This is a genomic window from Acinetobacter sp. ANC_7513, assembly GCF_056779915.1.
The window spans coordinates 1-57,344 of the sequence record NZ_JBWYIW010000002.1; the positions used below are offsets into that span (position 1 = coordinate 1).

Here is a 57,344-nt window from a genome sequence, read left to right on the forward strand (position 1 = left end):
GTTGTTTTACCATGGTCAACGTGACCGATTGTGCCCACGTTAACGTGTGGCTTATTACGTTCAAACTTAGCCTTAGCCATGAGATCTTCCTCGTTTACGTCGAACACAATTCTAAGATTGTTCAGTATCGACCTGTCGCCAAAAAAAATGACACTTTAAATACTTGAAAAGCAGACTAATAAGCCTGCTTTCTTTAAAACTTTGTAGAAATTTCTACTAAACTGTATATCTGGAGCTCTTATCGAGATTTGAACTCGAGACCTCTCCCTTACCAAGGGAGTGCTCTACCACTGAGCTATAAGAGCATTTAATACTTCGATGGAGCGGGAGACGAGGGTCGAACTCGCGACATGCAGCTTGGAAGGCTGCCGCTCTACCAACTGAGCTACTCCCGCATATTGGTAAGACACTAGATCGAAGTTTTAAAATTGGTGGTGAGAGAAGGATTCGAACCTTCGAAGCTTACGCGGCAGAGTTACAGTCTGCTCCCTTTGACCGCTCGGGAATCTCACCATTTACACTTACTTCAGTGTTGTTCTTTACTCGACTACTTAAACTCTCTAAGATGGTGCCGGCACACGGATTCGAACTGTGGACCTACTGATTACAAGTCAGTTGCTCTACCAACTGAGCTATGCCGGCGTTTCTTAGTGTTTCGTACGTTTCGTATCGGAACGGTGTGCAGTTTAGCAAAACTTGAAATCCGTGCAAGTGTTTTTTTCAAAAAAAACCCTAAAAACTCACAAAATCAATCCGTTTGATGATAATTCAACCGCTTTGATCACTGCGCGAGCTTTTATTTGGGTTTCATTCCACTCAGAATCAGGATTTGAGTCTGCAACAAGACCCGCACCAGCCTGTACATAAACCTTATTTTCGCGAATAACACAGGTTCTAATCGCGATAGACATGTCCATTTCACCATGCCAGCCTAAATAACCAACAGCACCGCCAAAAATTCCACGTTTTACTGGCTCAACTTCGTCAATAATTTCCATAGCACGAATTTTTGGTGCCCCAGAAAGTGTTCCTGCAGGGAATGTTGCTTTAAAAACATCCAAAGCATCTACGCCTTCCTCAACTTCCCCTTGCACATTAGAAACAATATGCATGACATGTGAATAACGTTCGATCACCATTTGATCAGTGACTTGCACTTTACCGATTTTTGATACACGCCCAATATCATTGCGACCCAAATCAATCAACATTAAGTGCTCTGCGATTTCTTTCTCATCGGAAAGTAAATCTTTTTCCAGCGCTAAATCTTCTTCTTTGGTTTTACCTCGTGGTCGTGTGCCCGCTAATGGGCGCACAGTCGCCACTCCATTTTCTAAACGCGATAAAATTTCAGGTGATGAGCCCACAATATAAAATGGCTTTTCATCACTAAGCGTCTTTCCTTGTACTAAAAACAGATATGGTGAAGGATTAAGATGACGTAATGCACGATATACTTGTAAAGGATCACCATCAAAGTCCGATACCATGCGATGACCAGGAACCACCTGCATCACATCACCTGCACGAATGTATTCTTTAACAGTTTCAATCGATTCTAAGAATTTTTCTTTACCTGTTAATGATTCAAAATGAGGGGCCGTGTGAGGCTTTGCCTGCAAGCTCACCGGTGTGGCAAGTAATGATTCAATTTCATCCAGCTGGCTTTGTGCTTTATTAAAAGCATCCGCATCCTGTGTATCCGCATGTACGATAATAAATAGCGTGTCTTTTAAATTATCAAAAACTACAACTGTTTTAGACAACATGAGCCATAAATCTGGCAATCCAACAGGATCAGCATCAGGAACGTTATTTAAGCGCGGTTCAATATAGCGTACCGCGTCATAACCCAAATAGCCCACCAAGCCCCCTGTAAAGTTGGGCAAATCTGGGAGTTCTGCTTTTGATGGCACTTTGAACTGCGATTGAAAGTCACGGATATACTGGAAAGGATCTTGACACTCAAACGATTCGACTTGGCCATCAGCTTTCTGAATTGTTAACTGTCCTTCATTGCAAGAGAATACCGTTGACTCGCCCAGACCAATAATCGAGTAACGCGCCCAGTTTTCACCACCTTCTACAGACTCAAATAAATAGGCTTGTTGATGTTGTTTTAAACGTGCAAATACTGACAATGGAGTGTCAGTATCAGCTAAGCGTTGGCGATAAACTGGAATTAGGTTAAAACCTTGCGATTGAAGCTGCTGAAATTGAGTTGATGTTGTCATGAGGAATTCTCTGTAGTTTTCGATGCATATTGAATGTTCTATAAAGTCTGCGCTGAGAGACGCCATCGAAAAACATTAAAACTATTCATTCCTCTACCCTTCTTTATTTATTACAACTTACTTAGAAATCAACACAGTTAAATCATCAACTACTTGTTGCGGCTTACATAGCTGAATATCTTCGCCATGATTATAACCATAGCTTACGACAATACAATCAATACCCGCACGGCGCGCTGCCTCTACATCATTCGATGAGTCACCAATCATCAAGGTATTGTCCAGATCAGTTCCAAAGGCCTCAACACAATGCAACAAAGGTTTAGGATCTGGTTTTCTCACCTCAAAACGATCTCCACCCACCGTATCCACAAAATAGTGATCCATCTTTAATTCAGCCAATATTTTTCTAGCGGGTAATTCCGGCTTATTCGTGACACACACCATTTTTTTTTGATGAGCTCGACCCCACTCTAAAAATTCGATAATGCCGTGAAATGGACGCGTATCCACGCACGGTTCGGCATTATAAATTACTAAAAAAGTATCCAATAATTGTTGATGCTCAGAAGGCTCTACACGCCCAGTCAGATGCATTAAAACACTCTGACAGAACAATGAAGTCCCTTTGCCAATCCAATTTCGAACTTGAGATTCTGTGACCAAAGGCAGTTCTAATACATTCAAACTCATATTCATGGCACGATATAGATCAAATGCCGAATCAACCAAAGTTCCATCCAGATCAAAAAGAATTAAGTCACGCTGTTCCAAATTCGCAATATTCATTATTTTAAACCTAACAAAAAAGGCATGCGAAAGCATGCCTTAAAAAATCACATGCAACTTAGTTGAAAATAAACCAGGCAACTAGTGCCACAATCACTAACACCAATAATGCCATTAAGCCAATATTGGCATTTTTTTGAGTTTCCAACTCTTTTTCCGTACAAGCTGCAGGAATATTTACCTCACACGCTTCATGCTTATTGACAGTTGTATTAACATCAACTCCTTCAGGAATTGGGGCTGGTTTAGGAATTCCTACATTTTGAGGCATACCATCTCGAGTAAGCTGAACTGAGCTATCTCGCTCTTTCAGATCAGGCATACCCTGCTCAAGCATTTCAGCTGCTGCTGTCTTCTCTACTGCAACCTTTGAAGAAATTTCAGCTGTTGCGATTGCTTCGCTAGGCTGCTGAACATCTTGTAATGTTTGTGCAGATTGCGCAGGTGCTAAAACTGAAAATTTATGGCTAGCAAATTGCAGAATATCGCCATCTTTAACAATAGTTTCGCCTTCAGCAACTTTTGTATCGTTAATAAACGTGCCATTTGACGAACCTAAGTCTTGAACAGTGAGCACCTGCTCTTTTAGAAACAAAGCAGCATGACGACGTGATACATCTGCAGACTGAATCAAAATATCTGCATCTTGATGACGACCCACCAACATGTCTCGATCGATATCAACTTCTTTACCCGCAAATTCGCCAGTAATTGTTTGTAATTTCCAAGTCATAGTTTCGATCCATTATTCAAGTTTTGACATTTTAACATGGCTGTTTTCGAGATTCACATTGAACGCATGTTATCGAGACGGTCTCAATGTCGTGGTTGTGACCGTATTTTGTGTTCTTTGCACATCTTGTTTTGGCTCAATCGCGACAGGGGTTTCCACCACGACTTGGGCATTGTTTGTATTTGTTGTGGCAACTTGATTGTAAATCACAGGCTTTGGCAGCACTCGCGTTGATTTCACCACAGGATCCTGAGTCACGATGACATTTGGACGTTCAATCACACGCCCTACTGGCTTAGACTGCGCTGTTGGAGCAGTATAACGCTGTACCTGTGGCTCTACTGCTTGAGGCGTTGATGGCACTACGATAGGCTTGACGGGTTGAGGAGTACTTGATACAGGCAACCGCTGTTGGAAGATATCATCAACATTATCTGGTAACTTCTTAAATGTCCCATCACCATCCAGTGCTAACTGCAAACTGTATAAACGATCATAGCGTTGCTGTGACAATCTACGAATATCAGCCGTATCTCCTACGATTGTTGGATGAATAAAAACGAGTAGGTTTCGTTTCACATTATTCTTTGCATCTGCTCTAAACAGTCTACCCAAACCAGGAATCGAGCTTAAACCTGGGACGCCTTGACGCGTTAACTTAGTATCATCTGAAATCAGACCACCCAGTACAATTGTTTGACCATTTTCAGCCAAAATCGAGGTTTTTATGGCACGCTTAGTGGTCACCAAGTCTTTCGCCTCACCACTATCTGGCTTCACCGAGGATACTTCTTGTTCTACAGCAAGACGAACTGTTCCACCTTCACCAATTTGCGGAATGACCTTTAATGTAACACCAACATCTTTACGCTCAATTGAAGTATAAGGGTTTGCTGTTCCACCTGTTGTTGTCACAGATCCTGTCTGGAATGGGACATTCTCACCCACAACGATATAAGCTTCCTCGTTATCCATGGTGACAATCGATGGTGTAGACAATAAGTTCGACTTAGTATTGGTCTTTAATGCCTGAATCAGTGCGCCATACAGTTTACGCGATCCATTCGCACCTTCTTTATATTCACCTAAGGCCAATGAAGCACCAGCTCCAATCAAACCAGCACCCGTAGCTACATTACCAAGGAATCCAGAAGCCAATTGACTCAGCCCTACACCCGCTTTATCAAAATTGATTACACCAATACCGCTACTGATGTCACCTAGTGCCCACTGAACACCCAATTGATCTACGTCATTTCCTTCAACTTCAACAATAGCAGCCTCAATGAGAATTTGTTGACGACGCACGTCAAGTTGATGAATAGCAGATTCAATTTCACGCATGAGTTGAGGATCTGCTTTTACCACTAATGCATTTTGTGCACCATCAGCAATAATACTCACGCCATTACTATTAAAACTTGTAATATCTTGTTGATTTTGATTTGAACCACTATTCAAATTAATCGCTGGGGTATTCACACTCCCATTTGAAGACGTATTACTCGAGGTATTATTAATTAATGAGTTACTAGCACTTGAATTGGAGCTTGAACTATTTGAATTACTGGTACTATTCACCGCCTGACCAGATACTAAACCTTGTAAAATTTCAGCCAAATTTTTTGCGCTTGCATACTTAAGCTTAAATACTTTTAGACCGCCTAAGCGATCAGCTGAAGGAACATCAAGCATTTCGATCATTTGACGAATGCGTTTACGAGTACTTGGATCACCCTTGATCAAAATCCTATTAGTACGTGCATCTGCGATAATACGTACTCGAGAACCTGAAATGTCTTTGGCACCCCCCGTAGAAGACATTGAATCCAACAAAACTATCAGCTCTTCAGCTTGGCTAGACTGCAAGCTAATAGCCTCAATATCGTTTTGTCCCGTTCCATCTAAATTACGAATAATCGTTTCAAGCTGTGCAATATTATTCGCACGATCTGAGACTATAAGCGCATTTGTACCTTGTACCGCCGCCAAATGCGCAAATTGCGGCATGAGTGGTCTTAACGCGGGTATTAGATCATTGGGGTTAGTATTTTCCAGCCAAATGACACGAGTGACCACTTGATCACCTCGTGCGTTCCGAGAGGCATCAAAAGGCACACCTGAATTTTTTACATTATTGTCAGGGACTAAGCGGATAGTGTTACCCGCAGGTACAGCAACAACGCCATTAACGTTTAACACACCCAAGAACAAATCATAGACTTCAGCTTTGTTTAAAGCCTTATTTGAAATGACCGTCACATTACCCCGAACCCGCGGATCAACTGCGAAGTTTTTTCCCGTGATATCTGCCACTTCATTAATAAATGCAGTTAAATCTGCATCACGCAGGTTAATTTTCCAAGTTTGCGCTTGCGCAGCGGTACTTGCGACAGCCAATACTGGTGCTACTGCGACCATCGCCCAAAGTGACCGATTTCGATTTAAAAAATCCATAACTTGTTATATTTCCTAATACTTTATGCAAATTTACACATTTTAAAATTCTTGTTGGAAGGTCATCACTTGATCACCTCGTTTTACTTCAATGCGAACTTTACCTTCTCGTTTAGCCTGTTCTAGCAGTTGTGCATCGCTTTGTCCTTGACCGACTGACTGCCCATTCAAGGATAAAACGCGATCACCAGGTCTTAATCCCAGTTTGCTTCTCAAAAATGCAGGCGTTCGATCCGTGACTTCATAACCTTGACCACTGTCAGTGTTGACACCCATATTACTTAAGTATTGTTCACGATTTTCTTGAATTTGATTGATTGCCTGACCAATGGCATTTTGAGTAGTCGTTTGACCTGAATTCGAAGTTGCGTTAGCAGAATTCTGCTGTGCATCAGGTACCAGCGGCTGATTAAGATTTTCTATTCCGGTAAATCTCAACTCAGTCGTCGCACCACTCGGCTTTTTCAATACCACATGATCCCAATATACTTCTGAAAGCTGATAAGAACTTCCTTCCAAAGTTTGTCCAATGGTATAACGATCAGCAACCTCTCGAACTTTAATCACCGCTGAAGATTGACTACTCGGCGTCGAAACCACAACCCCTTGCAACGTAAGCGCTAAATTAGCATCAGCAGCACTTACTTGCGCACCTGTTTCTTGAAACAAAGAGAAACTCGATATATTCGGAACAGGAGGTTGCTGCGAACCTAATGCGACTCGCTCAACTTGCATGACTTGCGGTGGTGCAACCACCAACCAAAATAATGAAGCGAGCTTCCACATTAAGATTAAAATCAGAATAAATAAAGTAAGCGGAGCAATTCGATCTAAATCTTTAAATGAAATTTGTGAAAACTTATCTTGGAATCCCTTCATTAGAAGCCTCCACTCAGCAGTGGCTGTCTCGTACTGACAACAAAGGTATCCAAACCAGCTTTACCATCATATGAAGGCACATTCATTAATAATCTTTGGGTCACCTGTGCATCCAACATTAATGCAGGATCTAAACTAAGGTTGGCCATTTTTTGCCCGCGCTGATCTTGTACATCAATGAGCAGTTTTCCAGCTTCGTCTGAAAATTGCCCTTTTAAAGATGGCATATTCATTCGTTCTTGTTTCTGGGCAAAGGTATAAGTTAGCGTACCACCACCCCATTGCATCTCTCCGGCGGTTTTTGCAAAACCATCGTTTTGTTTGAATTGAAATGCTACATCCTTCAACTGAATACTATTCTGAGGCCATTGCCAATCCACAAATGTTTTGAGTGTTTCAGGGGCAATATTTCCATTCATATTTTTGATAATTATTTTTTTTCCAAGCCCATAACCCACCACACCGTTGAGTTGCGTCTGACCACTATGTATTTCTAAGTTGGCACCAGCTCTTAATAAAATCAGATCGAGAGGACGTGTTTGCCAGATGACAGAACCTGCAAGATTTCCTTTTTGCCAATCTGCTTGACCTTGCCAAATATTGCCACTGACATTTTTTAAAATTTGATTATTTTTATAAAATTTAGCAATGAGCCACGATGCTGGAACTTGTAAAAAAACAAATAATAAAAAAGCGAAGATAGCGACGCTTAACCACACCATTTTTTTTGATTTTTTTATCATTCCATGTATACCAACATCTAAGTCTAATTAACCGCAAAATGTTTGAAAATTTTCTATCTTGGTATTATGCATAAATTTTACACTTCTCCAATTCACTTATAAAAAAACCAAGCAGATTTGCTTGGTTTTTTTAATATTAGTGTCATTACATGACAAATCAGTGAAATTAGATAAGGAAATCTTCTAATTTGGCACCTTTTTCAAGCTCTGCAACCAACCAACGTGGCTTCTTTCCACGCCCTGTCCAAGTCTCCGCAGTATTATTTTTATTACGATAACGAGGCTCTACAGATTTACGCGTGCTTTTCTTACGCTTTTGTGCACCATATTCAATGAATTGCTCTAAAGACATACCCACTGATTCAGCAATTTGAGTAATCTGATGATAAGCATCTTCAATTTCCTGATCTTTCTTAGACTCGATCAAAGCTTGGGCTTCAGCAGTTAACTTTCTTAACTCTTCAACAGATAAATTACTAATATCAGGCATAACATTTACTCCAAAAAATTCAATATCATTATTAGATTTATAAAGCGCCATCTTATTGTTATAAATTATTTTAATCAATCCATCATGTTATTTAATATACATAAATAAAACAAATAATTTAACACATTAATTAACCGAGTCTATTTCTATTATTTTTTCTCTAATATGCTCTGGAATCAAAACCTTTTGCATTGTATTTTTATCCACACAAACTATAACGGCCTCAGCAATTGCCACAATTTCATTCTGTTGCTCACTCCAAACTGTATATTCCATCCTGAAGGCAGAGTTACGCAATTCAACCACTTTAGTTCCAATGCGTAAATAATCAGGATAAAACACTGGTTTAAGATATTTACAACTATTTGAAGCCACAACAGTATTAATATCTAACGCTAAGATTTCTAATTGATTCAAATACTCTATTCGAGCAGTTTCAATATAGCGATAATAAATCACATTATTGACATGTCCAAAAGCATCCATATCACCCCAAGCGACTTTTTGATGGGTAATGACTTTGTACTCATTCATTTGTTTCATTCATCATTCTCATAACTTAAATTGAATAAATTTATTATGGGTCTCAAAGACACTGTTCAATTGCTGAGTTAATACAGCATCGCCTTTTAATACAGATTTAATTCTTAAATAGTTCATTAAAGGGTGATCAGGATATAATTGCAATAATGCCTCAGCATCCTGTTCACGATGAGTCGCAGTATAAATATGCCATTTAGAAAAACTCAAAATCGGTAATCCAGGATATTTCATTTCAAAATGATCAATCTGGTTTTCAAGCATTTCATAATCAGGATTTTGTTTTAACAATTGTTGTTGAAACCATAAATAAAAAATATCCTGATCGAACCGTTCTTCTAATAAAGACAAAGAAAGTTGAGTTTCATCAAAAGCCATCTCAGGAATGCGAGAAATAAGTTTTAACCATAACGATTTAATACCATATGAAGACGACACAATTTGATCACTCATTTGAGCATACCGAATTTGAATAAGCTCTAAATCTGTATTTGAAGCGTTGTCAAAATCATTGAGTAGCTTTAAAAGCCATTTCTTTTTATGTTCCAAATCTAAATGGCCATATTGCGTGGATTTTAAATAATGCCATGGATATTGAATCGCAAATCTGCCCCATAGATGATTCAACTTATGCTGATAAGCATCTTCAAGATCTTTTAACCATGGTGACAGCATATGACCATGTAAAAACTCCAAATGGGTTAAAGCCTGATCTGGAAGCCCTTGAGCTAAATAAATTTCAATACGCTGGAGTTCAGCCAATTCAAAAGCATCTGCAGGACTTTGTTGTAAAACACTCAACGCATCATCAATACGATCTTGCTTCAACCAAATACGAGATTGAATAACTTCTTTGAGTAATCCTGAGTTCTCAAACACAGGTTGTAAATATTCTCGCTGTTTTGTGTTGGCCTCCAAAACCCACAAAACACCTAATTTTTCATACGTATGTAACCTTGAAAAGTCTGTCACTTGTTGAATTTTACGCTGCTCTCTTGATCTCATCTTTCCAACCCAAAACCATAAAAGATGAAGAGATAAAGCAACGAATAGAAGAAAAAATGAAACAAACCAGAGGTTCGTTTGAATCTGAATACCGTGCCAAAGCATGTAAATATAACCTGGCCCTTCTTGATAACTCAGCACACTTAACACGGCTAATATCATTAAACCAACTAATGCATAAACTATAAAAATATGTTTCATGATTAGCCCTCTAAAATTGCTTTACTGTTCAATTTAGGGACAGGTAAAAGTTGTGCTTGTTTGAGATGTTTCGCTTTATTTTTTATTTTGATTGCCGCAGCATCAGGCAGTTGATCCAGTTCATCGATAATTGAGGTCAGTGCATTTTGATAATCAATGTATTGTCCTTGTTGTAGTGCTCTTTGAGCAAATAACACTCTCAATTGAACTTCTTTTAAAACTAATCTTCGATTAAGTAATACCGGCATCTGTTCATCAACGCGTTCAACTTTGAATACACGCTCAAACCATGAGGATTGCGAAGAGTTATCACTCGTGAGTTGCTGTACTTGTTGTTCATTTTTCAAATTTGCATCAATATTTTCAAGCAAGTCACCTAACTGAGCAATTTGAATATTTTTTGCCACAACATATTGTTGAATCATTTTTTGATCATGCTCAACAGCTCGATGCATTGAAACCTGCAATGTATCTGCCAAAGCCAAGCGCTCAACCAGTTGATCCAGTTGATTGAGTTGCTCAAGTGCATATACAAACTCATGTTGATCTAAGGCAAATTGAATTAGCTCTAATTTTTGACTTAAGAGTTTGATTGGATTGATTTCAGATTGAATTTCTTGTTGATTATTGTTTTGCTGAGGTGGATTGGATTGAGACGAAACCTGCTGATTTGAGCGCTGAATTGCTACCAACTGATCATTCAAACTTGCCACTAATTGCTCTGATTTATGTTGAGTTTGTTGTAGCAACTCAACTTTTTCTTGTAATGAAAAATGATCATAGCTGAGTTTAATCAACCAAATGATTAAGCCTAAAATGAATAGATATAAAATTTTCTTCATGAGTGCCTATGTTCACTTTCAAGCTGCGACAAAATCGTATCTGGCATTAAGTCCGCAATTTGAGTGATTTGAAATTTAGTATTTGAGGTCTGTTGATACATACACACGATCTGATATAACCGATCCGCCAAAACCAAGTAATGACCGTGTTGCATAAATACAGGATAATTTTTGCATAAACTCAGCCAATTTTTCCAACTGGCTTCACTACTAATCAATACAGCATAAGGTTGTGGATTTGCATTGAATGCTTCAAGTAGATGTTTAAATTTATCTTGAGCATCACTTGGGCAGTAGCGGGAGTATAAAACAAAATTAAATACTTCAATTTTAGCAGCACGACACTGCTGCATCATGAACTGACGGCCACCTTCTCCCCGCCAAAACGCAATACGTTTGAGATCAGCATTATGTGTTAAAATCGGAAGACTTAACATTCCTTCAGATGTTTCAACATCTGGAACTAAACTTTTAACACCATATCGACTTAGAGCTTCAGCTGTTTTCCGGCCAACTGCAATCCATTTGATATGATTTAAATCGGTCAATCTAAGTCCCGATTTTTCGAGAAACTGCATGCCAACTTCAACGGCTGTTGGACTGACGACCACAATCACTTGTGCTGAAATTAATTGCTGAAAGAGCTGATCAAGTTCATCACTCCAATGAACAGCAGCCAACTCTAGTACAGATAACTCGATAGGCTCATATCCTGCACGTACCAGTGCCTCATTGAGAGGCTTAGCACGATCTGCAGGTCGAGTATTGATAAACTTCATTTCATTTTTTTATTTATACAGTGCTTTTAATAAATCAGCAGCACCTTGGTCAATCAAAGCTTTTGCTAGTGAAACACCCAACGTTTCAGCTTGTTCAACTGGACCTTCTACTTTAGCAACCAATAATGTTTGACCATCCACACTGCCTACGCGCCCCTCTAATTGAATCTGTTGATCATTTAAAGTCGCATATCCCGCAATCGGTACCTGACACCCGCCTTCCAAATAAGCATTAAATGCCCGTTCTGCACGAACACACGCATCAGTTTCTGCATGTAATAAAGGTCGAATCAACTCTAATACGCGTGCATCGTCACCTCGACACTCAAGACCTAATGCACCTTGGCCAACTGCGGGTAAACTCGTCTGTGCATCCAGCGTGTGTCGAATACGCTCTGCTAAACCTAAACGTTTTAAGCCTGCACTTGCCAGAATGATGGCATCGTAAAGCCCATCATCAAGCTTAGATAGTCGTGTGCCTACATTTCCACGTAAATCTATAATCTCAAGATCTGGACGGGCTTTTAAAATTTGACATTTACGACGCAAACTTGAGGTTCCCACTTTGGCACCAAGGGGCAAATCTTCAAACTTGCTATAAGTATTCGAAACAAAAGCATCTAAAGGATCTTCTCGCTCGCAAATCACGGCAAGACTTAATCCTTCTGGGAGCGCCATCGGCACATCTTTCATGGAATGGACAGCCAGATCTGCACGACCATCAAGTAATGCAGCCTCAAGCTCTTTAACAAATAAACCTTTTCCACCAATCTTGGCTAAAGGAGTGTCTAAAATTTTATCACCTTGGGTCACAAACGTCACCAACTCAACTTTTAGGCCAGCATGTAGGGTCTCAAGTCGCTCACGAATATGCTCCGCTTGCCATAAAGCCAATGGACTTTGACGAGTTGCAATTTTTAAGGTTTTGATCATTTTAATGCTGCCAAACTTTAGACATCCTAAACTTACCCTGCTGTCCCAAAATTGCAAGTAAATTGTTCGGCAATCACTATAATTTTAGGCAACTAAATATTTTGCATTCTTTCTCTAAGCAAAGGTAAGTGACGGCGACTGACCGCCAATTTCTCTTCAAGTTCACGACAACGAACTTGATACTGGCCTGAAGCAACCAACTCCAATCCATCCAAATAATCCAATGCAATCAGCGCATTTCGATGAATTCGTATAAATTTATTTGAAAACTCACGTTCTAAATCTTTTAAAGTCTCATCAATCAACACACTGCCGTTTTTGTGTCGTACTGTTACGTATTTCTGATCAGCTAGAAAATAGTAAACATTTTCGATAGGAATGAGTTCAAGACCACGATACGTTTTCGCAGCGATTTGCTGACGTTGATGTTTTTCTTCCATATTTTCTTTTTGCTCTATATTCGACATTTGAGCTTGAGTAAGTTTAGTTAAATTATTGAGTGTATTTTCTAATTCTGATTTGATAATCGGTTTTAATAAATAGCCTTTCGCTTGTGCCTGAATAGCAGTCAAAGCATGCTCATCATAGGCCGTGCAAAAAACAATAGCGGGCATTGGGTTTAGCTGTGAAAGATGCTGAGCACATGTCAAACCATCCATTTCAGGCATTTGGATGTCAAGTAAAATTACATCAGGCTCATATTGTTGCACTAAGGTCAAAGCTTCTTTTCCATGGTGCGCAGTTGCAACAACTTGATGCCCCAATTGAGTGACCAAGCGAGATAAGCGCTCAACCGCGAGTGGCTCATCATCACAAATTAGGATGTCCATTGTTCCTCCTTGCTCAAGTTAACGTTACTTATTTTAATGTATTAACTTGATTTTATTTATATTGGTACTGGACTACAGTCGTGTAAATTCCATTACCTGCATGACTCCTAAACTGTACCGTATACCCATAGTGTGCTTTCAAACGCTGTTTCACGTTTTCTATCGCAATACCATTCCCCTCCCTATTGGCCATTTTATCGGCTATATAAGGGTTAGTAATGACTATAGTGACTTGATTTTGTAATATTTCAACCAATATGACAATCTTTGCATCAATTAACTTTTTCTCCACCCCATGAAAGATACTATTCTCAATTAAAGGCTGTAAAGTTAAAAAAGGAATACTTGCTTGGCCCAACTGCTCTGGTTGCAAGATATTCCATTCCACATTTAATCTCGAACCCAACCTTAGCTTTTCAACCGCCAAATAATGTTCACACAATTGGATTTCTTCTTTTAATGTGACAATTTTCAGCTCTTGAAAGCTTGCTCTAAACAACCTTGAAAGATCGATGAGCATTTGCTCTGCTTTATCTGGATCACTCCCAATCAGACTCACCACACTATTTAAACTATTAAAAAGAAAGTGTGGATGTATTCTTGCTTGCATGGCTTGAATTCGAGCATTCAATTCACCTTGTTGCTGCTTTAACCACTCACCCCGAACATAGATATATCGTAAACAAAAAGTGATCAACAATACGCCATAGCTCATGTGTAAAATCACATGATCAAATAAAAGTAACCATGAAAATTTTTGTAAAGAAAAGTTACTTCCCCAAAAAAACAGAAAATTCAAACTACAAGTAGTGAAGAGGATGATGAGTTCTAATAGTACAAATGTATAAATCGCAGACTGCAAAGTGGTTAGTTTTTGCCAAAACTCCCTAAATAAATCAATTACGGCAATAAAGACCAATACCACCCAATTGATATAAAGCACATACTTGATCACTTGTGATGCCTGTAAATTTGACCAAGACTGTGACTCTGCTAGGCACAGCAATAACGCCAAAAAAATACTGGCAATAAATAACTCTGCAAAATATTGCCATTGCCCAATACGTACAAAGAAATTCGCATCAATAAATTCTTGTTTATCTTTTGAAGAATTATCCATAGGCAAGACTTCGGCATCTTGATTTGAATTTGTTATACTGGATGCAAAATTACTGCTTTTTCTTTTACTGAGCCGACATGACCACATCTTCTAATTCCTCTAATCCGTCACAAGCCCAAACTTCAGGTATGTGGGGCGGTCGTTTTTCCGAAGCAACTGATGCCTTTGTCGCTGAATTTACAGCATCTGTCCAATTTGACCAACGCTTTTATAAACAAGATATTGCAGGTTCAATCGCACATGCAACGATGTTGGCAAAAGTCGGTGTACTCACTGAACAAGAGCGTGATGACATCATCGCAGGCTTAACCGCAATTAAAGCGGACATTGAAGCTGGCAACTTCGAATGGCGTATTGATTTAGAAGATGTTCACATGAACATTGAATCTCGATTAACACAACGTATTGGGATTACAGGGAAGAAATTACATACAGGTCGTAGCCGTAATGACCAAGTAGCAACGGATATTCGTTTGTATGTACGTGATGAAATTGATGCCATCCTAGGGTTATTACACAAACTGCAAAAAGGCATTCTAGGTTTGGCTGCTAAAAATACAAATACAATTATGCCTGGCTTTACACATCTTCAAACTGCACAGCCTGTGACGTTTGGACATCATTTAATGGCATGGTTTGAAATGCTGGTACGTGACTCAGAACGTTTGATTGACTGCCGTAAACGCGTGAATCGTATGCCTTTAGGTTCTGCTGCGCTTGCAGGTACCACTTATCCAATCGATCGTGCTTATACAGCAGAACTTTTAGGGTTTGAAGCAGTTGCAGAAAACTCATTAGATGCTGTATCTGATCGTGATTTTGGTATTGAGTTTAATGCTGCGGCATCACTCATCATGATGCACTTATCTCGTATGTCTGAAGAATTAATTCTTTGGACATCTGCACAATTCAAGTTTGTGAATATTCCTGACCGCTTCTGCACAGGCTCTTCAATCATGCCTCAGAAGAAAAATCCTGATGTACCTGAACTTGTTCGTGGTAAAACAGGCCGTGTATATGGTGACTTAATGAGTCTACTAACCCTCATGAAAGGTCAACCTTTGGCATATAACAAAGACAACCAAGAAGATAAAGAACCATTATTTGATGCTATTGATACGGTTCGTGGCTCTTTAATGGCTTTCGCAGACATGATTCCTGCGCTTGTTCCAAATATTCCTGAAATGCGCGAAGCTGCGCTGCGTGGTTTCTCAACAGCAACCGACCTTGCTGATTACTTAGTGAAAAATGGTGTTGCATTCCGCGATGCACATGAAATCGTCGGTAAAGCAGTTGCGCTTGGCGTACAAGAAGGTAAGGATTTATCAGAACTTACGCTTGAACAACTTCAACAATTCTCTGATTTAATTCAAGCTGACGTCTTTGAAAAAGCATTAACTTTAGAAGCTTCTGTCAATGCACGTAACCACATCGGTGGAACAGCACCTGCTCAAGTTGAAGCAGCAATTGAGCGTGCTCATGCGCGTTTAGAAGCTCTTTACGCTTAATTTCTGATTATATTTTTGGAGTATTGATATGTCTCGCCAAGTATTTTGCCGTAAGTATCAAAAAGAAATGGAAGGTTTGGATTTTGCACCATTCCCTGGTCCTAAAGGTCAGGAACTATTTGATAGTGTTTCTAAGCAAGCATGGGGCGAATGGTTAAAGCATCAAACTACTTTAATCAATGAAAAACGTTTAAATGTCTTTGAAGCTGATGCAAAAAAATTTCTTGAAGAACAACGTGAAAAGTTCTTCAACAATGATGAAACTTTAGAAAAAGCTGAAGGCCTAAAGCCTGAGTAAAAAAAGAAAGCACTGCTTTTCTTTTTACGTAAGATAAGGACGAAGTCCGCGTAGGCTTTAATCTAAAAAGAATCCCCATCTTTGGGGATTCTTTTTTATCCGTTACTTTAAAAATTAGGCAAGAAAAACACAGAAGGTGTGCACAGGCTTTAATCCCAAAAGAATCTCCGTAATAGAGGTTCTTTTTTTATGGGACATCAAATAAATATCAATGGAGTCAAAATTTAGCTGACGAAAGAAGTGCTTGTGGTGGATTTAAAATATGACCTAATTGGTAAACTCCATCCATATTTAACTGCATCTCCATTCGGTCAACACGAATTGGGCCAAATTTAATGTAAATCTGCCGATTTTGAAGATCAAACCGCTGCTCCAAAACCTGTCCATTGAATTGTAAAGAGTTCATAGATGTTAAGTCCATAAGCGCTTTAAAAGGTTGCTCTTCATCCTTTGTATAATGAATCCTTTTTCTATCACTCACGAAATTTTCTAAATGGTTTAAATCCTGAGATTTAAAAGATGTAATTTCACGAATTTGAGATTCCTCAATACCTAAAGCATTGACCAAACTTAACTGATCATCTGGCAGTAATTTAAAATGCCCATTGTTAGGATGTGCCGCCCAACTCAAACTCGAAAGACCCCAAGCACAGATTCCCCACAAAACTTGCTTAAATTGTCTCATTCCCCATCGCTCTCACTGAACGTAATAAAAGCCATCTTTAAAAACATTTCAGCCAAACACAACTACCATTTATCTTAAATATCATTTACTTAACAAGAATTGTTAGACTCACGTCACAGACAAATCTTTTTTATTGATATTTATCTTCCTATCTAAAAAAGACTGCATAAATGTAAAGCAGAAAATAGACACATAAGATGATTATGAGTTATCAATTTCATCAGAGTAGGCTAATCTCTGTATTAAAATTAACCACCATTTGAGCGCATCATGTTTATCATTCGTCCTTATATTGAGACTGACTTAGAAGACATCATTCAACTCTGGGAAAGATGTGATCTAACACGACCATGGAATAATCCGGAAATTGATATTTTTAGGAAGGCTGCACAAAAAGATGACTTATTCTTGGTGGCTGTGAAAGATCAGTTCATTATCGCAACATTAATGGGTGGTTACGACGGTCATCGCGGGTGGATCAATTACCTCGCGGTACATCCCAATCATCAACGGAATGGTGTTGCTACAGCGTTGATTCAACATTTGGAAAAAAGATTGATTGCACTTGGTTGTCCAGAAGTTCAGCTTTTAGTGCAAAAAGAATTTATTGATATTCAAAACTTTTATGAACAATTGGGATATGACGAAAAAGAAGTTGTATGCCTTGCTAAAAGACTCATTCACGATCATTAAGAAATTTTATAAAACAGGAGCATTTATCAATTTACCGATCCGTAAAAATATTGGGAATCGAATATTAAATTTATGACCGGTATCATTATTCAAAGTTAAGGCATATTGGCTCATCTGATTTAAGATTTGTGTCGCCTGATTATTGGCTTGCGTATTTTGTTTAAGATATTTCTTTAAAGCTGACCATGTATTTAAATAATCAATCAATTGATCAATCCGCCATTTACAATGCATGTGCTGCTCACAGGTCGGGATTTCTTCAAAAGGAAATGGAATCGTTTGATATTTCAGATCAATATAGTGACGCTCACTCTCCCAATATGTTTTCAATACTTGGTGATATAGCTTTTCAATACAGCTTTGAAGCTCCTCATTCTCCACTTCAATAAGCCCATATCCAATCACTGCAAAGACACCCTGGGGCTTCAGTGTTCGATAGACCTCTTGAAAAAATAACTCGAAGTCAAACCAATGAATGGCTTGGGCAACTGTAATCAGGTCAAAACATTGTGCTTTAAAATTGCTATGTTCAGCATTATCAATTCGGTAAATTACATTATCTATTGCTGGGGCTTGCTGAAGTTGTGCTGCGCTTATATCCGTTGCAATGACTTGATTAAAATGCGGAGCCAATAAGCGGGTGAATTGTCCTGAACCTGCCCCGCAATCCCAAGCCATTTCATAGTTCTGAACATATTTGAAGATTTCGTCAATCACACTTTGTGGATAACTTGGACGAGCTTGTTGATAAAGCTCACTTTGATCAGAAAATAGGTCTTTCATTTTTTATTCTGAATTTGATCGAGAAATCAACCTTAGCACATCAAAAAAAATGGATGATGAATGACTTCGATTCATTTTGTATTATTTTATAAGCAAAAAAAATCCTCAACATTGTTGAGGATTTTTCGAATATGGTGGCGAGACCCAGGATCGAACTGGGGACACACGGATTTTCAATCCGTTGCTCTACCAACTGAGCTATCACGCCGATGGGGTGTATTAAGCCGTAACTGAGCTCAATAGTCAATAAAAATCATGCATTTTTTATTTGTTCGAGTAAATTTTACCCAAAAAAAATCTCTGATGGGATCAGAGATTGAAAATACAAATTCTTAAAAGAATATGGTGGCGAGACCCAGGATCGAACTGGGGACACACGGATTTTCAATCCGTTGCTCTACCAACTGAGCTATCACGCCGATGTCGCGTATTAAACAGTTTCATCTCGATATAGTCAAGCAAGTTTTTGGGATATTTAAACAAATGGATGTTTTTAAAACAACATTTAGATTATTCGATGTAAATACATACAAATCCAATAAAAAAAGCCAGTATTGACTGACTTTTAATATTTAAAATCGAACAATAGTTTTAAATTTTTTCCAAACTACTTAAACAACGATGTATTGCACCACATCCAGGCTCAAAATGATTAACGCCTTTCTCTTCTTCCATTCGACATGCTTCACTCACTAAGCGCTCTGCGACACCACGTCCACGGTTAGCCGGATGAACTACGATATTTTCAAGCGTTCGACTTTCACCTTGTCCAGTTGACCAAATGGCCCCAATGATCTTTGTATTAAATTCTGCCGTGTAAAGTAAGGTATACTGAGCTAAGTTTTGCTCAAGTTGTTCAATGGCATCTTGTCCGTCACTAAATTCTGGACTGGTGTCATATAAGCGCTCAAGCTGTTCACGAACTTCAACATTATCAAGCGAAGTTATTGCATGTACGGTTATAGGCATTGATTAACCCTCCTGAGCAATCTAATATGCTGTCACTTTCGTGACATCGAAAATCTACATTCATCATTTTTAACGTTTTTGAGGAACGTGTCTATGACGCAACGTATCAGTGAAGTGGTAAGAAACACAAACGAAACCAAAATTCGTGTTCGCGTGAATCTTGATGGTACTGGTCAAGGCACCCTCAATACAGGTGTTCCATTTTTAGACCATATGATCGACCAAATCAAGCGTCATGGTTTATTTGATATCGATATTCATTGCGACGGCGATTTAGAAATTGATGATCACCATACAGTAGAAGACTGTGGTATTACCCTTGGTCAGGCATTTGCACAGGCTTTAGGTGACAAAAAAGGTTTACGTCGCTATGGTCACTTCTATGCACCACTTGATGAGTCCTTGAGTCGTGTCGTTGTTGACCTATCAGGCCGCCCTGGCTTATGGATGGACATTCCATTTACGCGCGCGCGCATTGGTACTTTTGATGTCGACCTATTCTCTGAGTTTTTCCAAGGCTTTGTGAATCACGCATTAATGACACTCCACATAGACAATTTGAAAGGTAAAAATAGCCATCACCAAATTGAAAGTGTATTTAAAGCATTTGCACGAGCACTTCGTATGGCTTGTGAAGTAGATCCACGTGCAGAAAATACTGTAGCTTCAACCAAAGGTACTTTGTAATGACCCGTATTGCCCTTCTTGATTATGGCATGGGAAATCTTCACTCAGCAGCAAAAGCACTTGAGCATGTTGGTGCAACCGTTGATGTGACCAATGATCCTAAGCTGATTGCTCAAGCAGATAAAATTGTGTTCCCAGGCGTTGGTGCAATGCGTGATTGCATGCAAGGTATGCACGAGGCTGGCATTGACGAGGTTGTACGCAATGCCGTTTTCAACAAGCCTGTCCTTGCGATTTGTGTCGGCATGCAAGCTCTGCTGCAACACTCTGAAGAAAATGGTGGTGCAGATGCATTAGGCATTTTTGATGGTGCTGTTAAACGCTTTCCAGATATTGAAGGTTTAAAAGTTCCCCATATGGGTTGGAATCAGGTACACCAAGCAGATCCAAGCCATCCAATGTGGAACAACATTGATCAAGATGCTCGTTTCTATTTCGTACATAGTTTCTATGTTGAACCGAAACAATCTGAGATCATTGCTGCGACATGTAACTACGGTTTGGAATTCTGCACCGCAATCCATAAAGATAATTTGTTTGCTACGCAGTTCCATCCAGAAAAAAGTCATACAGCTGGCTTACAGTTGTTGAAAAATTTTGTAGAGTGGAAAATTTAAAGCCATAATAAGGCTCACTGTTTTCAGTGAGCTTTTTTTCAGACTTTACTCTAAATATCTTTTACGACAAAGCCACCTTCAATTGGCTCAACAGTTACTTTAATTTCTGCTTTTAGATTCAGCGCAGCATAACGACTTTTAAGTTCTGAAATTAATTGTTCTGGCGTTGCATCTTTTAAAGCCAACTCATCCTTCAAAGGATACTGTTTAAAACTTTCTGATTTTTTACCATCTTTAGCGTCTGAAACCCATCGTTCTGCAGCACTCAGTACTTTCGCTAATTCAACTAGATGTTGAGCATTGGCAGGAGTTGACTCTTGCACCCATTTCGACAGCGTTTCCTTAGAGACTCCCAATGCATTCACCACATCAGTCGGTTTAATGTTTTTCTCTTTGATCAATTTTCTAAGTTTTTTAGCACCTTCGCTAAATAAATCATCTTCTTGAACTGCCATCGCTTCTGTCCAAATCTTATTCACTGTCTGCAGTTTCAATTTAACATTAAGCCTATGCAGTTGAGTCTAATATTGCCAAACAAATCAGATGAAATTGAAATTATTTTCAATATAGATAATTCACAAATAAAAGTGTGATCTAATTTTTCTCATTACTCAGTTTGAATTAAAAAGAAAAATAAATTGACCCAATGATTAATTGTTAACTTATGTAAAGACAATGAGCACCAATTTTAATCATTAAAAAAATTCACAAAATTCACAAAATCAATCAACGAATCGAACAAGTTGGCATTTTAGGTATTTACACCATGCTACTCGATAATATTCATGCATTATAAGTGTACATTTATTCTATCAAGCACCAAATTAAACCACAATAAATAATTGATTTTGTTAACATTTTTAAACATTACCCTTGTGTTGTATTAAGTTGCTGTTTTTACGGCATATCTTCAAAATTATTCCACTTATATTGTTTTTTTTCGATTTGTCTGAAATTTTTTTCTTTGTTAATTATGAACTTGCTGAAACAACAAAGATCCAACACTAACCAGATATATTTTGGAGCAATCTGCACATGTTTAAACTTTTTACTGGAAAAATCAGTGGCGTTCTAAGCCTTGCTTTACAGGGAATTACGAAAGCAGTTGGTTTTATTCTAGAAACCGTAACGACAGTTGTAGATACCGTTGTTGACACAGTAGGGACGCTGACCAAACCATTAACGGATAAGTTAACAGAATTGCCACTGATCGGAGATACAGTGGAATCGGTACTCAATCTTGAAAATAATTTACTAGGAAATTTAAGCGGAGGCTTACACGCTATCGCTGATGATTTTTCGAAGGGAGATCTATTAGGGGGCATTAATACTGCATTGAATGGCACTACTGCAACTGTAGGCCAAACCATCAAAGATGTTTCAAATGTTGTAGGTGAAGTCGCTGGTTTAGCCGATCCCGTGACCGACCTGCTAAGCCAAGTGCCAGGTTTAGGTGCTGTTGTAGATGTTGTCGGAGAAACTTCTTCAAATCTTTTGGGATTCGTGAGTGAAACGGGAGATTATGTCGCAAGTACCAAACCTCTTGATCTCGTGACTGGTCTCATTGATGATCCTTTAGGCAGTGTCACAGGAACATTAGGAGACGTCTCAGGAACATTGGATAATTTACTGGATGATTTAGCACCTGTAACAGATGCTCTGTCATCGATTCCTGTCGTGGGTGATCTTGTAGGATTCACGGGAGAGATCACAAATGCTTTAGGTGCAATCCCAACCAGTATCACACCAACTAGCTTTGATCTAATCTCTAACTTAGATACAACACCATACATTTAATTCAAAGTTCGTATTAAAAACCGTCAACATTGTTCTGACGGTTTTTTTTCATTGTTACTTCGCTCATTTGATGTTTCTTTGCTAAGATTGCTGCGAATAAACTCCAGAATACTGGCAAGGAGCGAAAGCATGCTGATTATCCCTGCAATTGACCTTAAAGATGGTAAATGTGTCCGTTTAAAACAAGGTCGTATGGAAGACGATACCGTTTTCTCTGATGATCCTGTGGCAACAGCACAACATTGGGTAGACGCTGGTGCTCGCCGTTTACATTTAGTTGATCTAAATGGTGCTTTCGCTGGTACACCTATTCACAAACCTGTTGTGGAAGCGATTGCAAAAGCACAACCTGAACTGCCAATTCAAATTGGTGGTGGCATCCGTTCTCTTGAAACTATCGAACACTACTTAGATGCAGGTGTATCATTCGTCATTATTGGTACAAAAGCAGTCAAAGAACCTGAGTTTGTTGAGGAAGCTTGTAGAAAATTCGCAGGCCACATCATTGTCGGTATTGATGCAATCAATGGCATGGTCGCAACTGATGGCTGGGCAAATGTAACTGACGTAAAAGCAACTGATTTAGCTAAACGCTTTGCAGATGCTGGTGTATCTAGTATCGTGTATACAGATATTGCACGTGATGGCATGATGCAAGGTGTGAATATCGAACAAACAGTTAATCTTGCGACTTATTCAGGTTTACCTGTGATCGCTTCAGGCGGTGTGACCAATCTTGACGACGTTCGCAACTTAAAAGGTCAGCCTGGTATTTTAGGTGCGATTACTGGTCGTGCAATTTATGAAGGCACTTTAAATCTTCGTGAAGCTCAATTATTACTTGATGAACAAGCGCTCTAATAGCGCATGTTTCTAAAGAGGTCTTAGGACCTCTTTTTTCTTACTTAAAAAATATGTTGAATTTATCTCCTACCCTCAAAACCAAAACACCACAACTTGCCCTTATTGCAATTACGATGATTTGGGGTGCCAGTTTCATAACAGTCAAATATGGACTGAACTTCAGCACACCAGTGCTTTTCGTTGCCTTTCGATTTGCAGCAGCTGCGCTGGCTGTTGGTCTGATCTCACTTCAATATTGTAAATATTTTAGTGCCAAAGATATTTGGGCAGGATTTTGCATTGGAACAGTGATTGCAATTGGCTATGGAACGCAAACCATTGGCTTACAGACCATCACCAGTAGCGAGTCTGCCTTTTTGACAGCACTTTATGTGCCGTTGGTTCCCATCTTATTGTGGTTGCTCTTTAAAAAAAGGCCACATGTCATGACATGGATAGGGGCAGGACTCGCCTTTGTAGGTTTAGTTTTCTTAACAGGCAATGGGTTTGGTGCTATTCGGCTTGAATTTGGTCAGATCATTACCTTGATAGGATCAATTGCGATTGCGCTTGAAATTATTCTCATTAGTTACTTTGCACCTCGAGTCAATTTACGCCGAGTGACGATATTACAACTCATTTTTGCATCGTTAATTTGTTTTCTAATGGCACCATTGGTGGGTGAAACACAACTCCCTGAGTTTAACTGGATCTTCGTTGCGATTATTGGAGGATTAGGACTTGCAAGTGCAATCATTCAGTTAGTCATGAACTGGGCTCAACGCGTGGTTGATCCTTCACAGGCTGCCATTATTTATTCTGGCGAACCTGTTTGGGCGGCTTTGATTGGGAGATTAGCAGGTGAGCGTTTAGCTATGCTCTCAATTTTAGGTGGCGTGTTGGTTGTGCTCGGTGTAATTACCAGTGAGTGGAGACCAAAATTTAAGAAGAAAGAATAAGCTTATTGGGGCTCTTTTAGCTTTAACATCATACATGGTTGAAAATACTGTGCTTCAGGCATAGGCGCATAAAAGGGATGCAAGAGTTCCTTCCATTTTAAATACGCCTCTGACTGCCTAAAACCTTCCGTATGATCTTCAAGTTTGTTCCAGTAAATCAGTAAAATATAAGCATGTTCATTATTCGTATTTTTAATCAGCTGAACCGCATTTAGCCCCTTCATTGGTGAAATAATGTCTTTAGCTAATTTAAAAGCATTTTCGAATGCCTCACTCTGGTTCATTTTGATATTTAAATGAACATGCTCAATAATCATGACACCACCCCATTCATGAGTTTTAATTATTGATACATTGGCTCGTTATCATTGACCTTAATAATTCCTTTGATCGCACGATAAACAATCCAAACCCATGACAAACCAATCACTGCGATACAGAATGTTGTTGCACCCAGTGCTACACCAGCAAAGGCATTAGGATTGTCACCCGTGAAGAATAAGAACAAAAACGGCAGGAACGCGATGATATTCCAAATTAAATACCACCAAAAAGTACGAATTTGCCAAGTAAAATGACTTTCAAAAATTGAGCCCTGTACCTTTGATCGTTTCCAATAGTTAATAATTAGCGCAATAACCGCCAAAATACCTGCTGAAAAAATAGCGATGATATACAGGATATAAAGTAAAATCGTTAAGCTGCGGTTTGGATCTTGATCAGCTGTATAATTCATAAAGTCACCTTTTTAATTTTTTTGAGGCTTTATAATTTCAAACCATTAAATGGTGAAATTATCCATAAAATAATCAGTATATTAAACGCTATAGTACAGAAATAAATTTTTCGAAATGGTTGTTTTTGTGTTTTATGACGCAAGCGTTGCTTAGCAAGCCAAGCACTCGGCCATCCTCCTAATAGAGAAACCACATGTAATGTATTTTCTGGTACACGTTGACTCCCCTGTTGAGCCGCCGCTTTATCGTGTGCATATAAGCCATAGGTGATCAGGTTCATCAATAAAATGACCAACACCACCATCATACTCAATAGCCCCAATAGGACTAATGTAGCAAGCGTCAAGATATAAGCAATAATCGCTACTTGCATCGGTTGCATTTTTTGTTGAGTAACTGGTGAATGACGCGGCTTCGTTTTTACTTTTTTTGCCTGAGTCGCTTTTAAGTATGTTACTTGTTTCGCTTTAAATCGACCTTGACCATCCAATTGAACGATATACTCCAAAGCACAACCTGGAATCGGTCTTGGGCCTGGTTTGGCAAAATCTTTAATGTGAAGGAAAACGCGATCTTTGGATGAATCATTGGGTTGAATAAATCCATAGCCTTTTTCATCAAACCATTCAACTAGACGACCTTGATCACGCATATTTCCCCCAGATTTTTTAAATTTTTTAAGCTGTTACAAATTTTAATCGTTCAACCAGCATATTGCGCATTTCTAAAGGATTTTTTTGCAAAATATCTTCGCCAACACGCCCCATTTCTTTGTTCTTTTGAGCCACTAGCAAACGCATCATCCAGAAACGCCCAGCTGCCATCGCTAAATAGAGTTCTAGACATGATTTTTCATCACTGGTCATTTCACGTACACTTTGATAAGCCTCCAAGAATGCTAAGGCCTTTTCCTCATTCAAATGAACACTTGGATATTCCGTACAGAAATCATTCATCGTAATGGCGATATCAAACAAAAGTTCATCTTTATTCAACTCATAAAAATCGAGTATCCCTTTTAAAGTAGCCCCTTCAAATAAAGTGTTATCTCTAAATAGGTCAGAATGGATAAAACCTCGTGGACGATCAGGGTACATTGCGGTAAGAGCGTCATATAAACCTAACAAACTATTTAATAATACTTGATCGGCTGGATTTAACGTAGGTCGAAGCTGCTGAGCCACACTTAACCAATAATCATGATTACGATACTCTGCGCGCTCTAAGGGAAAGTTATCGAGAGCCACATGTATTTGAGCCTGTGCAATAGCAATGGACTGAACCTGTTCAAGTGATGAAGGCATAGGATGCTTGCCACGCATTCTAGGCGCAATTTGTGCAGGTTTATTTTTTAAGATCTGAATCGAACGTCCTGAATGTTTCAAAGGTACAGGCACAGGCAGACCTGCATGACCCAGATGCTCAAGTACAGGGACGAGTTCACCTGCGCCTTGCTTATCCATATCTTCAAAAATTGTTAAAACAAATTCGGTTTGATCTGCACAAACTAGAAAATAGTTCGTATTTTGAATACCTCCTTGAATCGGAATCAGGTCAATCACCTCTAATCCATAAGGCGTAGCAAAATCCTGAACTTCCTTTAAAGTCAAAGTGGTATAAACCGACATAAAAAAACCTGCGAAAAAACTTACATTATTTTGATAGAATACCTGCTCCGACTACCAAGGTGTAGCACCAAAGTCTGTAAGTTTCATAATCGGCTGTTATTTTTGGAAAAAATTATGCTTGCTAAACGTATTATTCCTTGCCTCGACGTAGATAACGGTCGAGTTGTAAAAGGTGTTCAATTCCTTGATATTCGTGATGCAGGCGACCCAGTTGAAGTAGCACGTCGTTATAACGAACAAGGTGCAGATGAGATTACTTTTCTCGATATCACTGCAACATCTAATGGGCGTGACACCACTTACCGTACGGTTGAGCGTATGGCTGAAACTGTATTTGTACCACTGACCGTAGGTGGCGGTGTTCGTAAAGTTGAAGATATTCGTTTATTGCTTAACGCTGGTGCAGACAAAGTCAGTATTAACTCAGCTGCTGTCTTTAATCCTGAATTCGTTCAAGAAGCCTCTCAACGTTTTGGTGCACAATGTATTGTAGTTGCGATTGATGCAAAAAAAACGGGTGAAAATAAGTGGGAGATTTTCACACATGGTGGTCGCAAACCAACGGGTATCGATGCGATTGAATGGTCTGTGAAAATGGCAGAATACGGCGCAGGCGAATTGCTCATTACGTCAATGGATGCAGATGGTACAAAAGCTGGTTATGACTTAGCATTGATGCGTCAGATTAATGATCGTGTAACGATTCCAACGATTGCTTCAGGTGGTGTGGGTAATCTTCAACATCTAGCAGACGGAATTTTACAAGGGGGTGCTGATGCAGTGCTTGCAGCCTCTATCTTCCACTTTGGTCAACACACTATCCCGGAAGCAAAACAATATTTAGCTGAACAAGGCATTGAAATGCGTCTTTAATCATGCCCCATAAAAAAGAGGCAAATGCCTCTTTTTTTTGCAAAAAAAAGAGCCCGAAGGCCCTAAAAACCAAGAAAAAACAGCGCTTGGTTCGTTATGCAAAGCGATAAACTGGAGAGTTCTACCATCAGATTTTCATTCTCCGATTTATTCATCTCATATCATAAATGACAGATCTGCACGAAATCTTGACAAAAGCTACATATTTTATTGACCAAACATGACAAATCAGACGTCAATTCAGCCAATTCCATATCTAATCTGACTTACTCCACTATAGCCAAAGCTTTTTTTGAAATATCGGAGCGCGCTGCTTTCTGCTCAACCCACTTTGCGGGGAAATATTGTTCAACGATATGATTGACTCGTTTTGAAATAAAAGACGGTAACTGCACCCCTAAAGGGTTATCTTCCTTCAAATCTGGCGTTGAAATGACGCGTGTCCCTAAAATGTAATCAAACCAAGGCTTAGTGACACACCAATTTGCATCTTGATTGGCGTTCATATGGTGGTCATAGTGCCAAGGAATTTTCTTTTTTGCCCAATGAGGTTCGAGGTGAGCTCTGCGATGCGTGTAGTAGTAGTTACAAGCACTATAAAGCACGGATAAACTCATGCCTTTCGAGATTGGATAAAATGCTGTTCCAAATACAGCAGCAACAATCCCCAATGATACGATTTCATTTTTTGTTCGCCAATTTGAGATTCCCTCTACATAACCCTCATCATGGAAATCTTGTGTTCTAACTTCACGGTGATGTGCCCAATGAGATTCCATATTTTTAGGCACAGGACTAAACCTCGCTTTACCCGGACGGTGTACACCATGTAGAACATATTTATGCGCGACCCATTCAAATCCATTGGCAATGATTAAGCCTGCAACAAAACCTTTAATCATGTTCAAAATCCCTGTTTCTTTTCTTTCAATATATCTAACTCAAGCTCTCAACCATTGACGCAAGATAAAATTTTCATTGACAAATCACGACATATTTTTCAATGTCGTATGGTAGAAAAAGCGCTTGTATGGCACTGTAAAAACAGGCTTAATAACTCATCGTGATTTCAATTGATAAAACAAGAAAAGTATTAATCACATGCAGCAGATAAAGGACTATTCAGGCTCGGTTCATGGTGGACTTGGACATCTCTTACATAATTATTGTGAAGAGAACGGTCTCCCTATTTCTGCAAAATTGGCAAGTATTCAGCAAGCCGAACGCTTTGACTTTAGCATTTGGCGTGAAATATTAAATGAAATTTATGAAGTACACCCACAACCTGCGTTAGGGTTAGAAATTGCTCAATGGGTCAAACCACAACATTTAGGCATTATCGCGTATATCGCTTTATCATGCGATAACCTAGCAGAAGCACTCACCCGTTATCATGAATATCATCGTTTAATTTATGATGGTACACCTCTCGCCGTCGATCTGGAGCAAGGCGTATTTAGCGTACGTTGGGAAGATTTGCCGATGCATTTGTCGACACAAATCACGGATGAAATTGCGATGGCATTATTGGTTGAATTTCTAAAACGTTATGCGGGTATTGAGCATTTACATATTCAAGAAATTCACTTTCGCTTTCCAGCACCAAAAAATGTTGCGATTTATGAGCGTTTTTTTCAGAGCAAAGTAAAATTCTCTCAGCCTCATGTCAAGCTTACTTTTCCAAGCCAGCTCCTACAAGCACCGATTAAACAAGCTGATCAAACTTTACAAAAACTCCTGATGCAGCAAGCTCAAGATTTGTTAAGTCGACTCCCCAATAACACACAAATCGATGAGCGGTTACAGCAAGCCATTCTGATTGGAATCCAAAGACACAATTATCAAATTCAAACTGTCGCAGAACAAGTGGGAATGTCAGTCAGACAACTTCAGCGCCATTTACAAAATCAAGGTGATACCTATCAGCAGCGCGTTCAAGAAGTCCGCAAACTTCTAGCGATTCAATATTTACAAGATCCTTATCTCAGCTTACATGAGATTTCGTTATTGCTCAGTTATTCAGAACAAAGTGCATTCCAACGCGCATTTCGTCAGTGGATGAAGATGACGCCCCAGCAGTGGCGTATTCAACATCATATTCGCAGTTCATGATTGTCAATCTAAGCCATCATTCTAAAGATGATTAATGAATCACAAGAATGGATTTTCTATTTCATTCTCAGCCGTCGTTTCTATTTTTTCTGCTAAATTTTTTTGATCTTCTAAATAGATGACCATTGCATCTAAATATTGTTTTAACGCTTTCGCAGCGGCTAAACCGGCTTGATCTTTGGTGATTTGTAAGTTGCCATAAATACTCACACGATCAAGATCATTTTCAAGCGTCAGATCATGTATCGAATGTGACTCAGTCCCATTTTCAAAAGGCTTAAACATGGCAAATCTCTTTAAGTTTATAAATATCAATCCCTGAAGATAAATGAATCTTCAGGGCGAATTCGAGCTTTTTTATTTAAGGATTTGTAATAAATATTGCAACAACGCTTGAACCAACTCTTTCACGATTGCATCTTGTGCTTGTTCATCGATCTTAGCCTCTTGATTCGTTGCGGTTGTATTGACAGGTACGCTTTGACTACTAAACTCTTTTTGCAGCGCTTTGAGTTGATCTGTTGAGATATCAACTGCACATTGGCTTTCGGCATCCCAGTGCGAATACTCTATCGCTTTTTGGGCTTTGACCTGATTGGCTTTTAATGGCAATTTATAAGTATTACGCTTTTGCTCAGATGTAAGTTGAGGAAACAGATTCATGCCAAGCACTTCTTCTAACTGGCATACACTGACCACTTGCATCTGTAGTGAATTATTATTTGGAGCGTAATATGCGCCAATAGCACCTGTTTTAGGTATATATACGGCTTTAAACACCGCTGTTGGAACAATAACACCGCGTCCAATGGTTTTCAGTTTTTTGCCACTATATACAGGCCCAGTAATCACATACACATCATGTTTCTGCTTCGTAACGATTGCACGTGTCGCTTCCTCAATTTCTCGCCAGATTTGTTGGTTATTCTGCGGAGCTTGAGGAACCATATTGGCTAAAGAAAAACTGTCGTACTGTGCAGCTTTATTTGGCATATCAGCATTTGGAGCCATATGACCACGGTCATATCCCGACCCACGATAATCTGATAATAATGCTCGATGCTTTTCTGCTACACGAGTCTCCTCATGGAAACTGTCTTCTCTTTTTATTTTTTGGCTCAGCCGATCTGGATTCAGATATTCAGCTACCCATAATGGTGTTTTTGAGACACCAGAATACATAGTAGTGAATCCATTAAAGCATAATGGGTAGCGATCTTTATTTAAGCTCTCTTTGATTAAATAAGGTGGCTCTTGGCGATAAAATTGATTTAGACAAGCTGTATTATTAACCGAACCTGAAAATGGCAGATATGAAGACAACTTTTCTTGACCGAAAGCAATTGCAAAGCTTCCTGCTGCAACAATACCTAATACAGCTTTTACCACAATATTATTCAAACTCAGATTACCTATTCATTCCGTGTTCAACTTCTGGCCCAATGCGTGGGCTTTATTCAAAACCGGCCACAGCTTAACAAGCTATGAATTTGAAGTACATCAAGTGAATTTTCAAGTGAATAAAGGATCTTCGCATTCCGTTCAAATATCACTCAAAATAAGTAACAAATTGTTGTTTTTATAGAATAGTTTTTTAATACTCTTTAAGGTTTTACGTGTATTTGATTGAATTACATCAATTACTTGTGAGATGGTATAAAAGTTATTTAGTAAATTAAAAGAATTGAAAGTGAGGACACTATGAAATTAGCACATACTTCTTTGACAGCATTAGTAATGGGTTTATCTTTAGCAAGTGCAAGTGCATTTGCTGAGCCACCAGTTCAAGCTGGCGAAACTTTGGAAAGCCTTTCTAAAGCTAAAGTTGTAACAACAGTGAATGGTCAGCCTGGTACTTTACAAGAAGTATTAGCTAATGGTCAGATGAAAGTTATTTCTGAAGGTGCCACAACACAAGCGCCTGCTGATGCGAAAGCGCCTATTGGAAACTTACCACCTGCTGAAGCAGAAGAAACTGCTCCTCAAGCACAAACTGCAGTTCCAGCTCAACCTGAAGTAAATGCAACTGAAGAAGCGCCTGTAGAAGCACCAGCGGCTGAGTAAGGTATTAGACTTAATAAAAAAACCGCCTTTGAGGCGGTTTTTTTATATCCAAAATTTTAGCAACCGCTTACTCAGATTTCGATCTGGCTTCCCATTTCGACCACGCGATTTGGTGGAATTAAATAGAAATCACTCACAGGACTGGTATTCCGCTGCATTGATATAAATAATTTTTCACGCCATGGCGCCATTCCCTCTCCCACGGTATGAATCAGACGATCACGTGAAATAAAGAAACTAATTTGCATCATATCAAATTCAAAATTTAACTGCTTATATGCCGCTTTCAGCGCAACTGGAATGTTGGGTTGGTCTTTAAACCCATAATATACAAAAATCCTAAAGAATCGATTATCCATCTTTTCTACACGAATTCTCTCAATATCAGGTACATATGGTACATCTTTAGTAATGACCGTAATCATCATATTACGTTCGTGTAGAACCTTATTATGCTTAATATTGTGCAACATCGCATGTGGAACGATATTAGGTGTTCCTGTGAGGAAAATTGCATCCCCAGGAACGATCAGCGTTTCATCACTCATCTTGACACTTTGAATAAAGAGATCAATAGGTAACGCATCAGACTCAAGCTTATTAAGTACGATTTGACGGCCATCTTTCCACGTCATTAAAACGGTAAATACAATTGCACCAATCAAGATCGGCACCCATCCACCACCAACAATTTTTAAAGAAGTCGAAGCAACAAAAATGAGGTCGATGATTAATAAAGGCACAGCAAAAAGGGCTACTTTCCAAACAGGCCAGCGCCAAACGCCATAAGCTAAAATCGAAATTAAAATCGTACCACACAGCATCGTCATGGTCACTGCTACACCATAGGCACTGGCAAGATTCGCACTATTTTCAAATAATAAAATGAGAATAATGACTGAAATAAATAATACCCAGTTGATGAATGGGACATAGATTTGTCCTTGTTCAATATCAGAGGTGTGTTGCACGGTTAAACGCGGTAAATAGCGTAATTGGATCGCTTGATTGACCATTGAGAATACACCCGTAATCACCGCTTGTGAGGCAATCACAGCAGCAGCGGTTGCAAGACCAATCATTGGGAATAAAGCCCAATCAGGAACCAACAGGTAAAATGGGTTCTCAATTGCATTTGGGTCTCGTAAAAGTAAAGCACCTTGACCCGCATAGTTAAAAACTAGACTTGGCAATACAATCACAAACCAAGCAAGCTTAATGGGCATGCGACCAAAATGTCCCATATCTGCATATAGTGCTTCACCCCCCGTCATCGTTAAAATGACGGCACCCATCGTGAGGAATGCAACAAAAGGTTGGTTGATGATAAAGCCAAACGCCCAGTGCGGACTGATCATTGCCAACACGAACGGTGTTTGCATAACACTCCATAAGCCTAATAGTCCAATAGATGCAAACCACAATAATGTGATTGGTCCAAAGAACTTACCCATGGTCGCCGTGCCGTGGCGCTGAATTAAAAACAGTGCTGTTAAAATACCGACGGCCAATGGTAATAACCATTGATTAAACATCGGAGTCGCAATACTTAAACCTTCAATCGCGGATAAAATAGAAATTGCTGGGGTAATAATACCATCACCAAAAAAAAGTGATGCACCGATAAAGCCCAAGGCAATCAGATAAATTTTGCGCTGATCTGCAATACGAGTTGAACGGAGATTTAAGGCAAGAAGCGACATAATACCGCCTTCACCATTGTTATCTGCCTTCATAATGACTGAGACATATTTAAAGCTGATGGTGAGCATCATGCACCAGAAAATGAGCGACAAAATGCCCAGAACGGTTGCCTCAGTAATTGCAATATGAGCCGTAAGGAAGCATTGACGCAATGCATACAGAGGACTGGTTCCAATGTCACCAAACACCACCCCTAATGCTGCCAATGTTACCGCAGGAAGTGCGGCTTTTTTTGCAGTGCTTTGCATATTTTAGTCTTCATGCATTCGACAGAATTTTTCGGCAATCATATCACTGGCTAAAAACTTTTTCTTTAAATCAATTGTTTCAACTTGGCATCTGCTTTTTTTTTAGTTATCATCGCACGCCTTGGTGAAGTGTCCGAGTGGCTGAAGGAGCACGCCTGGAAAGTGTGTATACGTTAATAGCGTATCGAGGGTTCGAATCCCTCTTTCACCGCCAGAATTTTAAAAACCGAATCTCATGATTCGGTTTTTTTTCGCCTAAAACTTCGCTTTTGGCACGTATCTCGCTTCATTTTACTGTCATCAACATCATGTTAAGTTAATGAAAACAATACTTAAGGAGCTGAGCAACCTAACAACGTTATTCAAATAGATGATTTTTGCACACCTATGAAATAGAGAACCTGCTATTCCGGAGATAATATGAATAACAGCGCCAACTATGTAAAACAAATTAAAAATGCAAAACGTGGTGGCTACACACCCACTATCGCTAAAGATGTGAATAAACACAAAATTCAAAAAGCGCTAAGATTAATTAAGCAATGGAGAAAATTAGCACAAGAGTTAAAACCTCAAATGCAATTTGATATGGCTTATACTCTTGAAGAGTGTGCACAAGACCTTGATCGTATTCTAAAAAACAAATAGCTGATCCTATAAAATTCTCTCAAGATGCCTGTACACGCTACGACGGGCATCACTATAAAATGAGGAGAAAAGAAGATCAAAAATAAAGCAAAAACAATTCATCCTGCTCAATTTTAATTAATCGATTAATTTTTGACTTGCGTTTTAGTGAAAAAACGCTATTATTCTCTCCACGTTGCCGGCATAGCTCAGTTGGTAGAGCAACTGACTTGTAATCAGTAGGTCCACAGTTCGAATCCGTGTGCCGGCACCATTTTATACTTAGCCTCGCTTTTTAGTGAGGCTTTGTTGTTTTTGATGATTTATTTTTTACTTGCACTCACTTGTACATATCGTACGATTCCCTCTTGATAAAGTTTCGCACACAACTTTGCTGTCATCTTAATTTTTGCCAAATCTAAAACGTGATACGAATGAGCTTGGATGTTCTTTTTAAAAATATCACTCTGAATATACGTTGCAAATCCTGCAAATACCTCGCGACTCAAATCTTGAATATGTATATCTCTAAAACCCGTTTGCACTAAGATTGATTGTGTTTCATCGAATGAGTGCAAATGGTTCAGTTGAACGTCAGCTGCTTTTAATAATAATTTAACTTTCAATTGCGCTAGAGGACTCAAAGTATAGAACTTTGAATTCAAAGCAAGATAATGAAATGCTAAGCGTCCTTTTGAATTCAAAATACCATCTACAGAACGAAGAAATAAATTCAAATTACTGTGATAAGCAGCATCGATGCAAATTGCCGCATCAAATTTAAATTCAAATGATCTAGATTCTAAATTTAAAAATGTTCCCTGCGAGATCCGATTGACATGAGGTAAAAACTTACGCGTATGATTTACATAATATTGTTGTAATTCAATTCCTTCCAAGTATTCGATTTGAAATTTTTCTTTCCATAAAATTAAGCTAGCACCTTGCCCACAACCTAAATCAATTAATTTATCTTTTGAATTTAAATCGATAGATTGAGCAAGGGTTATTGCGAGTAACTCGCAGGCTTGTGGATAATTCAGCTGGTCAGTTTGCCATAGACCTAAATTACTCCAAGCACAATTACGGTGATCCCCCAATAAAACTGCATTGATCGCGTATTTATGTTGAGGTGCTTTCATCCATGCTTGGAGCTTCTTCATTCAATCCCTTAATATCCTAACTCTGGTGCAACCTGTACCTTAGGCTTTAAACCTAAAAATGGTAACGGCGCATCAAGTAATTTTGCTATATCCATTGCTGAAGTCACCGCTGACTCCAAAATTGGTAATCCATCACATGACCAAGAGCCACAATAAAATACTTTACGACCTTGTTGTTGGTGACGAGCACTCAACTCATGCGTTAGTGGTAGAGTATGACGGTCTACAACAGCTCTAGTGAGTTTCACTTTATGTATTACTTTTTTAGGATCAATCTCAATTACTGGATTCCAAGTTTGAAAAACAGGAGATTTACCCACTAATGTTGGCTCAATCGAATTCAGCCAAACAGTGAAATGCTGTTTAGTAAATTTACGATCCATCATATAACTCAATACGCACCAATCTTTACGCTTCACAGGCATTACCACTGAATCAGTATGAATGACCAATTCACCATCAACAAACTTAAATTGTTTGAGAAGTGCAATATCATCCGCAAACTGTTCAGCATCTAAAAACTCATGAACTTTTGTTGTTGGTGTCGCGACAATCACGCGATCAAATAAGTCAGATTCACCTGCTTCATTTTCCACATAGACTAAATCACCCTGCTCTTGTACACGAGTAATAGGCTGCCCACTTCTTAAATCGATATCTTCCAGCAATTTATCAACGAAAGCTGGCGTCCCACCTTGAATTCGAAGAAGTGCATCTCCATCCGTCAGTTGGCGTAAGAAAATCAACAATGGTTTCGCTGGCCATTCACCAATGGTTTTGGCATCACATGTACAAATGGTAAATAGGACAGGCATGACTGCCCCATTCCAAAATACTTCTTCTATTTGGTTATATTTAACGAACTCATCTAAAGTGATATCTTGATTTTTAGATTTAAAAAACTGCTTCAATGCAGATCTAAGTTGTAACATCCCTTTCACTAAACGGATGCCATATTGCTTTAATCCTTTTCGATTGTTAATGATTGGAAAGTTGCCTATGCGTGAACGTGATGTTGTCAGCCAAGTTTCGATTTTATCTTCAAATAACCAGCTACATGACATATATGTACGTACTGGAAAAGTGTTGAGACCCAAATGTGTGGCAAGACTCAATGTATTTTTCCAGAGCATTGGATTCATGACACGTAATGGCGAATCAATAATCCCACCTTCATACTCAAGACTATAACTATCCATACCACGCCCTGGAAGCGCCTCGAAAACTGTGATCTGGTGACCAGCATCCTTGAGAATTCTCGCAGTTGCCAACCCTGCCATACCACTTCCAATCACTGCAATTTTCAAAATTATGATCCAAGCATTAAAAATTTTTTTAATTATGCGATAGAACACTTCGAAACTTGCTATTAAAAACTTCCAGATTTTATTTGTTTTTGATTAATTTTTAATCAAATAATTTTACGTAAAATTCTTGCTACACTATTTGTCATACGCTAAATATTTAATACACTTGTATTTTTTAAGAAATCAAAAAATATGTTTAAAAACAAAATAGATATTTTCACCAATAATTTAATTTTTTAGTTTACAGCTTAAAAAAAATGCATTATCATTGTTTTGAAAATGAGAACTACATCACATTAATAAGAAGCACAAATAAAATGTGATCTAGAAAATAAATATAAATTACAGCGTATAAGGACCTCTGTTGTGTGGGATAGAGGTCCTTTATTTTTTTAAAATGATGATCACAAAAAAAGCGGAAATGATATTTCCGCTTTTGTCGTTCCAATTAACGTGCAATTTCACCAAATTTACCATTATTGAAATCATGAAAAGCTTGAATGATTTCTTCTTTGGTGTTCATGACGAATGGTCCATGCCCTTGAATTGGCTCATTTAGTGGCTCACCTGTAAGCACTAAAAATTGTGTATCTTTATATGCTTGCAATTGAATTGCTGCCTCACCATCACGAGCAAACATCACAATTGAACTGTCTAGAACTTTTTGAGTCCCATTAATTACGAGTTCACCATTCAACACTACAACCAATACATTGTGATCTACAGGAACATGTATGAATGTTTCATACTCAGCTTTAAGCTGACCATCCCACACATTTATTGGAGTAAATGTTTCAGCAGGACCATAATGACCACCAAACTCACCCGCAATTACACGGATGTGACCAGCATCATCATCCATGGTAATTGTTGGAATATCATGAGATGTGATCGCTTGATAACGTGGTTGAGTCATTTTATCTTTGGCTGGTAGATTGACCCAAAGCTGTGCCATTTCAAGAATTCCACCTTTTTGAGCAAATTCAGGAGAATGAAACTCTTCGTGAACCAATCCAGCCCCAGCAGTCATCCATTGCACATCTCCTGCCTCGATAACACCACCACCACCACTGGAATCCTTATGTGCCAAACCACCTTGGTAGGCGATAGTCACTGTTTCAAATCCGCGATGAGGATGTGAACCAACACCTAACTGACGTGTCGTTGGCTCAAAGTGATGTGGTGCACCATAATCTAATAACAAAAAAGGACTAAGTGCTTGACCTAACCGATCATAAGAAAATAAGTTACGCACTGGCAGACCATCACCAACCCAATGTGTATGTTGGTTACGATAAACCCCAATTACTCTTTTCATCTTTTACTCCTATATTCGATAGGATGAACATGCGCTCATTTTAGACTTTGCACAGAAAATAAAAAGAGCTTTACTGCCACACAGATTCCTATTTTTATGATTATAATAATCTAAATTAATTCATATATGTGACTATTCACTGAAATTTGAAATTCATGATTACAATATTCCTATTAATAAGACTAATTATCCTAAAAATGGTCACAAATTTATCTCATTTTCAGTCTAATATAACTGGTGACTGAATACGAGTTCATTGATACGTATTCACACTTACTAACATCATAGAGGCTAATAATAATGGGCAAACCTTACGTTCGTTTAGATAAAGATAATGCAGTAGTGCTTTTAGTCGATCACCAAACAGGTCTTCTTTCTCTTGTACGTGATATCGATCCTGATAAGTTTAAAAACAATGTTTTAGCACTCGCAGCAGCAGCAAAATACTTTAACTTGCCGACAATTTTAACAACAAGTTTTGAAGATGGTCCTAATGGTCCACTCGTTCCAGAATTAGTTGAAATGTTCCCTGATGCTCCATATATCGCGCGTCCAGGTCAAATCAATGCTTGGGATAACGAAGATTTTGTAAATGCTGTTAAAGCGACAGGTAAAAAACAACTGATCATCGCTGGTGTTGTGACTGAAGTATGTGTTGCATTCCCTACACTTTCAGCTCTTGCTGAAGACTTTGATGTATTCGTGATTACTGATGCATCTGGTACATTCAACCAAATTACGCGCGATGCTGCATGGAACCGCATGTCTCAAGCAGGTGCTCAACTTATGACATGGTTTGGTGCTGCAGGTGAGTTACATCGTGACTGGCGTAATGATATCGAAGGTTTAGGTGCTTTATTCGGTGAGCATATTCCTGACTATAAAAACTTAATGGTTAGCTATGTAAAGAACACCACTAAAAAATAATATTTAATAAAAGCGACCTTTGGGTCGCTTTTTTTTACCATATTCAAAACCCAAGATGATTTCTTGAACGGCTTAGTTTAACCTATGCTTAAACTTTATCGGATCAGGCGTCGAGGTGAAAATTGCATTCATTTGATGACTATTACTATTTTTATTTGGTCGTTAAATACGGCGGTTTCAGTGCTGCTAGTGACGCGTCAAATATAACTAAATCAAAGCTTAGTCGACGTATTTTAGAACTCGAAGCAAAATTTAATGTCACACTCATTCAACGTTCTACTCGCCATTTCAAAGTAACGCCTTTAGGTCAAGAATTTTTTCAAGAATGTGAAAAAGTAATCAACCAAGTTGATTGCGCTCATAATGTTTTACTTAAACAGAAAAGTGAACCTCAGGGTCTAGTTAAAATTAGTTGCCCACCCGTAATGATGCGTTATCAAATTCGCTCTTTACTCAATGATTTTTTGAAGCGCTATCCAAAAGTTCAAGTCGAGATGGAATTAACCAGCCGACGCGTAGATGTATTGCACGATGATATTGACTTGGCGATCAGAACTAATTTTTCTGCCAATGAAGACTCCACCATCGTGGTTCGTGATGTCATCAAAACCACGCATTGTTTAGTGGCAACCCCTGAGCTTTTACAGGGTCGCGTTTTAGAATATCCAACTGAAATCAATGATTTTCCAACAATTGTTTTAGGAACTCAAAAAACACACTATCAATGGAATTTGCACCGAATTGAAGGGCATGATCTCATTGAAATTCCATTACAACCACGTATTAAAAGTAATGATTTGGCTGGTGTGTATTATTCAGTGATGGATGGATTAGGTATTGCAGATCTACCTTATCTTACAGTGCAAAAGGATTTGGCAGCAGGACGGCTTATACACATCTTACCTGACTGGTGCTCAAATATAGGGACTGTGCAACTCGTTTATGCATCACGTAAAGGACAACGACTCGTGATGGAAAAACTCATCGACCACTTGGTTGAAGGTTTACGACAAGCAGCACAAAATCAAGAAGGTTATGCCTCTTAATAAAAAACCAGCACATCGTGCTGGTTCTTTACTTTTCAACTTAATTTAGATCTTACCTACAAGATCGATTGATGGTGCAAGTGTAGCATCACCTTCTTTCCATTTCGCAGGACATACTTCGCCTGGGTGGGCATGAACATATTGAGCCGCTTTCACTTTGCGAAGAAGTTCTTGAGCATCACGACCAATACCACCTGCATTAATCTCTACAATTTGAATTTTTCCTTCAGGATCAATTACAAATGTACCACGATCTGCCAAACCTTCAGATTCAATCAATACATCAAAGTTTTTAGACAATGTCCACGTTGGGTCACCAATAAGTGGATACTGAATTTTACCAATCACATCTGAAGTATCATGCCAAGCTTTATGTGTGAAATGAGTATCTGTAGATACACCATAAATTTCTACACCTAACTTTTGGAATTCAGCATAGTTATCAGCAAGATCGCCTAATTCTGTTGGACATACAAATGTAAAATCTGCAGGATAGAAAAAGACAACAGACCATTTACCTTTAAAATCTTGCTCAGAAACTTCAATGAACTCACCATTTTGATAAGCAGTTGCATTGAATGGTTTGACTTCAGTATTGATTAAACTCATGTGTTTTCCTCTATTTCTTTGTGAGAGTGTTGCTTCGTTGAAATAGAGAATACAAAAGATGACTGGATTGGTAAAACCGAAAGTATTTATAAAAACAATCGAATTTCCAGATTTAAAAGTTAATATATTTCTTTAAGAGAATAAATTAAATATAAAACACTGATTTTTTTTTAAAACTTATTTAATTGGTTTCAAATTTTTGAAAATAATACTTTTCTTTTTTCATCCCAAAGAGAAAGATCATTCACTCTGTATGACCATAAACGATTCGAGTAATATCCATTGGGTTTAACCTCACACTATGAAAGCTCACTGTTCGAGGCTTACGATTCACCATCTTTCCCAAGATCATTAATCAAACGCTGATCTATTTCTATAATCATTATAAGAAACGATTGAAAATCTTGCTGCTCTAGCTCATTAAACTTCCTCTTCTGCACTCACCTGATGATAAGATCGATTAAAATAGACAAGACTTTCCTCTTGCGAGCTTTGTTGAATGGCTACAACTCGGCAAATAAAAATACTGTGTGTGCCCACTCGTTGAATTTGCTCAATCTCACAATCAAAACTGACTAAAGCGTCCTTTAAAACCGGGCAACCTGTTTTCAATTTACCCCATTGGGCTAATCCAAAACGTTGTTCTGCACTCAATTGACTCGATGCAAAAGCATTTGAAAGAGACTCATGTTGAGAACTGAGCACATTGACAGATAAAACTTTGTTCTCAATAAAATACTGATGAGATCGGGATGATTGATTCATACACACCAAAAGCGTAGCAGGTGAATCAGTAACGCTACATACAGCAGAAGCCGTGAAACCATGCTGTCCTGTTTCACCAGCTGTTGTAATAATATTGACTGCAGTGGTTAATAAAGACATTGCGTTTCTGTAGTCTGAAGCTTCAATCATTTTTCTCTTCTCAAATATAAATTGCTAAACTCGTGCGAACCTAGGATATAGGTGATTGCACAGATGATCCATCTTGAATGTAGAAAATAAACTCAGCTAAAGCACTAACTTCTTAGTTTAAGATCGCTGAACCCATACTTAAGGCTTCAAGTTTGTCACGTCCCACGTGACGAGACAGTGGTATCATTCCACAGTTGGTTGAAGGGTATAGCTTATCAGCATCGACAAATTGCAAAACTTTACGCAAAGTGTTCACCATTTCGTCAAGTGTTTCAATTTGATTGGTTGCCACATCGATTACACCGATCATGACTTTCTTTCACGAATCAGTTCAATAAGATCCATGGATATATGTGAGTTTTGCACTCTAAAGAAATGATGCCCCAACTTAGATTTTTGTAGTATCGGGAGTGACGTTTCAAAAGGAAACCGTTCATTACTCAAAGTTTGTTTCCCATTTTTATTATCTTTCATAGAATTACTTTTACAAATATGTATGGCGGTTTCACATTTCAAATTTTCAAGCGCTAGCTCAAGAATAGCAATTCTCTAGACAAATCAAAATTAGCTTTGTATCAAATTACTCAAGGCCATAAATAGAAACCAATCAAGTAGCGATCTAACGTCGCTCGAATTACGAGTCTAAAAGCTCTATGATGAACTGTGCTCAGATTATTCACGGTATATTTACTTAAGACCAATCAAAATAATTCGATCAATAAACCTATCATGACTACCTAAAAAAAAAGAGCCTAGATAGTGAATCTAGGCTTCTCTTATTTTTATGCTGGGATACTTGCTACTATATCCTCTCGAGACCAGAGTCTGTGATTTTGTATCGCTTTCTTAAATTTATCTTGATGATCTTTAAAGGTTTTACTACTAAAAATAGCATCATCTTGTTCGATACCAAAGTATTCGAGAAGGTTTTCTTTATCTCCAAGCAAATAAATTGGTTTAAGATGTTTAAACGTTTCAAGAACATAGTGTTTTGCAACTCCATCAGCCTTAAATGCTTCTAGATTATCGCCATCAATAACAACAATTGCGTCATATGTAACTGACGGCTCACCATTTTGTCGACCATCTACTGCTATTTCTTTTCCATCTTTAGATTTAACTGGAGCTGCACTTGGAGCTAAAACTTCTGCAACCGCATTTTCACTTTCAGCCCATGCTTTCACGGCATCTACAGAAGTTGCATTTGCACCATTATGCACAAGTACTGCAATTTTACGTTGTTTAATATCTGATGCTGGGAAAGCCTCAATGCTAAGTTTTTCTGAAATTTTAACTTTACTCTGTTTTTTAATCGCTGGCTTATCAGACAGTTTTAAACCTAACTCATTTGCAACGTATGTCGCGAGATCCTTATCGATATTTACTAGAATTCGATCAACCACGCGTTGACGAATTTCTTCATCTTGAACTTTAGAGAGTTCAAATGCATAAGCATCTTTAATATGCTGTTGTTCATGCTTCTTCAAACTCATATAGTGAAGTGTCGCTTGTGAGAAATGATCTGCAAAGCTTTCAGGTCGAATACGTAATTTACTTGCTTCCACATGTTCAGGATAAGAACTAAATCCCCCTTCTTGCTGCCCAATTTCTCGTGGCCAATTATCATCCACTGAATTTGGTTCATAATTTGCTTTTCCCTTGTAAACTTCATGGTTAGCAAATCCACCACGTCTATTGGTATGAAAAGGGCATACAGGTTTATTAATTGGAATTTGGTTAAAGTTAGCTGTACCTAAACGATGTAGATGGGTGTCTGTATAGCTAAATAATCTTCCTTGAAGTAAAGGATCATTACTAAAATCTATACCAGATACAATATTCGCTGGGCTAAAAGCAACTTGCTCCGTTTCGGCAAAGAAATCATCTGTATTACGGTTCAATATAAATTTGCCTAATGGAGTTACAGGTACTAATTCCTCTGGTACAAGCTTAGTTGGATCTAAAACATCAAAATCCCATTCAGAAGCTTCTTCTTCCGTGAAAATTTGAGCTCCTAGCTCCCATTCAGGATAATTTCCATTTTCGATTGCATCCCATAGATCTCGTCGATGGAAATCAGGATCTTTGCCATTCAGTTTTAATGCTTCGTCCCATACGACTTGAGCAACCCCTTGCTTTGGAGTCCAATGAAATTTGACTAAATGAGCTTTGCCTTGCGCATTGATAAGTCTGAATGTATGTACACCGAAACCTTGGATAGAACGCAAATTACGAGGAATAGCACGATCTGACATCACCCAAGTTGTCATATGTGCTGTTTCGGTATTTAAAGAAATGAAATCCCAGAAGGTATCATGTGCTGATTGTCCAGTCGGGACTTCATTCGGATCTTCTGGCTTGACAGCATGGACAAAATCAGGAAATTTAATAGCATCTTGTATAAAGAAAACAGGAATATTGTTTCCTACTAAGTCATAATTTCCTTCTTGCGTATAAAACTTAATAGAAAAACCTCGAACATCACGAACAACATCTGCTGAGCCTCGTCCACCTTGAACTGTAGATATCCGCGCAAAAATAGGGGTAGGATTGCTGGTATCAGTCAGAAATTTGGCTTTAGTCCATTTTTCATTGCCTTTATAAGGTTCAAAATATCCATGAGCACCAAATCCTCGAGCATGGACAACACGTTCTGGTATACGCTCACGATCAAAGTGAATTAGTTTGTCGCGCAATAGAAAATCTTCTAACAGTGTAGGACCACGCTCCCCTACTTTAAGACTATTCTGATTATCAACTACAGGAACCCCTAGTGAAGTCGTAAGTGTTTTACCTTTAGGGTCGACATAGCTATCCTGTTCAAACTGTTGAATTTTTGCATTGATACTGATCTTCTTCTTACTCATGTTATTTTCCTTATACATAGTTGTTAAGATAATAAGTTGTGCTTTATAAATTGAACTTACACAGGTCACTATTTGTACAGTAATTTATCTTAGTATGTTAAAAAGATATTCTCATTATAGTTTTACTTAAAAATAACAATGTTAAAAAATGAGTTATCCAACTTTTATTCACATAATTTTCGGATATTTTTTATAAAATCATCATTGGTATGTATGGGGTAAATCTTAATCGTGATCTATATAATTCTGTTACTAGTATTATGATTCTATTTCCATAAAAGTCTAATTTTTCGCATTAGACTTTTATGAAAAATATTTTTAAATCATAATCTTATATAGATTATTAAATCCCAAGAAAAAAGATCGGCCATCTAAGTTTATTTCAAATACTTCACCTGATTCGACTTCAACTTGTTTAGAAACTTCTACAAGAATTTGCCCTCTCATCGTATTTTGAACTTTATGAAATGGGATAATGTTAATTCGAATGGTTTCACCATTCACTGCTTTTGCTGTAGTCCAGCCATTAGAGATATTCATTTTCACTTACTCATTCATGAGCTCATGTAAAATTAAAAATAATATTAAATATTTAAATCGAGAGTATGGATTCTGATATCGAAGAGGCTCAAGCCTATAATTCAAATTACAATTTTACATTAGCATGTATTTAATTATAAAAAGCCCACAATGAGATTGTGGACTTCTAAGATCGGCATGGTGCGAGTTCATGCTCTGCGTTAACTGTTTAGACATCATAGATATTAAAATCTATAAATTGAGAATACGCAATTCTAAGTTCTATCTAAACACTTCCGTTTCGCTTACGGATTCGATCAACAACGATTATACCATAAAAAATACTTTATGGTTTAATTTTAATATTTAAATGAGCTGGTAAATTTTACCAGTATTTAAACTATGAAAATTTAAATCAAAACTAGGTCTTATATTTTCATTATCAACAGTGATAAATTTAATATTTATTTGAGATAAGTTCGAAGCATGCTGCGAAGTATTAAATGTACCTATCACTGCATATTTAACTTCAAACTGATCTTTCACCTCAATTAATGAGGTATTCATGAAATAGCTACAATATCACTTGCTTGTAAGCCACGCTGACCTTGTTGTACAACAAATTGAACTCGCTGTCCTTCGACTAGATTCTTGAAACCATTTGCTCGAATTTCACTAAAATGAGCAAATACATCTTGACCATTATCTACAGCGATAAATCCGAAACCCTTAGTTTCGTTGAACCACTTAACTGTACCAGTTGTTAAATTAGACATCATTTATTTCCTATATTATGTAATGAATAATTAGAAAATAATTTTGAAGATAGACTTTTAATAGAATGAAAGATGTAATTAATATCAGATCAAAATAAAATTAGTAAACAATAAAATTATAATTCTAGAAAACCAATATAACACATATTTAATTGATTTATTGATTTAATTTTCTTTAATAAAAAAACCTAACTACAGATCGACCGCAATTAGGTTGTAAACTTTTAAATTAGTTTTTAATTGGTAGCGGGAGCTGGATTTGAACCAACGACCTTCGGGTTATGAGCCCGACGAGCTACCAGACTGCTCCATCCCGCATCAACAAGTGCATTTGTACGCTAATTTGAAATATATAGCAATCTAAATAATTTATTTTTATCAAAAACTATAAACTCATTATCGTTACTAGATAAATTATTCAGATAATTCTGTTTTAAATTTTTGATGTAAAGACCTATACAAATTAAGTTTAAATTTTTCATTATTTAGTAATAATGTCGACTCTTCAGCCCAAGTAGCCTTTCCCACATCTAAACCAGAATGATTCAATGCCCAATCAGATATATACCCATAGATAAAAGAGTTATCAGCAAAGACCCATTTTACGATCTTATTTTGTTCATTCAGAAACACCTTATATGTAGGTAATGAACCAAAAAAACTAAATTTAGTGTATATATATTTGTAATGTTCGTTCATAGAATTATTTAAAAAAAAAAGATGAACCATAATAGCAGTTTTATGTGTTTTAACTCATAAAAAAAACATCGCTTGTAAAATCAATTCGAGGTTGATTTTAAAATACGGATTCACTTTTTTCATAAAAAAATTAATGATCACATGAAGGTCTTCTCGATCACTTTTTCAAGAATAATTTTAGAATTAATGTTGGCTATACCTTTAATTTTGTTTAACTTATTAATAATAAACTGGGAAAACCCATTTAAATCTTTGGTGGCCACAAAGAGAACGTAATTCGAATCCCCTGTAATGATAAAAGCATTGATCACTTCATCAAAATTACGAATCTGGCTCAGAAAATGCTGATGATCTGATTCGGTCAGCTGATTGAGTTTAATTTCGACAATCGCCTCAACCTGAATACCCAATTTTTCATAATTAATTTTTGCTTGGTATTTTTCGATGACTCCATTGTTTTCTAAAATTTTGACACGTCGATGGCATGCTGAAGCAGAAAGATTCACTAAATCTGCCAATTCCTGATGACTTAGTCGTGCATTTTGTTGTAATAGTCTTAAAATTTTATGATCAATGAGGTCTAAATTCATTCCTAAATATCATCCTGATTTTTTATATTTAATTCGAATACTATCCAGTTTTCATGCAATTTCAAGCATAATTATCGGATAAATACTAAAAATTACCGTGATAAAATCGAATGAAATAACACGGACCGAGTTAGGATAAAAATGATTACCTTAGATCAATGCAAAGCATGGGATGCTGAAGACGAACTGAAACATTTAAAAAATGAATTTGCTTTACCTGAGAATACTATCTATCTAGATGGAAATTCCCTTGGTGCACGCCCTAAATCTGCTTTAACACGTGCTCAAGAAGTGGTGAGCCAAGAGTGGGGGGAAGATCTCATCAATAGCTGGAACAAAGCGGATTGGTGGGGATTATCGACTCGGTTAGGTGATAAGGTGGCTCAGCTCATTGGGGCAAATCCAGGCGAAACGGTGATCTCTGATTCAACCACACTCAACTTATTTAAAGCACTCTCTGCTGCTGTCAAAATCCAAGCTGAAATCGCTCCTGAACGTAAAGTGATTATTGCGGAAAAGGACGTCTTCCCGACTGACCTCTATATTATTGAAGGTTATATTGACCTTGTTCAAAAAGGCTACCAACTGGTTTTAATCGAACATCCTGATGAATTAGAAACCACTCTGAAAGCCCATCAAACGGCAGTTGTGGTGTTGTCACATATCAATTACCGCTCAGGATATTTCTATGACATGGAACAGGTCAACCAAACGATTCATCAATATAACGCTTTGGTCATCTGGGATTTATGTCACTCTGCAGGTGCTGTGCCAATCGATTTAAACAAGACCCAAAGTGATTTTGCCGTAAGTTGCACATATAAATACCTTAATGGTGGACCAGGTTCTCCTGCTCTCATCTGGGTAAATGCAAAACACCAAAATAAATTTTGGCAACCTCTTTCAGGATGGTGGGGTCATCAACGTCCTTTCGATATGGCTGATCACTACGAGCCAGCTCAAGGCATTCGTCGTTTTTTATGTGGCACACAAAGTATTTTGTCCATGAGTTTGATCGAATGTGGTTTAGATGTGTTCTTAAAAACTGACATGCAAAAGATCCGAGAAAAATCTCTAAATTTAACGGATCTCTTTATTCAATTGGTTGAACAGGAATGTGCTGAATTTGGTTTTGAGTTAATTACACCAATCGATCATTTACAGCGCGGTAGTCATGTGAGTTATTGCCATGAACACGGTTATGCCATTGTCCAAGCGCTTGTTGCACGTGGTGTGATTGGAGATTACCGAGAGCCAGCCGTGCTCAGATTTGGGGTCACACCTTTGTACCTAAGCCATGAAGACATATGGCATGCTGTTCAACATCTTAAACAAGTGATGCTGAATGAAGAATGGAAAAATGAAAAATATTCGGTGCGAGGTCAAGTAACTTAATTCAGTTACTCACTTTATATCACCATGGCCAGGAGGGCTTATGAGTAACTTCGATAAAATTCAAACACGCGAAGCAGGATTACATAAAAAATTAACCGCTAAACAAATGGGCATGATTGCAATAGGCGGTGCCATTGGCACTGGTCTATTCATGGGTAGTAAATTTGCCATTAGTTTTGCAGGACCTGCTGTCATTCTAAGCTATGCGATCGGCGGATTAATTGCTTTTGCACTAATGGCTTGCTTGGCAGAAATGACTGTACAACACCCCACTTCAGGCTCGTTTGGTGCTTACGCTGAACATTATATAAATCCACTTTCTGGTTTCTTAGTTCGTTATAGCTACTGGGCATGTATCGTGTTGGCTGTAGGCACAGAAATTACCGCCGTGGCTGACTATATGAAACTTTGGTTTCCTCATGTCGGTTCAGGTATTTGGATCGTGTTTTTTTCAACCGTACTTCTCGCAGTAAATGCTTATAGTGTCAAAGCATTTGGCTTAGTTGAATATTGGTTTTCGACGATCAAAGTGTTTGCCATCATTGTGTTTATTCTGTTGGCAATAGGTATTTTGACGCAAGATCCAAATCCTCATCAAGCGCTAACTCACAATCTCACTGCACATGATGGCTTTATGCCAAATGGATTTAAAGGTGTTTGGATTGGTGTCATTATTTCTATTTTTAGTTATCTCAGTATCGAAATGATCGCGGTTGCTGCAGGTGAAGCCAATGATCCTGAAAAAGCAGTTAAATACGCTTTCAAAAGCACTGCGATTCGCTTATTTCTATTTTATTTACTATCGCTGAGTTTAATTGTCACTCTCGTTCCATGGACTCAATTGATAGCACCAGGTGCAACCAGTCCTTTCGTGTCTGTTATGCAAATTGTCGGCATTCCTTTTGCTGATCATATTTTAAACTTCATTGTGATTGTGGCAGCACTGTCCGCAATGAACAGCATGTTATATATCTCAACGCGTATGTTATTCAGTTTGTCACGTTCAGGAGATGCACCGAAACTGTTTGGTAAAATTCGTAAAAATGGGGTGCCCATCAATGCCTTGCTACTTTCGGCAACAGGTATTGCCGTGGCGAGTATTGTATATAGCATTAATCCCGAATCAGCATTTCCAATCATGATTGCACTGTCCATGTTTGGAGCTTTATTTACTTGGGGGGCGATCTTTGCCACACACTACTTCTTCAGAAAGAACTTGGCAAAAAATAATATCCACCTCAAATACAGCATTCCTGGTAGTCGTTATATTTCCTTTATTGGTTTGTTTGCCATTCTTGCAATCACGCTTACCACATGGTTTACACAAGAATTTAAATCAACTCTCCAGTTTGGCGTGCCTTTTATCGTGATGTTAATCATTTTCTATCAAATGAAGAAATCATCCTTAAAGCATCAATTAACTGAAAATGAACAAGCCTAGTAAAGGAGCTGCAAATCATGCTCTATGACAACTCGCAAACTGTGACGGATGAAAATCAGATCTTGTCTGATTTTCAAAAAATGAGCCAAGCGACTTATATGCAACACCATCATATTGCCGATTTACAGTACGACTTTCAGCGAAGATCTACACTGGATTTTTTCCCCACACCTGTTGCCACCAATACTACTATTATTTTTATACATGGTGGTTATTGGCAATGGTGTGAAAAAAGGGATTTTGCCTTTGTTGCTGAATTTGTTTTAAAGCAAAACGCTCAATGTGTTTTGATTGAATATGATTTAGCGCCTCAAAGTAGTTTAAATCTGATTAATCTACAAATTCGTAAAGCGCTCGATTATATCCACAAACAAACTTGGATCAGCTCCAATGTCATTGTGGTTGGGCATTCTGCCGGTGCCCATTTAGCTGCTTTAAATTTAGATCACCCCCTGATTGGTTCAGCGGTATTACTCAGTGGGATCTATGACCTAAAACCGATTCAAGAAACACATTTAAACAAGGCGCTAAATTTATCTGAGCTAGACATTAAAAACTTAAGTCCAGTTGAACATTCTACGCACTTTGCTAAGCCCTGTACGATTGCGTATGGACTCGATGAGTTACCAGAACTGAAATGGCAGAGCCAAAAATATTATCAAATTCGACAGCAACTAGAGCCTGAATTCACGCATCTATTGAGTTTTGTAGACACTAACCACTACTCCATTTTGGAACGATATTTTAAATCGATAATGACCACCTAATTTCTGCTCAGCTTTAATCAGCTGAATCACCAGCTTAATTCATATCTAGTCACACGGATGTTACTATGTCAAAACCTTGCTTTTACAAGCTATTCCTTTCCTGCACCTTTATTTTGTCAAATCTTACATTTGCCGAGATAACACTCATAGATGAACAGCAAATTGTGAGTGAATCCGATCGTTTAAAACTCACCACGTCTGGTAGTATTCGTCTACAAGCCTTAAATTTCGATCATTACGATCAATCTAACGAAAATCAGAAATATCGCAGAGATGGCTATAGCTCAAATAGCCGTATTTATGCCAATGCTGATTATGCATGGAATGAACGTTTGCATTTAATTGCAGGCTATCAAAACTATATCAATCTTCCCAAGATGCTGGATTGGGACGGTCATTACCGTTCCTCTGATGAAAACATCACCACCGAACAGGCGTATATTGGTCTGCGAGATTCAGAATACGGTACCGTTAAATTTGGAAAAATCTATAGTATTTATTACGACATCGTAGGGGCAAAAACCGACCTATGGAATTACTCAACCTTGGCTCAGCCCCAAACGTGGAGCCCTGTCGCTTATACAGATGGTACCCAAGCAGCGCATAAAACCTTACGGTACGAATTTAAAACCGATCAGACAGATTTTTATGCCAGCTATTTGTTCAAGGATAGTACGACGGTCGCAGATACGGATGTGCAATATCAACGTAAAAATGGTGCCGAATTGGCAGTTGATGTGCATTTAAATAAAAATTTAAGTTGGGCGACCTCATGGAAGTACAACGATGCTAGTCTGAATAATCAACAAGATAAACATGATTTAAAGCAAGAAATTTGGGCAAGTTCATTATTTTATTTTGATGGAAAATGGATGCTTAGCTTTGGCGCTGGTTGGTATAAAAATCTAGTTCCAAATTTTGATGCTTACAGTGAATCGAGCGATTTTCAACTTCAATCATTGCTGAATACTGAGGCTTATGGCGTTGAATTTTATGCGGGACAGCACTTCAAGATTGAAGAATACGGTATCAAATTCATTCAGCCCTATATCATGGGAAATCAACTTGAATATACCAGTGGCTCCGAATTTAAACGCCGAGATCTCGGTGTTGGTATAGCAGCTAGATTTAACCATGGTTTGGGCTTTGATTATGAGCGTTTATATACACATGACACGTTCCAAACCCCAGATATGCATCTGTTCCGTCTACGCTATGAATGGTAAATCAAAATTTTAGGATAACTGTCATTCAGAGCCTTGATATGCTCATAGGCTTTGAATGATGACACATTGATTTAAATACAACGTCACAATGCTCTGCTCTTTAAAATGATTAAATTTATTTGATGCACAACATCTCAATTAATTTAATATTTTTAGGAAGTTGCATCGACATGGGTTCAAAATAAATCGTATCGAATGAATTATTATCATCTACGGCTTTACCTTGAGGTGTAAAACGCTGACTTTTTACAAAGGCTCTGGCTTTATTTTGACAATCAATTTGATGAACGGCTTGTATGTAGCCCTTTGGTTTGATGTTTAATGAGGGCACGCCATGTTCATACACATATTTATAGTCAATTTCAAAAATATGCGAGGCTTGATCGAGTGATTTAATAGTCGTTTTATCAATATAAGACCAGCCCCCATCATCCCGATCAAACATGGTCCATTGTGGTGATTGTGCTAAACTCATGCTGCTACACAGCACACAAGTTAAAAATATAATCCCGTGTTTCATTCAACTATCCCTAATTCAACTATGAACAAACGTTTTACTATATCACCATAAAAACAAAAAACCCTTTGTTATACAAAGGGTTTTTAACTATTTAAATATATGATCTAGAACGGTAAATCATCATCTAAATCAGACGGTGCTGTCGCCATAGGCTTTGCCGGCTGCTGCTGAGGTTTAGGTGATTGGAAACCTTGATTAACATTGCCATAGTTGCCTTGAGGCGCCTGATTACCATAACCACCTTGAGCAGGCGCTTGGTTCCCATAACCGCCTTGATTATTATTAAAACGAGGTTGCTGATAACCACCATCACCTTGATTATCACCTTGCTGACGATTATTAGAATCTAACATCTGCATTTGTTCGCCACGGATTTCTGTCGTATAACGCTCTTGACCATTTTGGTCTGTCCACTGACGGGTACGTAAAGAGCCTTCAATATAAACTTTTGAACCTTTACGTAAATATTGCTGTGCAATTTCACCTAAACGATTATGTAAGACGATACGGTGCCATTCTGTTTGTTCTTTGCGTTCACCTGAGTTTTTATCTGTCCAAGATTCACTTGTTGCAATTGAAAACTGCGTTAATGAACCACCATTGGGAAATGTTTTTGTCTCAGGATCTTTACCTAAAGTACCAACTAAAATAACTTTATTCACGCCGCGCATGTGCTCTAATCTTCCTATTCGATTCTATGTTTTACTTTATAAGAGTTATGATTAAATGGCTACCTCTTTACCCAACAAGTGCGTTAAATGTTGTCGCGCAGTGTCATCTAACTGCTGCTTATCAACTTTGACATAGACCACTTGTTGATCAGTCATCACCACGACCTCTTCAATACCACGAATTGCCAGTAACTGAGAAGTCCATTCATCTGTTTCTTGGACTTTGGGCAAACTCAAAATCAGTGATGATAAATAACGTGGCTGCTTTAATCCAAAACTAATGAACAGCCAAAGAATGGCAATTCCTGTCAGTACCCCCCAGCCTAGAGCAGTGTTATTTAACATCAGCAATTGCCCACCCAGTATACCGCCAAAAAAAGCACCTAAGAATTGACCACTGGCATTCACACCCATTGCTGTCGCTTTGGATTGGATAGGTGCTGCCTTCGATAACCAAGATGGCAGTAGTGCTTCCATCACATTAAAGGCAATAAAGAAAAGACCTAAACCAAGCAACAAAATGTATTTCGATTCAAATCCAAAAATCATCACGATCAAACCGGCGATGATCCCAGCAATCGCTGTCAGAAAAATACCTCGCATTTTTCGATATTTTTCAGCAAGAATGATACTAGGAAAAGCAAAAAATAAACTGATTACCAATAAGGGAAGATAGATCAAACCATGCTGAGCTAAAGGAATATCTGCAAAGTCAATCAATTGAGAAGGCACATAGATGAACATCGCCGTCAGCAATAAATGCAAAGCAAACACAGAAACATGTAAGCGATTTAAATCGCCCATTTTCAAAACTTGTTTTAGCTGAGTGAGATAACCTTGCTGAAAATTTTTATGATGACGTGTTGTTTTGGGAACAAGAAATAGCATTGCAATGGCAAGTAATCCCATGAGTGTGGTCACCCAGAATAAGCCTGAAATACCCACCACGCTGGTCAACCATGGCCCTAAACTAAATGCAATAACGAAAGAGAGACCAATACTCATCCCCATCATTGCCATCGCCTTCATACGATTTTCTTCACGCGTAACATCTGCCAATAACGCCATGACGACAGCAGAGACAGCTCCACCCCCAGCTATTGCACGCCCTATAATCACACCGTAGATTGTGTCTGACATTGCGGCGATTGCACCACCCAAGGCAAACAGCAATAAACCCAATACGATCAGCGGCTTTCGGCTATAACGGTCTGCAATCAAACTAAAAGGAATTTGTAGTATTGCCTGAGTCAAACCATACACACCTACAGCCAAACCAATCAAAGCAGGTGTTGCATATTCATAAGCCTGTCCCGCAACAGAAAAGACCGGGACAATCATAAACAGACCTAACATTCGCAATGCAAAAATGCTGCTCAATGCAAATGTGGAACGGCGTTCTAAGGCATTCATCATAAAATTTAGGTTATCGCGTGATTTCTATGTCTACTTTGATTATAGAATATTCGGCTGATGAACAGGCATGAATTTTATTTGAAATAAAGATCAACACCATCTGTTTTCCCTAGAGCAAAAGCTTTAAGCCAAAAAAAGCACAGCTTATGCTGTGCTTTTTTTGATGTATTCATCTAGCCTTGTAGCGCTTGACGCTTCTTATATTGAATAGATGCAATCACTGCCCAAACAATAAATGCTACACCAATCAGACCTGTTACCACTTCAGGAACATGTACGCCTGTACCACTCGCAATCATAATGAAAGCCAATGCACCAATTGCATAGTGCGCACCATGTTCTAAATAGATGTAAGCATCTAAAGTGCCTTTCTCAACGAGATAGATGGTAATCGAACGAACAAAGATGGCACCAATCGCAAGACCTAACATAATCACCACAACATCTGAAGTAATGGCAAAAGCACCAATCACACCATCAAAACTAAATGATGCATCCAATACTTCTAAATACAAGAACCCGCCGATACCTGCTTTGACTACGCCTGTTGGCACACCATTACTATCGTGACCAATTGCATTACCATTTTCATCAATTTCTGGCTCACCACCCAGCAAATGGCTCAGTACTTGTACCCCAATATAAATGACGATACCCCAAATACCCGCCATAGTCACGACTAAGCGCTTAGCTTCATCAACATTAGCTGCCATAATCAGTAAAGCCACTAAAGCAACAAATACAGATAGTGCAGGTACAGATGCCAATTTCGCTAAACGACGCTCAATCCATTTGAACCAATGCGTGTCTTTACCATCATCCAAGAAAAAGTTAAGGAATACCATCAATAAGAATGCACCACCAAATGCTGCAATTTCAGGATGATGATTCATCAGTCGTGCCGAATATTCTTTAGGGTCATTTAATGCCAAATTGACAACTTCCATCATGCCCATATCCGCTGTGACCGCGACGATCACAATTGGGAAGATTAAACGCATACCAAATACTGCAATGAGAATACCCACAGTCAGGAAAAGCATTTTCCAAAAGTGATCCCAATGACGAAGGACTGAAGCATTCACGACAGCATTATCAAAAGAAAGTGAAACTTCCATCACAGCTAAAATTGCAGTAATGGTCAGTACGGTGAACATGGTCTTGAGGCCAGCTTCTGGACCATGGGTATAACCCCAATAGGCAGACAGCGCAAGACACACGATCGTGAATACGATAGAGAAACCAAAATGTTTCCACATAATCTAGCGACCTTATAAAAATGATGTGAATCAATAAAAATTTTACAAAACATAAACTTAGAGTTTTTATATGACGATTATTAAACAAAGTCTGTGCTTAGTGATTTGTAAAAATTCTATAAATTGAATGTCTGATCTCTAGCGCTAAAAGACACTCAATTAAACTGTGCTAATTATGACGAGTTTTCAAAATTTATCCAAAGTTCTTCGTATGATTTTTTTGTTGAAGATGATGTATCGCTCAAGCTAGTTTTGTAACGACAAATTGATATGATCTTAGATGATACCTAGAGATGATTTTATTCAGGATGGATTTATGCGTTTTTCAGAAGCCGTTTGGCAACGAAACTACGATTTATATCAAAAAACATTAGCACTCCCTTTTAACCAAGAACTGGCGCTTGGAACACTCGATCGAGAAGTTTTTTGCCATTACGTCATTCAGGATGCGCATTATCTGGTTGCCTATGGTCGAGCATTGGCTATTTGTGGTGCTAAAGCATATGACTCCGATGCCATTATTCAATTTACGCAAGGCGCTAATGAAGCCATTGTGGTCGAGCGTGAACTGCACAATGGTTTTATGCACGAATTTGGCATCACTAAAGCTGATTTTGAAAATACACCTTTGACTGCTGCTTGCCATCATTACACCTCATTTCTGACAGCTACTGCATGGTCAGAGAGTTATCCTGTCGTTTTAGCTTCATTACTGCCGTGCTATTGGATTTATGCGGAAGTGGGCAAAGACATTCTTAAACGTAATATTGCAAATAATCCTTATCAAGCGTGGATTGACACTTATGCTGGCGAGCATTTCAACGAAGAAGTACGCAAAGTCATTGAAATTATTGACCGAGTTGCGGCAGAAAGCGATCAACATACCATTGAAAAAATGCATCAAGCTTACACACGGGGAGCTGAACTCGAATATTTATTCTGGGATAGTGCTTATCATCAACGTCAATGGTTAAGCCTAGATCACTCATGATGCTATCACCTGTATAACCAAATTAAAGGTCGGTGATCTAAACTGCATTGCCGACTTTCAGGCTCATTTCGATTTAAATGGATTTAAGACTGGATTTTAAAGCAAACTTCAAGCACAATTATTTTTGATAATAATTCTCATTATCATAAATAAAATTTACTTGAGGTTTTCTATGCAACATTCACTGGGAACAGAAGCAATCCGTGCATATTTCACTTTACAATGCTGTTGGTTAAATAATGAAGAAGTTTATTTAGAAAAAGGATGTACACACTGTGGATCTGCTGCCACATATCTCATTTATTTTACCAATCATCATATTCAAAATTTAATGCTCGACTTCATTGCTCAATACTCTTGTTCAAGCTCTATACGTTTTGATTTTCTAGATTTACAACATTTCAAAGCGGAATATAACGATTTTCTTCAACACTTAGAAAAAGAAGTGAATTTTTACGCACGTCAACATCATGCAATTGAAAGACATATATGTTTTGAACAGGTGGACTCTATTT

59 protein-coding genes, 9 tRNA genes and 2 pseudogenes (1 of these 70 running past the window's edge) are annotated in these 57,344 nt (G+C 38.3%); 22 read left to right on the top strand and 48 right to left on the bottom strand.

The features are described 5' to 3' along the window. The 19 genes and pseudogenes from AC1M9B_RS03910 to AC1M9B_RS04000 form a co-directional block, all read right to left on the bottom strand. Positions 1-80, bottom strand: a pseudogene (locus tag AC1M9B_RS03910) (hypothetical protein); the annotation flags it as partial. Positions 81-230: 150 nt separating this feature from the next. Continuing rightward, a tRNA-Thr gene (locus AC1M9B_RS03915) sits at positions 231-305 on the bottom strand. Between the two features lie 14 nt (positions 306-319). After that, positions 320-395, bottom strand: a tRNA-Gly gene (locus tag AC1M9B_RS03920). A gap of 34 nt (positions 396-429) precedes the next feature. Beyond that, positions 430-513, bottom strand: a tRNA-Tyr gene (locus AC1M9B_RS03925). 53 nt (positions 514-566) lie between these two features. Then, positions 567-642, bottom strand: a tRNA-Thr gene (locus AC1M9B_RS03930). A 98-nt stretch (positions 643-740) separates the two neighbouring features. After that, positions 741-2,234 (bottom strand): anthranilate synthase component I, encoded by a 1,494-nt coding sequence (gene trpE / locus AC1M9B_RS03935; protein WP_481591890.1) that lies wholly within the window; start codon positions 2,232-2,234, stop codon positions 741-743. A gap of 117 nt (positions 2,235-2,351) precedes the next feature. Continuing rightward, complete coding sequence (locus AC1M9B_RS03940; protein ID WP_481608642.1) at positions 2,352-3,023, bottom strand: HAD-IA family hydrolase; 672 nt, start codon at positions 3,021-3,023, stop codon at positions 2,352-2,354. 58 nt (positions 3,024-3,081) lie between these two features. Then, on the bottom strand, positions 3,082-3,756 hold the full coding sequence (locus tag AC1M9B_RS03945; protein ID WP_092766454.1) for an FHA domain-containing protein: 675 nt from the start codon (positions 3,754-3,756) through the stop codon (positions 3,082-3,084). 69 nt (positions 3,757-3,825) lie between these two features. Then, positions 3,826-6,213, bottom strand: coding sequence for a type II secretion system secretin GspD (gene gspD / locus AC1M9B_RS03950; RefSeq protein ID WP_373683353.1), 2,388 nt, complete (start codon positions 6,211-6,213; stop codon positions 3,826-3,828). A gap of 42 nt (positions 6,214-6,255) precedes the next feature. Next, on the bottom strand, positions 6,256-7,092 hold the full coding sequence (locus AC1M9B_RS03955; protein WP_481591887.1) for a type II secretion system protein N: 837 nt from the start codon (positions 7,090-7,092) through the stop codon (positions 6,256-6,258). Beyond that, positions 7,092-7,835: a type II secretion system protein N gene (gene gspN / locus AC1M9B_RS03960; RefSeq protein WP_092766456.1), complete on the bottom strand. Its 744-nt coding sequence runs from the start codon at positions 7,833-7,835 to the stop codon at positions 7,092-7,094. Before gspN ends, AC1M9B_RS03955 begins: the two co-directional genes overlap by 1 nt. A 166-nt stretch (positions 7,836-8,001) precedes the next feature. Further along, complete coding sequence (locus tag AC1M9B_RS03965) at positions 8,002-8,325, bottom strand: H-NS histone family protein (RefSeq protein ID WP_035267603.1); 324 nt, start codon at positions 8,323-8,325, stop codon at positions 8,002-8,004. Positions 8,326-8,451: 126 nt separating this feature from the next. Continuing rightward, complete coding sequence (locus AC1M9B_RS03970; protein ID WP_035267539.1) at positions 8,452-8,868, bottom strand: acyl-CoA thioesterase; 417 nt, start codon at positions 8,866-8,868, stop codon at positions 8,452-8,454. A gap of 9 nt (positions 8,869-8,877) precedes the next feature. Then, positions 8,878-10,071 (bottom strand): heme biosynthesis protein HemY, encoded by a 1,194-nt coding sequence (locus tag AC1M9B_RS03975; protein WP_481607236.1) that lies wholly within the window; start codon positions 10,069-10,071, stop codon positions 8,878-8,880. A 2-nt stretch (positions 10,072-10,073) separates the two neighbouring features. After that, positions 10,074-10,913, bottom strand: coding sequence for a hypothetical protein (locus tag AC1M9B_RS03980; RefSeq protein WP_481588837.1), 840 nt, complete (start codon positions 10,911-10,913; stop codon positions 10,074-10,076). After that, positions 10,910-11,692, bottom strand: a complete 783-nt coding sequence (locus AC1M9B_RS03985) for a uroporphyrinogen-III synthase (protein WP_481608643.1) — start codon at positions 11,690-11,692, stop codon at positions 10,910-10,912. The genes AC1M9B_RS03980 and AC1M9B_RS03985 overlap by 4 nt, the downstream gene beginning before the upstream one ends. Before the next feature lie 9 nt (positions 11,693-11,701). Continuing rightward, a complete protein-coding gene (hemC, locus tag AC1M9B_RS03990) occupies positions 11,702-12,622 on the bottom strand; it encodes a hydroxymethylbilane synthase (protein ID WP_481608697.1) in 921 nt (306 codons plus the stop codon). 95 nt (positions 12,623-12,717) lie between these two features. Further along, positions 12,718-13,455, bottom strand: coding sequence for a LytR/AlgR family response regulator transcription factor (locus tag AC1M9B_RS03995; protein WP_092766460.1), 738 nt, complete (start codon positions 13,453-13,455; stop codon positions 12,718-12,720). Positions 13,456-13,507: 52 nt separating this feature from the next. Then, positions 13,508-14,662, bottom strand: a complete 1,155-nt coding sequence (locus AC1M9B_RS04000; protein WP_481608644.1) for a sensor histidine kinase — start codon at positions 14,660-14,662, stop codon at positions 13,508-13,510. Here AC1M9B_RS04000 and argH point away from each other — a divergent pair. Together argH and AC1M9B_RS04010 are read left to right on the top strand one after the other, a co-directional pair. Next, on the top strand, positions 14,653-16,083 hold the full coding sequence (gene argH / locus AC1M9B_RS04005; RefSeq protein WP_051586571.1) for an argininosuccinate lyase: 1,431 nt from the start codon (positions 14,653-14,655) through the stop codon (positions 16,081-16,083). The two genes, AC1M9B_RS04000 and argH, sit on opposite strands and share 10 nt — an antisense overlap. Positions 16,084-16,111: 28 nt before the next feature. Further along, positions 16,112-16,381: an oxidative damage protection protein gene (locus tag AC1M9B_RS04010; RefSeq protein ID WP_035267550.1), complete on the top strand. Its 270-nt coding sequence runs from the start codon at positions 16,112-16,114 to the stop codon at positions 16,379-16,381. 217 nt (positions 16,382-16,598) lie between these two features. On the opposite strand, the gene AC1M9B_RS04015 is transcribed toward AC1M9B_RS04010, so the two are convergent. Next, positions 16,599-17,066, bottom strand: coding sequence for a hypothetical protein (locus AC1M9B_RS04015; RefSeq protein WP_180028781.1), 468 nt, complete (start codon positions 17,064-17,066; stop codon positions 16,599-16,601). A gap of 270 nt (positions 17,067-17,336) precedes the next feature. Between AC1M9B_RS04015 and AC1M9B_RS04020 the strand changes: the two genes are divergently transcribed. Further along, positions 17,337-17,759: a GNAT family acetyltransferase gene (locus AC1M9B_RS04020; protein WP_179999046.1), complete on the top strand. Its 423-nt coding sequence runs from the start codon at positions 17,337-17,339 to the stop codon at positions 17,757-17,759. Positions 17,760-17,765: 6 nt separating this feature from the next. Here AC1M9B_RS04020 and AC1M9B_RS04025 read toward each other — a convergent pair whose 3' ends face one another. The 4 genes from AC1M9B_RS04025 to AC1M9B_RS04040 form a co-directional block, all read right to left on the bottom strand. Continuing rightward, positions 17,766-18,542 carry a class I SAM-dependent methyltransferase gene (locus tag AC1M9B_RS04025; RefSeq protein WP_481586833.1) on the bottom strand — a complete coding sequence of 259 codons (777 nt, stop codon included), beginning with the start codon at positions 18,540-18,542 and terminating at the stop codon, positions 17,766-17,768. A 132-nt stretch (positions 18,543-18,674) separates the two neighbouring features. Next, positions 18,675-18,750, bottom strand: a tRNA-Phe gene (locus AC1M9B_RS04030). Positions 18,751-18,885: 135 nt separating this feature from the next. Then, a tRNA-Phe gene (locus tag AC1M9B_RS04035) sits at positions 18,886-18,961 on the bottom strand. 172 nt (positions 18,962-19,133) lie between these two features. Continuing rightward, positions 19,134-19,511: a GNAT family N-acetyltransferase gene (locus AC1M9B_RS04040; RefSeq protein WP_035267556.1), complete on the bottom strand. Its 378-nt coding sequence runs from the start codon at positions 19,509-19,511 to the stop codon at positions 19,134-19,136. 93 nt (positions 19,512-19,604) lie between these two features. On the opposite strand from AC1M9B_RS04040, the gene hisB reads away from it, so the two are divergent. Together hisB and hisH are read left to right on the top strand one after the other, a co-directional pair. After that, a complete protein-coding gene (gene hisB, locus AC1M9B_RS04045; protein ID WP_035267557.1) occupies positions 19,605-20,198 on the top strand; it encodes an imidazoleglycerol-phosphate dehydratase HisB in 594 nt (197 codons plus the stop codon). Further along, positions 20,198-20,815, top strand: a complete 618-nt coding sequence (gene hisH / locus AC1M9B_RS04050) for an imidazole glycerol phosphate synthase subunit HisH (protein ID WP_035267559.1) — start codon at positions 20,198-20,200, stop codon at positions 20,813-20,815. Before hisB ends, hisH begins: the two co-directional genes overlap by 1 nt. 50 nt (positions 20,816-20,865) lie before the next feature. On the opposite strand, the gene AC1M9B_RS04055 is transcribed toward hisH, so the two are convergent. Further along, positions 20,866-21,270: a helix-turn-helix domain-containing protein gene (locus AC1M9B_RS04055; RefSeq protein ID WP_035267606.1), complete on the bottom strand. Its 405-nt coding sequence runs from the start codon at positions 21,268-21,270 to the stop codon at positions 20,866-20,868. A 580-nt stretch (positions 21,271-21,850) separates the two neighbouring features. On the opposite strand from AC1M9B_RS04055, the gene AC1M9B_RS04060 reads away from it, so the two are divergent. The 3 genes from AC1M9B_RS04060 (at position 21,851) to AC1M9B_RS04070 (ending at position 24,414) form a co-directional block, all read left to right on the top strand. Beyond that, complete coding sequence (locus tag AC1M9B_RS04060; RefSeq protein ID WP_179999052.1) at positions 21,851-22,612, top strand: hypothetical protein; 762 nt, start codon at positions 21,851-21,853, stop codon at positions 22,610-22,612. 129 nt (positions 22,613-22,741) lie between these two features. Next, positions 22,742-23,473 carry a 1-(5-phosphoribosyl)-5-[(5-phosphoribosylamino)methylideneamino]imidazole-4-carboxamide isomerase gene (gene hisA, locus AC1M9B_RS04065; RefSeq protein ID WP_035267561.1) on the top strand — a complete coding sequence of 244 codons (732 nt, stop codon included), beginning with the start codon at positions 22,742-22,744 and terminating at the stop codon, positions 23,471-23,473. A gap of 53 nt (positions 23,474-23,526) precedes the next feature. After that, the gene (locus tag AC1M9B_RS04070) at positions 23,527-24,414 is read left to right on the top strand and encodes a DMT family transporter (protein ID WP_481591884.1); all 888 of its coding nucleotides are present in this window, start codon (positions 23,527-23,529) and stop codon (positions 24,412-24,414) included. Positions 24,415-24,416: 2 nt separating this feature from the next. On the opposite strand, the gene AC1M9B_RS04075 is transcribed toward AC1M9B_RS04070, so the two are convergent. Genes AC1M9B_RS04075 through AC1M9B_RS04090 form a run of 4 tightly spaced genes read right to left on the bottom strand, consistent with a single transcriptional unit; the run spans position 24,417 to position 26,779 of the window. Beyond that, on the bottom strand, positions 24,417-24,731 hold the full coding sequence (locus tag AC1M9B_RS04075) for an antibiotic biosynthesis monooxygenase family protein (protein WP_035267565.1): 315 nt from the start codon (positions 24,729-24,731) through the stop codon (positions 24,417-24,419). A 26-nt stretch (positions 24,732-24,757) separates the two neighbouring features. Next, a complete protein-coding gene (locus AC1M9B_RS04080; protein WP_035267567.1) occupies positions 24,758-25,150 on the bottom strand; it encodes a DUF4870 family protein in 393 nt (130 codons plus the stop codon). 29 nt (positions 25,151-25,179) lie between these two features. Continuing rightward, positions 25,180-25,803 carry a DUF1294 domain-containing protein gene (locus AC1M9B_RS04085; RefSeq protein WP_481608645.1) on the bottom strand — a complete coding sequence of 208 codons (624 nt, stop codon included), beginning with the start codon at positions 25,801-25,803 and terminating at the stop codon, positions 25,180-25,182. 25 nt (positions 25,804-25,828) lie between these two features. Then, a complete protein-coding gene (locus AC1M9B_RS04090; protein WP_481591883.1) occupies positions 25,829-26,779 on the bottom strand; it encodes a homoserine kinase in 951 nt (316 codons plus the stop codon). 114 nt (positions 26,780-26,893) lie between these two features. Here AC1M9B_RS04090 and hisF point away from each other — a divergent pair, with 114 nt between their 5' ends. Further along, positions 26,894-27,652: an imidazole glycerol phosphate synthase subunit HisF gene (gene hisF, locus AC1M9B_RS04095; protein WP_035267573.1), complete on the top strand. Its 759-nt coding sequence runs from the start codon at positions 26,894-26,896 to the stop codon at positions 27,650-27,652. A 266-nt stretch (positions 27,653-27,918) separates the two neighbouring features. On the opposite strand, the gene AC1M9B_RS04100 is transcribed toward hisF, so the two are convergent. Beyond that, positions 27,919-28,554, bottom strand: a complete 636-nt coding sequence (locus AC1M9B_RS04100) for a sterol desaturase family protein (protein ID WP_180028773.1) — start codon at positions 28,552-28,554, stop codon at positions 27,919-27,921. Positions 28,555-28,753: 199 nt separating this feature from the next. Between AC1M9B_RS04100 and AC1M9B_RS04105 the strand changes: the two genes are divergently transcribed. Then, positions 28,754-29,764 (top strand): AraC family transcriptional regulator, encoded by a 1,011-nt coding sequence (locus AC1M9B_RS04105; RefSeq protein ID WP_481591882.1) that lies wholly within the window; start codon positions 28,754-28,756, stop codon positions 29,762-29,764. A 39-nt stretch (positions 29,765-29,803) separates the two neighbouring features. On the opposite strand, the gene AC1M9B_RS04110 is transcribed toward AC1M9B_RS04105, so the two are convergent. Next, positions 29,804-30,049 carry a hypothetical protein gene (locus tag AC1M9B_RS04110; RefSeq protein ID WP_179999072.1) on the bottom strand — a complete coding sequence of 82 codons (246 nt, stop codon included), beginning with the start codon at positions 30,047-30,049 and terminating at the stop codon, positions 29,804-29,806. Positions 30,050-30,121: 72 nt separating this feature from the next. After that, complete coding sequence (locus AC1M9B_RS04115; protein ID WP_481588826.1) at positions 30,122-31,165, bottom strand: DNA/RNA non-specific endonuclease; 1,044 nt, start codon at positions 31,163-31,165, stop codon at positions 30,122-30,124. A gap of 300 nt (positions 31,166-31,465) precedes the next feature. Here AC1M9B_RS04115 and AC1M9B_RS04120 point away from each other — a divergent pair, with 300 nt between their 5' ends. Further along, a complete protein-coding gene (locus tag AC1M9B_RS04120; RefSeq protein ID WP_228133254.1) occupies positions 31,466-31,828 on the top strand; it encodes a hypothetical protein in 363 nt (120 codons plus the stop codon). Between the two features lie 71 nt (positions 31,829-31,899). Here the strand turns inward: AC1M9B_RS04120 and AC1M9B_RS04125 are convergent, their stop codons facing one another. Further along, the gene (locus AC1M9B_RS04125; protein ID WP_180028770.1) at positions 31,900-33,780 is read right to left on the bottom strand and encodes a potassium transporter Kup; all 1,881 of its coding nucleotides are present in this window, start codon (positions 33,778-33,780) and stop codon (positions 31,900-31,902) included. 123 nt (positions 33,781-33,903) lie between these two features. Between AC1M9B_RS04125 and AC1M9B_RS04130 the strand changes: the two genes are divergently transcribed. The 3 genes from AC1M9B_RS04130 to AC1M9B_RS04140 all read left to right on the top strand — a co-directional run bounded on the left by AC1M9B_RS04130 (position 33,904) and on the right by AC1M9B_RS04140 (position 34,681). Further along, a tRNA-Ser gene (locus AC1M9B_RS04130) sits at positions 33,904-33,994 on the top strand. A 206-nt stretch (positions 33,995-34,200) separates the two neighbouring features. Next, a complete protein-coding gene (locus AC1M9B_RS04135) occupies positions 34,201-34,428 on the top strand; it encodes a hypothetical protein (RefSeq protein WP_481608646.1) in 228 nt (75 codons plus the stop codon). Positions 34,429-34,605: 177 nt separating this feature from the next. Then, a tRNA-Thr gene (locus tag AC1M9B_RS04140) sits at positions 34,606-34,681 on the top strand. 49 nt (positions 34,682-34,730) lie between these two features. Here AC1M9B_RS04140 and AC1M9B_RS04145 read toward each other — a convergent pair. From AC1M9B_RS04145 to AC1M9B_RS04155, 3 genes are all read right to left on the bottom strand, one after another. Continuing rightward, positions 34,731-35,570: a class I SAM-dependent methyltransferase gene (locus AC1M9B_RS04145; protein WP_481591879.1), complete on the bottom strand. Its 840-nt coding sequence runs from the start codon at positions 35,568-35,570 to the stop codon at positions 34,731-34,733. An 8-nt stretch (positions 35,571-35,578) separates the two neighbouring features. Further along, positions 35,579-36,877 (bottom strand): FAD-dependent oxidoreductase, encoded by a 1,299-nt coding sequence (locus AC1M9B_RS04150; RefSeq protein WP_481591878.1) that lies wholly within the window; start codon positions 36,875-36,877, stop codon positions 35,579-35,581. A 448-nt stretch (positions 36,878-37,325) separates the two neighbouring features. Beyond that, a complete protein-coding gene (locus tag AC1M9B_RS04155) occupies positions 37,326-38,195 on the bottom strand; it encodes a pirin family protein (protein ID WP_035267590.1) in 870 nt (289 codons plus the stop codon). Between the two features lie 300 nt (positions 38,196-38,495). Here AC1M9B_RS04155 and ycaC point away from each other — a divergent pair, with 300 nt between their 5' ends. Continuing rightward, positions 38,496-39,122 (top strand): isochorismate family cysteine hydrolase YcaC, encoded by a 627-nt coding sequence (gene ycaC / locus AC1M9B_RS04160; RefSeq protein WP_035267592.1) that lies wholly within the window; start codon positions 38,496-38,498, stop codon positions 39,120-39,122. Between the two features lie 122 nt (positions 39,123-39,244). Further along, a complete protein-coding gene (locus tag AC1M9B_RS04165; protein ID WP_035267593.1) occupies positions 39,245-40,168 on the top strand; it encodes a LysR substrate-binding domain-containing protein in 924 nt (307 codons plus the stop codon). 45 nt (positions 40,169-40,213) lie between these two features. Here AC1M9B_RS04165 and ahpC read toward each other — a convergent pair whose 3' ends face one another. From ahpC to gigD, 8 genes and pseudogenes are all read right to left on the bottom strand, one after another. After that, positions 40,214-40,777 (bottom strand): alkyl hydroperoxide reductase subunit C, encoded by a 564-nt coding sequence (gene ahpC, locus AC1M9B_RS04170; RefSeq protein ID WP_035267594.1) that lies wholly within the window; start codon positions 40,775-40,777, stop codon positions 40,214-40,216. Positions 40,778-41,197: 420 nt separating this feature from the next. Then, complete coding sequence (locus AC1M9B_RS04175; RefSeq protein ID WP_481608647.1) at positions 41,198-41,692, bottom strand: flavin reductase family protein; 495 nt, start codon at positions 41,690-41,692, stop codon at positions 41,198-41,200. A 112-nt stretch (positions 41,693-41,804) separates the two neighbouring features. Further along, positions 41,805-42,238: pseudogene (locus tag AC1M9B_RS04180) on the bottom strand (uroporphyrinogen decarboxylase/cobalamine-independent methonine synthase family protein); the annotation flags it as partial. Positions 42,239-42,474: 236 nt separating this feature from the next. Next, complete coding sequence (locus tag AC1M9B_RS04185) at positions 42,475-44,559, bottom strand: catalase (RefSeq protein WP_481591877.1); 2,085 nt, start codon at positions 44,557-44,559, stop codon at positions 42,475-42,477. Positions 44,560-44,877: 318 nt separating this feature from the next. Next, positions 44,878-45,099, bottom strand: a complete 222-nt coding sequence (locus AC1M9B_RS04190; RefSeq protein WP_035267598.1) for a hypothetical protein — start codon at positions 45,097-45,099, stop codon at positions 44,878-44,880. 542 nt (positions 45,100-45,641) lie between these two features. Next, on the bottom strand, positions 45,642-45,854 hold the full coding sequence (locus AC1M9B_RS04195) for a cold-shock protein (RefSeq protein ID WP_035267602.1): 213 nt from the start codon (positions 45,852-45,854) through the stop codon (positions 45,642-45,644). A 241-nt stretch (positions 45,855-46,095) separates the two neighbouring features. Next, positions 46,096-46,172 (bottom strand) — tRNA-Met (locus AC1M9B_RS04200). A gap of 518 nt (positions 46,173-46,690) precedes the next feature. Further along, positions 46,691-47,143: an Lrp/AsnC family transcriptional regulator GigD gene (gene gigD, locus AC1M9B_RS04205; RefSeq protein ID WP_092766480.1), complete on the bottom strand. Its 453-nt coding sequence runs from the start codon at positions 47,141-47,143 to the stop codon at positions 46,691-46,693. 141 nt (positions 47,144-47,284) lie between these two features. Between gigD and kynU the strand changes: the two genes are divergently transcribed. From kynU to AC1M9B_RS04225, 4 genes are all read left to right on the top strand, one after another. Continuing rightward, a complete protein-coding gene (gene kynU / locus AC1M9B_RS04210) occupies positions 47,285-48,538 on the top strand; it encodes a kynureninase (protein WP_481591876.1) in 1,254 nt (417 codons plus the stop codon). A 40-nt stretch (positions 48,539-48,578) separates the two neighbouring features. Continuing rightward, entirely contained in the window at positions 48,579-49,979 is a 1,401-nt protein-coding gene (locus AC1M9B_RS04215) for an amino acid permease (protein ID WP_180028467.1), read from the top strand. Positions 49,980-49,993: 14 nt separating this feature from the next. Next, positions 49,994-50,746 (top strand): alpha/beta hydrolase, encoded by a 753-nt coding sequence (locus tag AC1M9B_RS04220; RefSeq protein WP_481608698.1) that lies wholly within the window; start codon positions 49,994-49,996, stop codon positions 50,744-50,746. 164 nt (positions 50,747-50,910) lie between these two features. Continuing rightward, positions 50,911-51,972: a porin gene (locus tag AC1M9B_RS04225; protein ID WP_481608648.1), complete on the top strand. Its 1,062-nt coding sequence runs from the start codon at positions 50,911-50,913 to the stop codon at positions 51,970-51,972. A 115-nt stretch (positions 51,973-52,087) separates the two neighbouring features. Here the strand turns inward: AC1M9B_RS04225 and AC1M9B_RS04230 are convergent, their stop codons facing one another. From AC1M9B_RS04230 to AC1M9B_RS04245, 4 genes are all read right to left on the bottom strand, one after another. Further along, positions 52,088-52,492 (bottom strand): hypothetical protein, encoded by a 405-nt coding sequence (locus tag AC1M9B_RS04230; RefSeq protein WP_481608649.1) that lies wholly within the window; start codon positions 52,490-52,492, stop codon positions 52,088-52,090. 104 nt (positions 52,493-52,596) lie between these two features. Then, positions 52,597-53,163, bottom strand: coding sequence for a single-stranded DNA-binding protein (gene ssb, locus AC1M9B_RS04235; RefSeq protein ID WP_481608650.1), 567 nt, complete (start codon positions 53,161-53,163; stop codon positions 52,597-52,599). 51 nt (positions 53,164-53,214) lie between these two features. After that, positions 53,215-54,579, bottom strand: a complete 1,365-nt coding sequence (locus tag AC1M9B_RS04240; protein WP_481608651.1) for an MFS transporter — start codon at positions 54,577-54,579, stop codon at positions 53,215-53,217. Between the two features lie 173 nt (positions 54,580-54,752). Beyond that, the gene (locus AC1M9B_RS04245) at positions 54,753-55,838 is read right to left on the bottom strand and encodes a DUF475 domain-containing protein (RefSeq protein ID WP_179999088.1); all 1,086 of its coding nucleotides are present in this window, start codon (positions 55,836-55,838) and stop codon (positions 54,753-54,755) included. 316 nt (positions 55,839-56,154) lie between these two features. Here AC1M9B_RS04245 and tenA point away from each other — a divergent pair, with 316 nt between their 5' ends. Next, positions 56,155-56,829, top strand: a complete 675-nt coding sequence (tenA, locus tag AC1M9B_RS04250; protein ID WP_481586851.1) for a thiaminase II — start codon at positions 56,155-56,157, stop codon at positions 56,827-56,829. 172 nt (positions 56,830-57,001) lie between these two features. Beyond that, positions 57,002-57,344, top strand: partial view of a hypothetical protein gene (locus AC1M9B_RS04255; protein ID WP_481608652.1) — the 5' portion only. Its footprint extends 29 nt past the window's final position; only the first 343 of its 372 coding nucleotides appear in the window; the start codon lies at positions 57,002-57,004; the stop codon falls past the right edge of the window.

Coding starts and splice junctions, on each gene's coding strand:
- AC1M9B_RS03945 (WP_092766454.1), bottom strand. CDS start 3,756: ATGACTTGGAAATTACAAACAATTACTGGCGAATTTGCGGGTAAAGAA.
- AC1M9B_RS04190 (WP_035267598.1), bottom strand. CDS start 45,099: ATGAATATCTCTAATGGCTGGACTACAGCAAAAGCAGTGAATGGTGAA.
- hisF (WP_035267573.1), top strand. CDS start 26,894: ATGCTTGCTAAACGTATTATTCCTTGCCTCGACGTAGATAACGGTCGA.
- AC1M9B_RS04025 (WP_481586833.1), bottom strand. CDS start 18,542: ATGAAAGACCTATTTTCTGATCAAAGTGAGCTTTATCAACAAGCTCGT.
- gigD (WP_092766480.1), bottom strand. CDS start 47,143: ATGAATTTAGACCTCATTGATCATAAAATTTTAAGACTATTACAACAA.
- ssb (WP_481608650.1), bottom strand. CDS start 53,163: ATGCGCGGCGTGAATAAAGTTATTTTAGTTGGTACTTTAGGTAAAGAT.
- AC1M9B_RS04195 (WP_035267602.1), bottom strand. CDS start 45,854: ATGTCTAATTTAACAACTGGTACAGTTAAGTGGTTCAACGAAACTAAG.
- AC1M9B_RS04040 (WP_035267556.1), bottom strand. CDS start 19,511: ATGCCTATAACCGTACATGCAATAACTTCGCTTGATAATGTTGAAGTT.
- AC1M9B_RS04010 (WP_035267550.1), top strand. CDS start 16,112: ATGTCTCGCCAAGTATTTTGCCGTAAGTATCAAAAAGAAATGGAAGGT.
- AC1M9B_RS03980 (WP_481588837.1), bottom strand. CDS start 10,913: ATGAAGAAAATTTTATATCTATTCATTTTAGGCTTAATCATTTGGTTG.
- AC1M9B_RS04085 (WP_481608645.1), bottom strand. CDS start 25,803: ATGCGTGATCAAGGTCGTCTAGTTGAATGGTTTGATGAAAAAGGCTAT.
- AC1M9B_RS03995 (WP_092766460.1), bottom strand. CDS start 13,455: ATGGACATCCTAATTTGTGATGATGAGCCACTCGCGGTTGAGCGCTTA.
- AC1M9B_RS04070 (WP_481591884.1), top strand. CDS start 23,527: ATGTTGAATTTATCTCCTACCCTCAAAACCAAAACACCACAACTTGCC.
- AC1M9B_RS04105 (WP_481591882.1), top strand. CDS start 28,754: ATGCAGCAGATAAAGGACTATTCAGGCTCGGTTCATGGTGGACTTGGA.
- AC1M9B_RS04245 (WP_179999088.1), bottom strand. CDS start 55,838: ATGTGGAAACATTTTGGTTTCTCTATCGTATTCACGATCGTGTGTCTT.
- AC1M9B_RS03975 (WP_481607236.1), bottom strand. CDS start 10,071: ATGAAACATATTTTTATAGTTTATGCATTAGTTGGTTTAATGATATTA.
- AC1M9B_RS04015 (WP_180028781.1), bottom strand. CDS start 17,066: ATGAGACAATTTAAGCAAGTTTTGTGGGGAATCTGTGCTTGGGGTCTT.
- AC1M9B_RS04020 (WP_179999046.1), top strand. CDS start 17,337: ATGTTTATCATTCGTCCTTATATTGAGACTGACTTAGAAGACATCATT.
- AC1M9B_RS04155 (WP_035267590.1), bottom strand. CDS start 38,195: ATGAAAAGAGTAATTGGGGTTTATCGTAACCAACATACACATTGGGTT.
- gspD (WP_373683353.1), bottom strand. CDS start 6,213: ATGGATTTTTTAAATCGAAATCGGTCACTTTGGGCGATGGTCGCAGTA.
- AC1M9B_RS04175 (WP_481608647.1), bottom strand. CDS start 41,692: ATGATTGAAGCTTCAGACTACAGAAACGCAATGTCTTTATTAACCACT.
- hisA (WP_035267561.1), top strand. CDS start 22,742: ATGCTGATTATCCCTGCAATTGACCTTAAAGATGGTAAATGTGTCCGT.
- AC1M9B_RS03985 (WP_481608643.1), bottom strand. CDS start 11,692: ATGAAGTTTATCAATACTCGACCTGCAGATCGTGCTAAGCCTCTCAAT.
- ycaC (WP_035267592.1), top strand. CDS start 38,496: ATGGGCAAACCTTACGTTCGTTTAGATAAAGATAATGCAGTAGTGCTT.
- AC1M9B_RS04125 (WP_180028770.1), bottom strand. CDS start 33,780: ATGCAAAGCACTGCAAAAAAAGCCGCACTTCCTGCGGTAACATTGGCA.
- AC1M9B_RS04230 (WP_481608649.1), bottom strand. CDS start 52,492: ATGAAACACGGGATTATATTTTTAACTTGTGTGCTGTGTAGCAGCATG.
- AC1M9B_RS04000 (WP_481608644.1), bottom strand. CDS start 14,662: ATGTGGTCATGTCGGCTCAGTAAAAGAAAAAGCAGTAATTTTGCATCC.
- hisB (WP_035267557.1), top strand. CDS start 19,605: ATGACGCAACGTATCAGTGAAGTGGTAAGAAACACAAACGAAACCAAA.
- AC1M9B_RS03955 (WP_481591887.1), bottom strand. CDS start 7,092: ATGAAGGGATTCCAAGATAAGTTTTCACAAATTTCATTTAAAGATTTA.
- AC1M9B_RS04135 (WP_481608646.1), top strand. CDS start 34,201: ATGAATAACAGCGCCAACTATGTAAAACAAATTAAAAATGCAAAACGT.
- AC1M9B_RS04055 (WP_035267606.1), bottom strand. CDS start 21,270: ATGGCAGTTCAAGAAGATGATTTATTTAGCGAAGGTGCTAAAAAACTT.
- AC1M9B_RS04120 (WP_228133254.1), top strand. CDS start 31,466: ATGAAATTAGCACATACTTCTTTGACAGCATTAGTAATGGGTTTATCT.
- tenA (WP_481586851.1), top strand. CDS start 56,155: ATGCGTTTTTCAGAAGCCGTTTGGCAACGAAACTACGATTTATATCAA.
- AC1M9B_RS04145 (WP_481591879.1), bottom strand. CDS start 35,570: ATGAAGAAGCTCCAAGCATGGATGAAAGCACCTCAACATAAATACGCG.
- AC1M9B_RS03965 (WP_035267603.1), bottom strand. CDS start 8,325: ATGCCTGATATTAGTAATTTATCTGTTGAAGAGTTAAGAAAGTTAACT.
- ahpC (WP_035267594.1), bottom strand. CDS start 40,777: ATGAGTTTAATCAATACTGAAGTCAAACCATTCAATGCAACTGCTTAT.
- AC1M9B_RS04110 (WP_179999072.1), bottom strand. CDS start 30,049: ATGTTTAAGCCTTTTGAAAATGGGACTGAGTCACATTCGATACATGAT.
- AC1M9B_RS04060 (WP_179999052.1), top strand. CDS start 21,851: ATGTTTAAACTTTTTACTGGAAAAATCAGTGGCGTTCTAAGCCTTGCT.
- kynU (WP_481591876.1), top strand. CDS start 47,285: ATGATTACCTTAGATCAATGCAAAGCATGGGATGCTGAAGACGAACTG.
- AC1M9B_RS04185 (WP_481591877.1), bottom strand. CDS start 44,559: ATGAGTAAGAAGAAGATCAGTATCAATGCAAAAATTCAACAGTTTGAA.
- gspN (WP_092766456.1), bottom strand. CDS start 7,835: ATGATAAAAAAATCAAAAAAAATGGTGTGGTTAAGCGTCGCTATCTTC.
- hisH (WP_035267559.1), top strand. CDS start 20,198: ATGACCCGTATTGCCCTTCTTGATTATGGCATGGGAAATCTTCACTCA.
- trpE (WP_481591890.1), bottom strand. CDS start 2,234: ATGACAACATCAACTCAATTTCAGCAGCTTCAATCGCAAGGTTTTAAC.
- AC1M9B_RS04090 (WP_481591883.1), bottom strand. CDS start 26,779: ATGTCGGTTTATACCACTTTGACTTTAAAGGAAGTTCAGGATTTTGCT.
- AC1M9B_RS04100 (WP_180028773.1), bottom strand. CDS start 28,554: ATGATTAAAGGTTTTGTTGCAGGCTTAATCATTGCCAATGGATTTGAA.
- AC1M9B_RS04075 (WP_035267565.1), bottom strand. CDS start 24,731: ATGATTATTGAGCATGTTCATTTAAATATCAAAATGAACCAGAGTGAG.
- AC1M9B_RS03940 (WP_481608642.1), bottom strand. CDS start 3,023: ATGAATATTGCGAATTTGGAACAGCGTGACTTAATTCTTTTTGATCTG.
- AC1M9B_RS04240 (WP_481608651.1), bottom strand. CDS start 54,579: ATGATGAATGCCTTAGAACGCCGTTCCACATTTGCATTGAGCAGCATT.
- AC1M9B_RS04215 (WP_180028467.1), top strand. CDS start 48,579: ATGAGTAACTTCGATAAAATTCAAACACGCGAAGCAGGATTACATAAA.
- AC1M9B_RS04080 (WP_035267567.1), bottom strand. CDS start 25,150: ATGAATTATACAGCTGATCAAGATCCAAACCGCAGCTTAACGATTTTA.
- argH (WP_051586571.1), top strand. CDS start 14,653: ATGACCACATCTTCTAATTCCTCTAATCCGTCACAAGCCCAAACTTCA.
- AC1M9B_RS03970 (WP_035267539.1), bottom strand. CDS start 8,868: ATGAAACAAATGAATGAGTACAAAGTCATTACCCATCAAAAAGTCGCT.